36 protein-coding genes (2 of these 36 running past the window's edge) are annotated in these 57671 nt (G+C 58.7%); 27 read left to right on the forward strand and 9 right to left on the reverse strand.

The window, feature by feature from the left end; translation table 11 throughout:
- Positions 1-1276 carry the 3' portion of an ATP-dependent protease PrkA gene (locus tag ACFFT4_RS28765; protein ID WP_378052556.1) on the forward strand. 620 nt of this gene lie to the left of the window's left edge, so only the last 1276 of its 1896 coding nucleotides appear in the window; the start codon falls outside the window, past its left edge; it ends in the stop codon at positions 1274-1276.
- A gap of 193 nt (positions 1277-1469) precedes the next feature.
- Here ACFFT4_RS28765 and ACFFT4_RS28770 read toward each other — a convergent pair whose 3' ends face one another.
- Together ACFFT4_RS28770 and ACFFT4_RS28775 are read right to left on the reverse strand one after the other, a co-directional pair.
- A complete protein-coding gene (locus tag ACFFT4_RS28770; RefSeq protein WP_378052557.1) occupies positions 1470-3005 on the reverse strand; it encodes a glycosyl hydrolase family 18 protein in 1536 nt (511 codons plus the stop codon).
- Positions 3006-3151: 146 nt separating this feature from the next.
- Entirely contained in the window at positions 3152-3970 is an 819-nt protein-coding gene (locus ACFFT4_RS28775) for a sensor histidine kinase (RefSeq protein WP_378052559.1), read from the reverse strand.
- 727 nt (positions 3971-4697) lie between these two features.
- Between ACFFT4_RS28775 and ACFFT4_RS28780 the strand changes: the two genes are divergently transcribed.
- The 6 genes from ACFFT4_RS28780 to ACFFT4_RS28805 all read left to right on the forward strand — a co-directional run bounded on the left by ACFFT4_RS28780 (position 4698) and on the right by ACFFT4_RS28805 (position 8889).
- On the forward strand, positions 4698-5360 hold the full coding sequence (locus ACFFT4_RS28780) for a hypothetical protein (RefSeq protein WP_378052561.1): 663 nt from the start codon (positions 4698-4700) through the stop codon (positions 5358-5360).
- Positions 5353-5880: an accessory gene regulator ArgB-like protein gene (locus tag ACFFT4_RS28785; protein ID WP_378052562.1), complete on the forward strand. Its 528-nt coding sequence runs from the start codon at positions 5353-5355 to the stop codon at positions 5878-5880. Before ACFFT4_RS28780 ends, ACFFT4_RS28785 begins: the two co-directional genes overlap by 8 nt.
- Complete coding sequence (locus ACFFT4_RS28790) at positions 5877-6005, forward strand: cyclic lactone autoinducer peptide (RefSeq protein ID WP_378052563.1); 129 nt, start codon at positions 5877-5879, stop codon at positions 6003-6005. Before ACFFT4_RS28785 ends, ACFFT4_RS28790 begins: the two co-directional genes overlap by 4 nt.
- Positions 6006-6037: 32 nt before the next feature.
- On the forward strand, positions 6038-6433 hold the full coding sequence (locus ACFFT4_RS28795; RefSeq protein ID WP_378052565.1) for a LytTR family transcriptional regulator DNA-binding domain-containing protein: 396 nt from the start codon (positions 6038-6040) through the stop codon (positions 6431-6433).
- 241 nt (positions 6434-6674) lie between these two features.
- The gene (locus tag ACFFT4_RS28800; protein ID WP_378052566.1) at positions 6675-7448 is read left to right on the forward strand and encodes a class I SAM-dependent methyltransferase; all 774 of its coding nucleotides are present in this window, start codon (positions 6675-6677) and stop codon (positions 7446-7448) included.
- Between the two features lie 94 nt (positions 7449-7542).
- The gene (locus ACFFT4_RS28805) at positions 7543-8889 is read left to right on the forward strand and encodes an MATE family efflux transporter (protein ID WP_378052568.1); all 1347 of its coding nucleotides are present in this window, start codon (positions 7543-7545) and stop codon (positions 8887-8889) included.
- 76 nt (positions 8890-8965) lie between these two features.
- Here ACFFT4_RS28805 and ACFFT4_RS28810 read toward each other — a convergent pair whose 3' ends face one another.
- From ACFFT4_RS28810 to ACFFT4_RS28820, 3 genes are all read right to left on the reverse strand, one after another.
- The gene (locus ACFFT4_RS28810; RefSeq protein WP_378052569.1) at positions 8966-9844 is read right to left on the reverse strand and encodes an SDR family oxidoreductase; all 879 of its coding nucleotides are present in this window, start codon (positions 9842-9844) and stop codon (positions 8966-8968) included.
- 373 nt (positions 9845-10217) lie between these two features.
- Positions 10218-11615, reverse strand: a complete 1398-nt coding sequence (locus ACFFT4_RS28815) for a SpoVR family protein (protein ID WP_378052824.1) — start codon at positions 11613-11615, stop codon at positions 10218-10220.
- A gap of 75 nt (positions 11616-11690) precedes the next feature.
- On the reverse strand, positions 11691-14270 hold the full coding sequence (locus ACFFT4_RS28820) for a LuxR C-terminal-related transcriptional regulator (protein ID WP_378052570.1): 2580 nt from the start codon (positions 14268-14270) through the stop codon (positions 11691-11693).
- Positions 14271-14464: 194 nt separating this feature from the next.
- Here ACFFT4_RS28820 and ACFFT4_RS28825 point away from each other — a divergent pair, with 194 nt between their 5' ends.
- From ACFFT4_RS28825 to ACFFT4_RS28870, 10 genes are all read left to right on the forward strand, one after another.
- Complete coding sequence (locus tag ACFFT4_RS28825) at positions 14465-17734, forward strand: S-layer homology domain-containing protein (RefSeq protein ID WP_378052571.1); 3270 nt, start codon at positions 14465-14467, stop codon at positions 17732-17734.
- Between the two features lie 100 nt (positions 17735-17834).
- Positions 17835-19217, forward strand: a complete 1383-nt coding sequence (locus tag ACFFT4_RS28830) for an eCIS core domain-containing protein (RefSeq protein ID WP_378052572.1) — start codon at positions 17835-17837, stop codon at positions 19215-19217.
- A gap of 168 nt (positions 19218-19385) precedes the next feature.
- A complete protein-coding gene (locus tag ACFFT4_RS28835) occupies positions 19386-23867 on the forward strand; it encodes a choice-of-anchor I family protein (protein WP_378052573.1) in 4482 nt (1493 codons plus the stop codon).
- Between the two features lie 144 nt (positions 23868-24011).
- A complete protein-coding gene (gene helD, locus ACFFT4_RS28840) occupies positions 24012-26369 on the forward strand; it encodes an RNA polymerase recycling motor HelD (protein WP_378052574.1) in 2358 nt (785 codons plus the stop codon).
- On the forward strand, positions 26366-28168 hold the full coding sequence (gene recQ, locus ACFFT4_RS28845) for a DNA helicase RecQ (protein ID WP_378052576.1): 1803 nt from the start codon (positions 26366-26368) through the stop codon (positions 28166-28168). The genes helD and recQ overlap by 4 nt, the downstream gene beginning before the upstream one ends.
- 369 nt (positions 28169-28537) lie before the next feature.
- Positions 28538-29449: a carbohydrate ABC transporter permease gene (locus ACFFT4_RS28850; protein ID WP_378052577.1), complete on the forward strand. Its 912-nt coding sequence runs from the start codon at positions 28538-28540 to the stop codon at positions 29447-29449.
- Positions 29450-29467: 18 nt separating this feature from the next.
- Positions 29468-30301: a carbohydrate ABC transporter permease gene (locus ACFFT4_RS28855; RefSeq protein ID WP_378052579.1), complete on the forward strand. Its 834-nt coding sequence runs from the start codon at positions 29468-29470 to the stop codon at positions 30299-30301.
- 105 nt (positions 30302-30406) lie between these two features.
- On the forward strand, positions 30407-31771 hold the full coding sequence (locus tag ACFFT4_RS28860) for an ABC transporter substrate-binding protein (RefSeq protein WP_378052580.1): 1365 nt from the start codon (positions 30407-30409) through the stop codon (positions 31769-31771).
- 80 nt (positions 31772-31851) lie between these two features.
- Positions 31852-33606: a cache domain-containing sensor histidine kinase gene (locus tag ACFFT4_RS28865; RefSeq protein ID WP_378052581.1), complete on the forward strand. Its 1755-nt coding sequence runs from the start codon at positions 31852-31854 to the stop codon at positions 33604-33606.
- Positions 33599-35188, forward strand: a complete 1590-nt coding sequence (locus ACFFT4_RS28870) for a helix-turn-helix domain-containing protein (protein ID WP_378052582.1) — start codon at positions 33599-33601, stop codon at positions 35186-35188. Before ACFFT4_RS28865 ends, ACFFT4_RS28870 begins: the two co-directional genes overlap by 8 nt.
- 30 nt (positions 35189-35218) lie before the next feature.
- On the opposite strand, the gene ACFFT4_RS28875 is transcribed toward ACFFT4_RS28870, so the two are convergent.
- The 3 genes from ACFFT4_RS28875 to ACFFT4_RS28885 all read right to left on the reverse strand — a co-directional run bounded on the left by ACFFT4_RS28875 (position 35219) and on the right by ACFFT4_RS28885 (position 38983).
- Positions 35219-35827, reverse strand: a complete 609-nt coding sequence (locus tag ACFFT4_RS28875) for a 3'-5' exonuclease (RefSeq protein ID WP_378052583.1) — start codon at positions 35825-35827, stop codon at positions 35219-35221.
- Positions 35828-36069: 242 nt separating this feature from the next.
- Positions 36070-37377: a uracil permease gene (gene uraA / locus ACFFT4_RS28880; protein ID WP_378052584.1), complete on the reverse strand. Its 1308-nt coding sequence runs from the start codon at positions 37375-37377 to the stop codon at positions 36070-36072.
- 676 nt (positions 37378-38053) lie between these two features.
- On the reverse strand, positions 38054-38983 hold the full coding sequence (locus ACFFT4_RS28885) for a transposase (protein WP_378052585.1): 930 nt from the start codon (positions 38981-38983) through the stop codon (positions 38054-38056).
- Positions 38984-39527: 544 nt separating this feature from the next.
- Between ACFFT4_RS28885 and ACFFT4_RS28890 the strand changes: the two genes are divergently transcribed.
- Positions 39528-40184 (forward strand): hypothetical protein, encoded by a 657-nt coding sequence (locus ACFFT4_RS28890; protein ID WP_378052586.1) that lies wholly within the window; start codon positions 39528-39530, stop codon positions 40182-40184.
- 151 nt (positions 40185-40335) lie between these two features.
- Here ACFFT4_RS28890 and ACFFT4_RS28895 read toward each other — a convergent pair whose 3' ends face one another.
- Complete coding sequence (locus ACFFT4_RS28895) at positions 40336-41223, reverse strand: AraC family transcriptional regulator (RefSeq protein WP_378052587.1); 888 nt, start codon at positions 41221-41223, stop codon at positions 40336-40338.
- A 134-nt stretch (positions 41224-41357) separates the two neighbouring features.
- Between ACFFT4_RS28895 and ACFFT4_RS28900 the strand changes: the two genes are divergently transcribed.
- From ACFFT4_RS28900 to ACFFT4_RS28940, 9 genes are all read left to right on the forward strand, one after another.
- Complete coding sequence (locus ACFFT4_RS28900; protein ID WP_378052588.1) at positions 41358-44381, forward strand: glycoside hydrolase family 2 TIM barrel-domain containing protein; 3024 nt, start codon at positions 41358-41360, stop codon at positions 44379-44381.
- Positions 44382-44402: 21 nt separating this feature from the next.
- A complete protein-coding gene (locus tag ACFFT4_RS28905; RefSeq protein WP_378052589.1) occupies positions 44403-46118 on the forward strand; it encodes an alpha-1,3-galactosidase-related protein in 1716 nt (571 codons plus the stop codon).
- A gap of 57 nt (positions 46119-46175) precedes the next feature.
- The gene (locus ACFFT4_RS28910; protein ID WP_378052590.1) at positions 46176-48542 is read left to right on the forward strand and encodes a glycoside hydrolase family 95 protein; all 2367 of its coding nucleotides are present in this window, start codon (positions 46176-46178) and stop codon (positions 48540-48542) included.
- Positions 48543-48581: 39 nt separating this feature from the next.
- Entirely contained in the window at positions 48582-50687 is a 2106-nt protein-coding gene (locus ACFFT4_RS28915; RefSeq protein WP_378052591.1) for a DUF5054 domain-containing protein, read from the forward strand.
- A gap of 201 nt (positions 50688-50888) precedes the next feature.
- On the forward strand, positions 50889-52532 hold the full coding sequence (locus ACFFT4_RS28920; RefSeq protein ID WP_378052592.1) for a response regulator: 1644 nt from the start codon (positions 50889-50891) through the stop codon (positions 52530-52532).
- Positions 52525-54324 (forward strand): sensor histidine kinase, encoded by a 1800-nt coding sequence (locus ACFFT4_RS28925; protein WP_378052593.1) that lies wholly within the window; start codon positions 52525-52527, stop codon positions 54322-54324. Before ACFFT4_RS28920 ends, ACFFT4_RS28925 begins: the two co-directional genes overlap by 8 nt.
- A 550-nt stretch (positions 54325-54874) precedes the next feature.
- Entirely contained in the window at positions 54875-55816 is a 942-nt protein-coding gene (locus ACFFT4_RS28930) for an ABC transporter permease (RefSeq protein ID WP_378052594.1), read from the forward strand.
- Positions 55817-55845: 29 nt separating this feature from the next.
- Entirely contained in the window at positions 55846-56739 is an 894-nt protein-coding gene (locus tag ACFFT4_RS28935) for a carbohydrate ABC transporter permease (protein WP_378052595.1), read from the forward strand.
- Between the two features lie 70 nt (positions 56740-56809).
- Positions 56810-57671, forward strand: the 5' portion of a protein-coding gene (locus ACFFT4_RS28940) for an extracellular solute-binding protein (protein WP_378052596.1). 824 nt of this gene lie beyond the right edge of the window; 862 of the gene's 1686 nt are visible here — the first part of the coding sequence; the start codon lies at positions 56810-56812; its stop codon lies off the right edge, out of view.

A 57671-nucleotide genomic window follows, 5' to 3' on the forward strand; every position in this document is an offset into this window, starting at 1 on the left:
TCCGAAATCCCAGGACATCGCCGATTTGACCGGAAGCATCGACTTCTCGACGATTACGGAATACGGCTCGGAATCCGATCCGCGGGCTTACCGTTTCGACGGAGAGCTGAACAAAGCCAACCGGGGCTTGATGGAGTTCCAGGAAATGCTCAAGTGCGACGAGAAATTTCTGTGGAATTTGCTCTCTCTGACGCAGGAGGGCAACTTCAAGGCCGGCAGGTTCGCGTTGATCAGCGCGGACGAGATGATCGTTGCGCATACGAATGAATCGGAGTACAAAGCGTTTATCGCCAACAAGAAGAACGAGGCGCTGCAGTCGCGGATGATCGTGATGCCGATTCCGTACAATCTGAAGGTGTCCGAGGAAGAGAAGATTTACAAGAAGCTGATCGGCCAATCCGACATGAGCCATATCCATATCGCGCCGCATGCGCTGCGGGCCGCGGCGATTTTCTCGATTCTGACCCGTCTCAAGGAATCGAAGAAGCAGGGGATGGATCTGATCAAGAAAATGCGGATGTACGACGGCGAAGAGGTGGAAGGCTACAAGGAAGCCGATCTGAAGGAGATGCAGAACGAATTCACCGAGGAGGGCATGTCCGGCATCGATCCGCGCTACGTGATCAACCGGATCTCCAGCGCGCTGATCAAGCACGATCTGCCGTGCATTAACGCTCTCGACGTCCTGCGGGCGCTGAAGGAAGGGCTTGACCAGCATCCGTCGATCACCAAGGAGGAACGGGAGAAGTATCTAAACTACATCTCCGTCGCGCGCAAGGAGTACGACAACCTGGCCAAAAAGGAAATTCAGAAGGCGTTCGTCTATTCGTTCGAGGAATCCGCCCGCACGCTGTTCGAGAACTATCTGGACAATATCGAAGCGTACTGCAATTGGTCGAAGATCAAAGACCCGCTGACCGGCGAAGAGATGGACCCGGACGAGAGGCTGATGCGCTCGATCGAGGAGCAGATCGGCGTATCGGAGAACGCGAAGAAGGCGTTCCGCGAGGAAATTCTCATTCGGCTGTCGGCGTATTCCCGCAAGGGCAAGAAATTCGACTACAGCATGCACGACCGGCTCCGCGAGGCGATCGAGAAGAAGCTGTTCACCGATCTCAAGGACATCGTGAAAATCACGACCTCGACGAAGACGCCCGACGAGAGCCAGCTCAAGCGCATCAACGAAGTGACGAAGCGGCTCATCGACGAGCACGGCTATTGCCCGGTATGCGCCAACGAGCTGCTGCGGTATGTCGGCAGCCTGCTGAACCGCTGAGGCGCAGGGATAGGCGCTCGATTAACGGTCTGTTGGACCGTTAAATGATGGCGCTGGGCAGGCTGCGGCTGATTAACGGTCTGCTGGATCGTTAAATGTTCGAACGGGGCCGATGGTGGCCGGATAGCGTTCCGATGGACCGTTAAATGTTGGCGTTGGGCGGGTTGCGGCTGATTAACGGTCTGCTGGACCGTCACTTCAGAGCCTGGATCAGTTTTTTCAGCAACGTGCCGTTGAAGTCTTGGCTGATCTCCCAGGCGACGGCGCCTCCAAGTCCTTTGGCTTTAATATAGCCGGTTTTGTAAGCGAGCGATTCGGGATCTTCGTAGGTGACGAAGGTCCCGGTCGTCTTCCGGTACAGCCATGGCACTTTGGCGACGTCGTCCCAGTACCGCACAAAGCCGTTGCCGTCGATCCAGCCTTGCTTCTCCAAATTTCCGTACTCGTGAACGCCCGCGGAGTTTACGCCTCCGGACAAGCCGCTGCAAGACTGCCCCAGTCCGTTCCCGGACGCCTCGCATCCGGTCCAGCCTCTTCCGTACAAAGGGATGCCCAATACAAGCTTGTTCGCGGGAACGCCCGCTTTCAGAAAGGCGTTAACCGTATCGTTCGCGCTCGCACCGGAAGTTGCGGGTCGCTTCGGATCGGAGTACAAGGGGGCATGATGGTTGGCGGTCTTCTCCCAGCTTCCGTGATAATCGTACGTCATCAGGTTGATCCAATCGACAAGGGTCGCTGCCTTGTCCATCTCCGTGTTGGCGATATAGCTTGAAGAAGCTCCCGCGGCAATGGTGAGGAGGTAGCGGGTGCCGTCTTTTTTCTGCGCTTCGTCCAGTTTTTCCCGAAGCTCCTTCAGCAGCAAAGTAAAGTTGCGCTTATCCTCCGGCCGCGTTCGATTCGAGGACAAGCCTCCGGCCACCGGGTATTCCCAATCGAGATCGACGCCGTCGAATCCGTGCTCCCGAATGAATCGCACCGCGCTTGCCGCGAACTTGGTTCTCGATGCGGCGGTCAGGGCGACGTCGGAGAAGAGGCCGGACCAGTTCCAGCCGCCTACGCTGATCAAAGCCTTAAACGACGGATTGATTTTCTTGATCCGCTGCAGTTCGGCGAAATTGGCGCGATCCGTCGAGGCGTCGCCCATAACGACTTCGCCGCTCTGAATGTTGGCGAACGCGTAGTTGACGTGGGTAATTCCGGATACGGCCAAACTCGCCAAGCCGAGCTTCTGATAGGAAGCCCAATACGGAAAATAAGCCACGATCCGATAGGGGGAAATCGCCGGCGTTACGCCCGGACCGGTCAAAGCGACCGTGTTTGCGGCAGCGGACCAACCGACTTGCAGACCTAATAGAGCAGAGACGGAACGCACGGGAAGAAACAACGTCGAATTCGAGAGAATCGGAGCGTCGGAGAGCGACATTTTATTTCCATTGAGAGCCGCTCCCGTTTTTCCAACCTCCATATCAACGACAGCGTCCGAACGGAACAGCTTGAACCTGGTCTTGTCCAGCCATTGCACCTGCCATCCGACGGCGTTCAACAGAGGACGGGCCTGAACGTACGTAACGCCGTTCCTGATGAAGGGACTCGCTGAAAACTCGATTTCCTTACCGTTGTATGTAACTTGAATTTCGTTGCCGGCGTTTCCAGGCGGCATTGGAAGCAGCTGTACGGCCAAAATAATGATCAGCAGAGCAACGCGGAATAAAGTTCGATGTCGATTCACTAGAATGTTCCTCCCAATCGGCGGCGCCATATGGCGTGATCCGATAGAAATGCAGCGTTTCTATCTATTTTCCCGGTTGGAAGGAGTCTCGTAAATGTCAAAATATTGGATGGAAAAAGGTTGAGCGTATATGTAGCTAGGCTGCTTCACACGTTCGCGTCCGGAAGGCAAACTTTGAATACGGTCAGCCCCTCCTTCTCGTCGGACGTCAGGTCCAGCGATCCCTTGTAATGTTTCACTCTCTCCTGGACGATGGCAAGCCCCAATCCGCTATGCCCCTCGCCTTTCGTCGTATATCCCGGTTGGAAAATATGCTGTTGATCGTTCTTCGTTATGGCGCGGCCGCGGTTGGACACTTGAAGCTCGATCGATCCGTCCTCCAGAGAACGAATGGAAGCGAAGACGCTCCGCTCGCTGGGGGGAAGGCTCATCGCTTCGTCGAACGCGTTGTCCACGAGGTTGCCCATAATTTTAATAATATCGATCACCTTAACCGCCGTTTCGCCGGAGTCCCATCTGTCGGGCAGCTCGTACGCAAAATCGATGCCTTTGCCGATCGAGACGGCCGTCTTCGCTTGAATGAAAGCCGCGAGCGCCGGAGACGAATGGTGAACGATGTCGCTCACATCCCGGGTCTCCTTGACCAAATCCGCCACGTAATTCTTTAACTGGTCCATTTTACCCATTTGCACCATCGTGTGGATCACCTGAACATGATTAAGAAAATCGTGCCTCTGCCCGCGGATCGACGTAAACATATCGTTAATATCGTCGATATACACCTCCTGCGTCGTTCTTGCGGCCTGCTCTCTTGTCCGGACGAGCAGGCGGATGATCGATACAAGGACTAGTAAGCTGAGGAGTGCAGCCAGGTTGAATAATATTGAGTTAAGAACGACATTGTCTTTGTCGGGAGTGGTCTGGATAAGCTGGATGACGGCCAAAAGGAAAAACTGCACCAGCATTAGCGAAATTACCTTGGTTAACGTGCTTTTATCCCCTTCCATAATGAAACGGAAGAATCTTTTAAGCGAGAAGAGATTCCTTTTTCGAATGAACCAAGATAAAATCAACAAAACAATCAAAATAGGATAAAGAATAGAGATCATTTGACCTAAGTTTTCTCTGAGCATGTTTTGATGGGAGAGGTTCCCGTAAACTTGAGTAATAATTGAAATCAAAATAAAGTCCAATAGAATACTCAAAAAAAACGCAAAAAATAAGAGATAGATTTTATGCTTTACACTTATTTCTCTGAAAATAGCAAACGTCAAAACGGTAGCCGCGAGAACGGAGTTTACAAGATGAATCGGCAGCGGAAGAAACAGAACGAAAAAATCTGTATAGATCGAGTGAATAAACGTGAGCAACAGCAAACGACTAAGCAGCTTGGGCGGCTGTCTATCCAGAAATGAAAAACAAAACAACCAGTATACGAAAGCTTGAGGCTGGGCTACCAGCAGATCAAGTTTTATGAAATATATCAAGTCGTCCATAAACGCAGGAGTCCCCTCTTAAATTAAGGTGTCAATTTTCATATCTCTTTTATACCATGGAAAACTTGTAAAATGTTGATTTATAGATTTTCAAGTGTTCCAGAAACGAAAATTGTGGATGCGTTTCCTATGAAAAATGATAAAATAGAATCAGGACCTTTACATCAATGATTTCTGGACGGAGGAAAGTCTTAAAATGATTTTCGCTAGTTTTCTATTCTTTTCATTTCTTGAATATATTGCCTTTATTTACTTTATGCTTGTTTTATTTCGCTTTGACATAAAAGAGAATTTATTAAAGTTTGCGGTGTTCTCTGTTGTACTCAGTTTCGTCTCTAATACTTTGCAAACCGAATCATTAAGGGCTATTTCTCCAGTTGTACAGGCGGGTCTCATGATATTGTTTGTCGCATTTTTTCTCAGAGTTCATTTCTTCAATTCTTCCATCATGGTAATTACCGGATATGTAATTAATTTCATTGTTCAATGGACAATCTCTGGATTGACTCTTCATTTCTCGGGTTTGGAAGAGATCGATCCATATACTGCCAATGCTTATATCATGCAAGCCTCTTCGGCGTTTATTATGTTTATTCTAGGAGTATTTACTCATCGACAAAACGGAGGATTTAGTTTTATTTCTCAGAGCAGCAGATTAGTACGCAGTAAAATATTTGTAAAATCAAATCGCTTGTTTATTCTTTTTCTATCGCTTTCGGTTGTAGTGATATTCTTTGCAACGATTTTATTTGTCTTTTCCAAGAATCCTCCATATTTGCTGGTTTCTATCATTTTAATCCTATCATTAATTGCTTTGATATTCATATCTATTAAGAGAGATGGGACCAACCATGGTTGAAACGTGGGCTCTTAGGATTGCTGAGGCCATTAAGAGGGCTGAACCGGAACGTACTGCAAGCGTAGCCGTATTAAAGTTTTCTTTAGAAGCCATTATAAATGCAGCAATTACAATTTCAGTGATCGGAATCATTGGTCTGGTAACAAACTCTTTCTGGCAAACAATGATGGCAGTCGGCGCCTTCGCGGTATTAAGATTTTTTTCGGGGGGACTACATTTACGAGAAGCATTGCACTGTTCGTTGTTATCCATTACATTAATATCAATAGCACCGCATTTAATACTTTCGGATCCGTTTATTTTTCTTGTTAATATAATAAGCTTGCTGCTGATCGTTATCTTTGCTCCTTCTAATATTGAGGGGCACGCAAGAATTCCCAAAAAGTATTTTCCTATTTTGAAATTAATCTCTGCTTTGATTATTGCGAGTAATTTTTTGATAAATAGTTCCACTGTTGCATTGGTTTTTCTCTTTCAAGCCGCTTCAACGGTAAAACTTAAGAAGGAGGTGATCAAATGAAACGTAAAGTGGCAATTGGGGTCTCAAAAATTCTTGTTCTTGTTGCAGTCGCATTTGTGAGTACGGCATCTTGGATACTTTATCACCGTCCGGAAATCCCGGAAGAATTGAAGAGCGGCAATTGAGTTTAAGTAGAAGCTTGAAAGGGGAGGATTTCATGTCTAACCAAATCCACTTGCTAGATCGCGATGGGAATCCATGCGTTGTTAATGTCGAGGATTTGATTGCGATCAAGCCTACGTCGGATGGTCCTGAGTTCTATACGAAGGATAACATGTATTTCTATCCCACCACGCTTGAAGAACTGCTCATCCTGTTTAAAGATCTGGGCTTTGAGCGTCTGGATCGAACGAACATTGTGAACATGAACCATGTAAAGGCTTTTGATCCAAAGGCTCGGAAGGTTTACTTTGAGCAGCCGTGGACCAGTGACAGCAAGTTTGCTACCGTTTCGGAAGCGAATGTGAACAAGGTGCAGCATCTGGCTAAAGAAGAGGGTACCAGTTATCAGACAAAGTCTATCTTAAGGCCGTCGTTGTTCTGGAAAAAGTGAACTGCATAACAGCCGCAAGGAAACAGAAGCCAAACCGCCGAGGTTTGGTTTTCTTCGTGTTGATCGACTGAAGCGGGAATGAGGAATGCGCTGGGCCTTGGAAGCGAGGAATCGAGCGAGGCCGCAGGAGTTTGGGTTTTTCGCTCATAGGCGGTTCCTATTGTGTATATAAAAACTATATATTTCTCCAATCAACGGAGGAGTGATATAACTGGTGTAACGAAAAGGAGTGTGAAGCCGAATGACGGAAGCAAAGCAAAAGATTCATTGGCAGGCGGAAGATTACGATGAGGCGATGAGCTTCGTGTCGAGGTACGGACAGGATTTAATCGAATGGCTGAAGCCGGTTAAAGGGGAGACGGTAGTCGATTTCGGATGCGGAACGGGAGATTTGGCGGCGGCAATCGCGAGGCAGGGGGCGAGCGTATACGGACTCGATATTTCCCCGGAAATGGTCGAAAGAGCTCGAAAGAAATATCCGGACCTGGAATTCCGCTGCGTAGACGGCACGGGCTGGCGCGCGGATTTTGAGTACGACGCCGTCTTCAGCAATGCGGCGCTGCATTGGATGACGGAGCCCGAAGCGGCCGTGCGCAGCTTCTTGTCCGGTCTTAAGCCGGGAGGACGATTGGTTGCGGAGTTCGGTGGAAAAGGAAACGTGCAGCGGATCGTATCGGCGACACGCAGGACGCTGCAAGAGGCGGGAGCGGAGGATCGGTTCGCGATGCCTTGGTATTTTCCCACCATCGGGGAGTATGCTGCTCTGTTGGAGAAGCACGGGATGGAGGTGCGGACGGGGCTTCTGCTGGATCGGCCGACCAAGCTTGAGAACGGGGAAGCCGGAATGCGCGAGTGGCTTGAGATGTTCGGTACGGCGCTGTTTCCGACCGGAGAAGCCGACGAGACGAAGCAATGGATCGCCGATACGGCGGAGAGATTAAAGGACGAGCTGTACGACGGCGTCCAGTGGACGGCGGACTATCGGAGAATACGTATCTTTGCGGTCAAAATTTGATCGATAAACCTCAAATTCCGCTATTGACTAGAATCGGGTTCTCCGGCAGAATGGGGAGATTGAATCCATCTTTTCCGGGGAAGGTATAGACCTCATGAAGCTGCTTAAAAGCTGGTACGGCATTCTCGTGCTGGCGCTCCCATCTTTATTTGCATTTGCCACGCAGACGTTAACCGGTACGATTAACTTGATACTGGTCGGCGATCTCGGCTTTGTGGTCATTGCCGTTGTCGGGGTTTCCAATATTATTATGTATAACGTGTTCGCGATCTTCTCGGGGATCGGACATTCGATTAATTACCTTGTCGCCCAGAATGTCGGCGCGGGAGAAATGCGCAAAGGCATGCAGCGCATGTATTTGGCCTTGGTCGTGAGCCTTGGCGTGGCCTTGTTTATCGCTCTTGCCGGTTGGGTGGGCAGCGGGGCGGTGCTGAAGCTGACCGGCGGTTCGGCCGAGCTTGTCGCCACCGGGGGGGAATACCTGGAGCTGCGCTTCTACGCGATGGCGTTCGGCATTATCAGCTTCGTGTTTCATGGTTTTTTCAGAGGTGTCGGAGATACTCGGACCTCGATGATCGTGTCCATCGCGGCGAACGTGCTGATGGTCGGTCTGACCTACGGCCTGACCTACGGACACTGGGGTTTGCCGGATATGGGGATTATCGGAGCTGGATATGCGCTGCTTATCGGCGAGGCGGTTCAACTGCTTATCTGCTTGATCGTGTTCTGGGGACCGATGCATAAGCGTTACCAGACGAGGAAGCTGCAAAATCCGGATTGGAAAGAGCTGAGGCTGATCTCCCAGGAGAGCGGCAAGCTGGGCCTGCAGGAATTCTCGATGAGCGTGTCCATGTACATTTTCACCATGTTCGTTCTGACGCTCGGGGATATGGCGGCTGCGGCCAACGAAGTGGCGCTTAGCGTCATGTCCTTCGGCTTTATGCCCGCGTTCGCTTTCGGTTCGACGGCGACGATACTCGTCGGTCAAGGCATCGGGGAACGAAGGCCGGACAGGGCGAAGAAGGCGGGGACGAATACGGCGATACTCGGGGCGATCTTCCTGCTGCTGCTCGGAACGGTCGAGCTGATCTGGGCCGTTCCAATCGCGAAGCTGTACAGCACCGATCCGGGCGTGTACGAGCTGGCCGCGCATCTGATCCAGGTGTCGGCTTACCTGCAAATTTTCGACGGCTTCTACAATTTCTACGCGGGCGGCCTGCGCGGTATCGGGGACACGACGTTCCTGATGCGAGCCTCGTTCGTGCTCAGCATTGGCATGTTTATTCCGCTCACTTATCTGTTCGTCACGGTGTTCGAATGGGGAAGCATGGGCGCGTGGCTTGCGCTGTACTCGTTCCTGGTCGCGTTAGGACTGGCGGTCATGATTCGGTATTATCGAACGGACTTCAATTCGGTGAAGCTGAAGGAAGCGCACGCGTAATCGCATTTATGAACCAAAAAAGGAGTTGCTCCGCAGCCGGGATGATCGGCCGGGGGCAGCTCCTTTTTGCTTCGCGTTATCCGTTAACGACTTCTCCGCCGTTGACGTGCAGCACTTGGCCGGCCACGTACGACGAATCCTCGCTGGCGAGGTAGACGTAAGCGGGAGCCAGCTCGTCCGGCTGACCGGCGCGCTTCATCGGCGTATCGGCGCCGAATTGCGACACCTTCTGGGCGTCGAACGTCGACGGGATGAGCGGCGTCCAGATCGGACCGGGCGCGACCGCATTTACGCGGATGCCTTGTCCGACGACGTTCTGGGAAAGCGCACGCGTGAAGGAGACGATCGCGCCTTTGGTCGCGGAATAGTCGAGCAGCGTCGGACTGCCGCGATAGGCCGTAATCGAAGCGGTGTTGATAATCGACGATCCGGACGATAAATGCGGCATGGCCGCCTGGGTCAAATAAAACATGGCGAACACGTTCGTGCGAAACGTTCTCTCGAGCTGTTCGGGAGTAATCTGCTCGATCTTGTCCTGCGGATGCTGCTCGGCGGCGTTGTTGACCAGGATGTCCAAACGGCCGAGTTCGCCGACGACCTGTTCGATCGCCTGCTTGCAGAAAGCGGCGTTGCCGATATCCCCTCTGATCAGGTGACAGCGCCGTCCCTCGGCCTCCACCTGACGCTTCGTTTCCTGGGCGTCGACGTCTTCGTTCAAATAGAGGACGGCAACGTCCGCGCCTTCTTTTGCGTAAATAATGGAAACCGCCCGCCCGATCCCGCTGTCGCCGCCGGTCACGAGCGCGACTTTGCCGGTCAGCTTGCCGGCCGGCTTATAGACGGGAGATTCGGATTCCGGTATAGGGTTCATATTTTGCTCGATGCCGGGCTGCGTATTCTGATGCTGCGGCGGGAAGGAAGCTGGACGTTGCGGCGTATCTGTCGTTGGGCTCATGGAATCGCTCCTTTGTCATGATGTCCTTATTGTAGATTTAACCAATTTCGCGAACTTTACGCACAAAGGAGCATTTCCGCTTGTTTTCTGTACGCGCGCGGAAAGAGACTGTCTCGTAAGCCGGGACAACTAAAATGATCAAAAAAGAATGGGGATATATCTCCTGTAGAGCGAAGCGCCTGCCTCATACGGTCATGAAATTACCCTGTCACGGGTTAAACAATTCCTGATTTCATGGCCGTATCAGCTGCGGAAGGAGATATATCCCCATGGAATTAAATGGATCATTTTATAGAGTTGAGCCTCTAATGTCTTACGGGAAAGCCCCTTTTGCCCAAACGAAAGGACTTGCTCGCGGAACTGTCCGGAATCCTCAAGCGCTTCGCCGGGTCGTCTTCTTGCCGTCGCAGGTGAACAGCACTTTTTTGTCGTCGCAGAACGTTTCCAGATGAACGTTTTTACCCCACAGCGCGACGAGATAGGGAAGCGTCCGTTCGACGTATTTCAGATCGAGCTCGGTGCCCTCGTACTGATGGGTGACGTACAGCTCGCCGCTGCGCTGATAATCCGCATCCGTCACCTCCAGATAAGGGAAGCCGCCGTTCACGCGGGAGAAGACGAGCTGGTCGCGGACGTTCTCCCAGCCTTTGTCGGTAATTTTCCACTCCTGCCCCTTTTTTTCGAAAATGTACAAATCCAGTTCCTCCGTCAGCTCCTTCGTCAAATAGTTGCGCAGGAAGGAGGCGTCGGAATCGAGCTCGCGCACCTCGAATATTTTCTCCCGGTCGAACCGCTTCTCGATGTCTTCGAAAATTTTAAGCCCGAGATAGTAGGGGTTAAGCGAATGCTTGGAGGGCTGGACGACCGACGAATTGAGCTTGGCGTATTCGACCGCTTCCTCGCTTGTCAGCGGCAGCTCCCGCATAATTCTCTGGTGCCAATACGAGGCCCAGCCTTCGTTCATAATTTTCGTCTCGATCTGCGGCCAGAAGTACAGCATCTCCTCGCGGATGATGCTCATAATGTCGCGCTGCCAGTCCTCGAGCACGGGGGAAAACTGCTGGATAAACCAGACGATGTCCTTCTCCGGGTTGACCGGAAAACGCTTGGGATCGTCGTCCTCCCGGCTCTCCGGATCCTGCCCGTCGGCTTCGTAGCTCTCGAGGTCCCACAAGTCGTCATAGGGAGAGGAGGGGCGGGCGGACCGTTCCTTCTTCTCGCGGCGCTGCTGCGACTCCATGTAATGCTTCCGGTCGAGGCCGTACGGCTTGCGAATGACGGGGTCGACATGCTCCTGAACCGCCATGACCGCATCGAGGAACCGTTCGACCTCCGCGGCGCCGTATTCGATCTCGTATCCGCTGATGCGCTCCGCGGCGGCGGACATGCTCTCGACCATATTGCGGTTGGAGACCGAGAAACGGGCATTATTCTTGAAGAAGTCGCAGTGGGCGAGCACGTGGGCGACGATCAGCTTGTTCTGCACCAGGGAATTGCCGTCCAGCAGAAAAGCGTAGCAGGGATTGGAGTTGATGACGAGCTCGTAAATTTTGCTGAGCCCGAGGTCGTATTGCATTTTCATCCGATTAAACGTCTTGCCGAAGCTCCAGTGGCTGAACCGCGTCGGCATCCCGTAAGCGCCGAACGTATAGATGATGTCCGCCGGACAGATCTCGTAACGCATCGGGTAGAAATCGAGACCGAATCCTTCCGCGATTTGCGTAATGTCCGCGATTGCCGTCTCCAGCTCCAGCTGTTCCTCTTCGCGCATCATATCAAGCCAAGCCCCCAGTCCTGAACAAAGATTTCACCACCCTATGTATATGTGGGAACCGGCGGGAGTGTGCTACATTTGCCGGACGGCCTGCTTGCGGTTGACGACGCCCAGCTTGCGGTAGATGTGGCGGCAGTGCTTTTTGACGGTTTCGACGGAGATCGACAGCGAATCCGCGATCGCCCGATTGGATGCGCCTGTGACTAGCAGCTGGAAAACGCGTTTTTCCTGATGCGTCAGCGCGGCGGATATCGCCGGGGCCGGTCCGGAGTCGGGCAATTCGTCTCTCGGAACGGCTTTCAGCAGGCTGTCCGCGAATTTCGCCAGCGCCGCATTTTCCTTTGCCCGGGAGCTTTTGCGGTATTGCTCCAGCAGCTCCGCCAGCGCCGCTCCTTCGTCCGCGATCATCTGAACATATCCTTGCGCCAGGGCGTGGTTCAACGCCTTGTCCAGCTTATCGAGCGCCCGTTCGACGTTGCCCTGCCTACGGCAGATAAGCGCGCCCAGCAGATGCACCTCGATCAGGTCCCGCGGATGGTTCGTCTCCTGCGCGATGTGCAGCAGCTTTTCCGCCAGCGCCAACGCATCCGCCAGCTTGCCGAGAAACAGGTAGGCGCGCAGCAAGGCGAACGCTTCGTACATTCTATCGCCGGGAATGGAAGAGACCTCCGCGAGCGGGGACGCGCGCAGCCATGCACGGACGCGGCGGACATCCTGCTCCCTTATCCGCAGCTTGACCTCGCAGGCGTCGACGACGGGCAATCTTGCCCCCAGCTCGCGCCGGACGAGCTGGGAGCGCGCTTCCCGCAGCGCCGTCCAGGCGGCCTCCTTCTCTCCTTGGCGCCATTTGAGCTGCGCCCATGCGAGATAGGCCGGCACGAACAATCCCGGATCGTTCAGATCGAGTCCCAGCGCCAATCCTTGCCGCAGATGCTCCACCGCCGGCTCCAGCCGGCCCTGCTCGTAGAGACATTCTCCCAATCCGATCCGGATGACGGCGTAGCTGGCGTCCCGGAGCCCCCAGCGCGGCAGGCAGTATTCGAACGTGGCCAGCGCCGATCTCAGCACGCCGTAATGCGCGAGTTTGCCTCGGAGCAGGGAGGCGGTATAAGGGTGAAAATAAAGCGAATGGCGATGCAGCCTACCCGGTCCGTTCAGCTGGCGCGCCGTCTGTTCCATATAGGCGATGCCCGCCTCCGTCTCCCCTTGGGAAAAATGAAGCATGGAGCGAAGCGCCGAGCAGTATCCGGCAAGAGGCTCTCCTGTGGAGGGGAGTACAGTGTTCGGAGCGTCCGCGAGAATCGCGGCAAGCCGTTCGACGGCATGCTCGGCGGCATGGATTCGGCGCGCATAAATGAGCGAATGGGCGTACAGGAAGAGCAGCGCCGGCCTGGCTTGCAGCTCATCTTCCGTAAACCGCTCGAGCAGCGGAATCATCCGGCCCTCCCGCAGCACTTCGTGCGTATAGCGAAGCAGAAGGTCGGCTGCCAGCTCCCGCTCTCCGCCGGCCAGAGCGTATTCCGCCGCGCGGATATAGCGGCCTTCCCGTTCGGCATGCTCGGTGTTGATCCGCTGCAGCGCGGTATAGACTTGCGGTTCGGCGGCTCGCAGTTCCCGCCGCAGGTAAGACGCGAACATCGGATGGAAGGCCCAGCGCCCGGGATCGTCGGGGAGCGGGAACAGAAACCAGCCTTGGCGCGCCAGCCCGGCCGGCGTCGGAGCGGCATCGACGTCGGCCGTCAGCGCTCCGGCCAGCGTGTCGTCTATCGGTCCGTCCGCCGCCGCAAGCCGGACGAGCGTCCGCGTCAGGAACGGTTGTCCGGCATCGGTCAGCAGGCTGCGGAAATAAGCCGCCGCATCCTGCTCGGCCCGGCTATGGCCAGCGGGATCGCCGCCGATGCGGCGCCGCTCGCGGACGAGCGGCAGGTAGGCGTTCGCGCCGACGAACCAGCCCTGCGTGTGCACCGCCAGCTCGGCCAGCTCCGGCCTGGAGAGGCGGGCGGCGCATTGGCTGTGAACGTAGGCCGCCAACTCCGCATCGGTCAGCGCCAGCTCCTCGGCCGGAATCAGCGCGGTTCCGCCCTCCTCCTGGCGCGGATGCGCGATGCCGGGCACCGCTCTGCCCGCCAGAACGAGGTGCGCCTGCAGCGGACCGAATCGCAGGAACAAGGTCAGGAAACGCAAAATATTGGGATGGCGAATCGTTTCGAAGCTGTCGAGAACGATCATGAACGGCGCCTCGTTTCGTTCCAGCTCGCCGATCCATTGCGCGGCGAACGCTTCGAGGTCGGCGGCCAGCCGGTCGGGCTCCGCGTTCCGCAGCCACTCCGCGCAGGCGTCCGCGCCTTCGCCGCCCGGCGGCAGCGGGCACGCCCGGACGAAGTACAGCAGAAACCGCCGCAGCTCGTTGTCGGAGGCGTCTAGCCGCAGCCAGCCGACCGGATGCGGCTGTTCGGCGGTCCACATGCGCAGCAGCGAAGTTTTGCCGTATCCGGGCGGGGCGGCAAGGACGGTCAACTTGCGCTCCCAGCTCGTCTGAAGCCGCTGGTGCAGCCGCTCCCGGCGGAACGGCCGGGCCAGCGGAGCGGGCAGGCTCCATTTCGACCGGAACAGAGGGGGGACTTGACCGGAGAGCGGGGCGAGTCGGTTCATGTCGCATCTTCCCTTTATTTGGATTTATACGGTTAAATATATCAAAACAAAGAACGCTTGGAAAGAAAGAAGGGGGTATAACGAGTTTGAAATAAATACCCCCTGGAGGGAATAGAGCGGGAGTGATTGTTGTTTTATACTAAAATATGCCAGCGTTCGACGCGAAAGATAGAATCCAGGGAAGGAACAAACGAATGATGAAAAAAATAACGCTCTCTATTCTTATAGCTATGCTCGTTCTGCAGACGCTGTCTCTGGCGGTGCGGACGGAGGAAGTCCATGCGGCGTGCGCTCCGGAGGGCGACGGCTCGCGGGATTGTCCGTATGTCGTGACCGATGCCGCCGGGCTGTCCGCCATTCGCCACGATTTGTCGGCGCATTATCGGCTGGGAGCCGATATCGATCTGGCCGGCTACGATTATGACGAAGCCGGGCCGGACACCGGCGGCTGGATGCCGATCGGCGATGCCGCGGCGCCGTTCACCGGAACGCTGGACGGCAACGGATATGCGATCCGCAGCTTGACGATCGACCGTCCGTCGATGAGCTTTGCCGGCCTTTTCGGGCAGATCGGAACGGAGAGCAGTCCCCTTGACGAAACCGGGCTGTGGAACGTTCGGCTGCTCGATGTTCGGATCAGCGGCCGCGAGACGGTCGGAAGCTTGGCGGGCAATGTGGTCAAAGCGACGATTGCCGACTCGTATGCGACCGGCAGAGTCGCGGCGTCGGGGACCGGCGCGGGCGGACTGGTCGGCACGACGCAAGGGTTGATCGTCAATTCGTATGCGGTCGTTCAGGTCAGCGGACAGACCAGGGTCGGCGGGTTGGCGGGTACGAATGCCGGAACTGTTCGAAATTCCTATGCGGCCGGCAGCGTCAGCGCCAATGACGACGAAGCCGGCGGGTTGGCGGGTTACGCCTCTCCCTCATCCATTATTAAAGATTCGTATTCGCTGGGCAATGTAAAGGGCGTTCCCGGTTTTACAGGCGGCCTGATCGGCCGGGGAGATGGCAGCAGCTCCGCTCCGGGCTCCTACTGGAATAAGGAGACCTCGGGACAAAGCGGCAGCGAAGGAGGAACCGGAAAAACGACGGAGGAGATGAAGGCGTCCGATCCCTTCGCCGACTGGGACGCTGCGGTATGGGGCTTCCGTCCGGGCGAGCTGTATCCTTATTTGCGCGCGTTCGGCATGGGAATTACCCTCGAACCGCTGGCTGCGGCGACGTACAGCCTCCATCCGGGACAGGACGCGCTGTCGGTGACGGGCAGCCTGTTCCACGAGACGGACGGAGAGCCGCTCGCCATCAAGTATGACATTCGGAACGGCTCGGACGCGACCGTCGTCAGCGCGGTGTACGGAGCGGTTGCGGACAGCGGCGGTTTGCTGCCGATCGACCGCAGATTTTCGCTTACCGGATTCGCGAACGGCAGCTATACGATCTCGGTTACGGCCCAAGACACCCGCAACACGGAAGTCGGGGCGATGCTTGCTTTCAAAGTGGATACGGCTTCACCGCCGCCGCCGTCGATCGGCTTCGCGGCCGACGGCAGCGAGGCATGGGCTTCCTCGGCGTCCACTGCGGTAACGGTAAGCGACAGCGGCGGCGGAGTGGACGCCGCAACGCTGCAGTATGCGTGGTCGACCGATACGGTCACTCCGTTCTCCGGCTGGAGTCCGTTCGCGAACGGACAGACGCTGTCGCAGAGCGGAGTCGACGGGGAATGGTATTTGCACGTTCGGGCCAAGGACGCGGCGGGCCATCCGGCGAACGCGGTATCCGGCCGCTTCCGGTTGAACACATCCTCCGCGGTTCTGGACGGCTTGACGCTCTCGGCGGGCGAGCTGGCTCCGGTCTTCGCGCCGGGCACATTCGACTATACGGCCCGCGTCGCAAGCGGCGTATCCGGCATTGCGGTTACGCCGGACGCGGCGCATGCGGCGGATACGATCGCGGTTAGCGTCAACGGCGGCGCTGGGCAGACGGTTGCGGACGGGGCAACCAGCGGCCGGCTTGCGCTTCGTACGGGAACGAATGCGATAGATGTCGTCGTGACGGCGCTGAACGGGACGCAAAACACGTATAAGGTAGCCGTATACCGGCCTTCCTCGGGCGGCGGCTCCGGTTCGCCGGGACCGGGAGCGGCCGAAACCGGAGAGACGGGCCGGAAGCCGGACATCGCGCTCGATTCGGACGGCGGCGTGCTGCTGAAGGCAGATTCGTCCATGATCGACAAGGTCGAACGGCCGGACGGCGCCTTCGCGGAGGTTGTCAGGCTCGATTCGGAGACGCTGAACGAGGCGCTTGCGCTGCTGCGGCAAGCTCCTAAACCGAAGCTGACCGTTGCGGTGAACGATTCGGAGCGGGACGTTCGCCTGTCGCTGCCGGCCGAGTGGATCGCGCGGGCGGACGCTGCCGTTCCGCAGGCCGTCGTCAACATGCGGCTAAGCGGCTCCGCCTTCGGCTTCGAGCTTGGCGCGCTGGACCTGCAAGGGCTGGCGGCCCGTCTCGGCGCGGAGCCGGGGGATTGGACGGTGAACGTGGAGATGGAACGGGCGAGCGAGACGGTCGGGGAGGAGCTTGCGCGAGCGGCGTCCGTCTACGGAGGGCGGCTGATCGGAGCGGCCGTCGAGTATCGGTTAGCCGCCGTGACGGCGGGCGGCCGCCGGGAGGCTATCGGCGATGTCGGCGGCTCGTATCCGGTTCGCGCGCTCGTGCCGGGCAATCGGCTTGCCGGCGCATGGACGGCTGTGCGCTACGATCGCGAGGCGCAGACCGTCGCTTTCGCGCCGGCCGTGCAGAGGTTGCGAGCGGACGGGAAACCGGAAGTCGTCATTAGCGCGCCGCTTGACGGCATCTATGCCGTGCTGGAAACCGGCGGCGCCGCGTTCGCCGATCTGGACGGACACTGGGCGCAGGCGGATATCGGACTTCTCTCCGCGAAGCTGATCGTCCGCGGCGTTGCTGAGCGCCGCTATGCGCCGGATGCGGAGGTAACGCGGGCGGAATTCGCCGCACTGCTCGTTCGCGCGCTGGCTTTGCCGACGGGGTTGGTCGGCGGGGATGCCGGCTTCGCGGACGTGGCGGCGGACGCGTGGTACGCCTCTGCGGTGCGCGCGGCGGCAGACGCCGGGCTCGTCGGAGGAACGGCGGCGGGCCGCTTTGCTCCGGACGAGCGGATTACCCGCGAGCAGATGGCGGTCATGCTCGTCAGGGCGCTGTCGCTGGCGGGAAGGCAGGGCGATTCGGCAAATTCGGACGGCGCCGCGAGCCGGGGACTGTCCGCCTTTCCGGACCGGGACGCGGTTGCTCCTTGGGCGGCGGCCGCAGCGGCCCGGGCGGCGAACGCGGGCCTTGTGACCGGCATGCCGGACGGCGCGTTCGCTCCGCGGGAGCGCGTCACTCGGGCGCAGGCGGCCGTGCTGCTGGCCAGGCTGCTCCGGTACGTCGGCTTCGTCGAATAACGGCGCGTTCGCGGCGGCCGACCGGTTCCGGCTCGCGGCTTGTCCGCATGCCGAGGCGGCGGCGACTGCGGCTTTAACTTTATCCCGGGCGGTGGTTGGCATGAAAGTACGTCGCACGGCTTCGACTTCGGCATCGGTATCGGCATCGGCCTCGCAAGCCTCAAAGAAGAACGCGTCTCGCACCTCCGGCGGAGGCTTCCTCCCCGGAACGGAGCAAGGCGCGGCGCAGTTGATGCAGCTTCAGCAGACGCTGGGCAATCAAGCCGTTGCCCAAATGATGAAGGCGCAGGCCGGGGCCGCATCGCCCGGGGAGCTGACGGCGCGCAAGTCCGCGGCCAACGATACCGGAATGCCCGACGATTTGAAAGCGGGCCTGGAAAACCTGTCGGGCATGGATCTGTCCGACGTGCGGGTGCATTACAATTCCGACAAGCCGGCCCGCATCAACGCCATGGCGTATACGCAGGGAAGCGACATTCATATCGCCCCCGGACAGGAGCGGCACCTGCCGCACGAGGGCTGGCATACGGTGCAGCAGAAGCAGGGCCGTGTCCGGACGACGAGGCAGGCCAAGGGGATGCCGGTCAATGACAGCGGCGATCTGGAACGGGAAGCGGACAGGATGGGAGAGCGGGCGGCCAGACCTTCGGCGGCGGCTTCCGAGGTCGCGAACGCTTCCGGGAACGGCAGCAATGCCGCGCTCGAAGAAGCGGACGGCCCGGCAAGCTCGGCCGACGCTCCGATTCAGGGCGTGTTCGTGCTGGGAAAAAGCTACAAGCCGAAATACGACGACATCCTCATATTCGTTGACGGCATGGAGCTCGAGCTCGAAAGAGACAGAAGTTATCGGGTCAAAGGCTTTGATTTTCACGGAAATGTCGTGCTCTATGAGAAATTTTCCGGCCTGGAGTTCAGAATCGAGAACGATATGGACGATCATTTCACGATCGTGGACGAGAACGAAATCCTCGATCACGTTACGAACCAAAACAACGCTCCCGATCCCGAGGTTCACAACAATGGCGGAGAAGATATGACAGTGGAGCCTTCCCAGCCCGAATTCGTCGGGCTGTCTCAGGAAACCGCCCAAACGTGGGAAAAGCAATATTATAAAAGCGGATGCTGGCTGGCAACGTTGGCGGTGATTTATAAAACGAGGCAGGAGAAGCTGGAAAAAGATTTAAACTGGAAGCAGGAGGACATGTTCGGGGTGTTGTCCGGGGAACTGCTGACCATTACCCGGACGCTTGGGCGTCCGCTGACCTATCTGCCGGGCGGGGACTTGGAGCGGGACATCGTCGTCGGCTTGCTCGCGGGCGGCATTCCGATTCTGATCGGCGTTCCGGAGCATGCGATGATTCTGTTCGCGGCGACTCCCGACGGCCAGCGAGTACGCATCTGGGACCCGGCCAACGGCAGCATTCAAGAGATCAAATACGAGACGATGATGAAGGTTTTGGAAGATGCTTATTTTCTCATGTAACCGGAACAGCGGCGATAATCGGAAGTCCGTTGCGGGATGAATCGCCAAATTTAACATTCGGCTAACATAAAACCTCCTTTTCCGTTAATCGGGAGCCTGTACAATGGGAAACATCATTTCCCAGAAGGAGTGTATCAGGTGTTCAAGCGGAGCAGGAAAGGCCTTTCCATGATGCTATCGGTATCGATACTGGCTGGAACGATGTTTACGGGAGGGACGGCTGTTCAAGCGGATCCGGTCGCGATTCCGGGAACGCCGTACGACGAGAACGGTCAATATGACGTCAACGTTCCCCACGTCGTTATCAATCAGATTTACGGGGGCGGTCTGAAGACGGCCGACGATGTGTATTTCTCCCACGGTTTTATAGAATTGTATAATCCGACGGACGCGGACGTCAGTCTGAACGGCTGGTCTCTTCAATATGCGGACAGAGGCGATAATTCGACAACGGGATCGACGCTGGCATGGGTCAAGCTGGATCTCGCGGGGGAGATCAAGGCGCATTCGTCTTATCTGGTGCTCGGGGAAAATATTGTGAAAACCCCGCTTAAGGTGCCCGCGAACATGCTGACGGATAGCGATCAAGCGTGGCCGGCGAATCATTTTATTAACAACAAGGGCATGAAGGTCGCGCTGCTGAGCAACCAGACGCTGCTAACGGCCGTTAATCCGTTCGAGGACCGGCCGGAAGGCTACGTCGATATGGTCGGTACGGGCAGCAACGACGGCGGCAGCACGATCGACGGCTACGAGACGGACTATCCGACCGGTTCGGATGAAGGAACGTCGAAGAAAAAGTCGATCCGCCGCGTCCATTTTATCGATACGGACAACAACAAGCAGGATTTCGTGCAGGTGGATTACGAGGCGTTGGCCTCCTCCGACCCGGCGCTGCTTGCGGCATCCATGCCAAGAAGCTCGGCCGACGGAGCCTGGTACGTGCCGCTTGGTCTCAGAGATACGGCGCTTCCGGCAGCGACGGCCGGACAGTCGTATACGTACTCCGTTACCGGAACGGTCTACGGGGGGCAATCTCCGTACATTTTTAACGTAACGGGACTGCCGGGCGGACTGGCCTATGCCGACGGCAAAATTACCGGCGTGCCGACGGCGGCCGGAACGTCCACCGTCGGCGTGACGGTTACGGACAGCGCGTCCGCTTCCGTCTCCGGCTCCTACAGCCTGACTGTCGGCGCGGCCAACGACAACCTGCAGATCGTCACGTCGGCGCTGCCGAGCGCAACGATCGGGGAATCGTATTCCGCGACCATCGAGACGACGGGAGGCAGCGCACCGCTCGCGTTCTCTGCGACGGGACTGCCGGACGGCCTGTCCATCGATCCGGCCGCGGGCGTCATCTCCGGCACGATTGACGGAACTCCGGCGCATACGGCGCTCGTGACGATTACCGTTACGGACAACGCCTCCTTTTTCCGCAATATCGTCCTGCCTCTGAACGTTCTGCCGGCTGCCCGGTCCTACGAGGAGAAGCTGCACGTCAGCAAGCTCGCTTCCTACGCGGTCGGGACGACGAACGAGGACGGCGGCGTGGCGGAGATCGTCAAATATAACAAGGACAACGGCAAGTTTTATCTCGTCAACGGCTCGGCCAATCCTCCGACGCTCGATATCGTAACTCTGTCGACAAGCGGGCAATTGACGAAGGACAAGAGCGTGAACGTGGAGGAGCTGTCCGAGAGAACCGCCGGCTTCGTCTACGGCGACCTGACGAGCGTAGACATCAACACGGCTACGAAGCGTATTTTCGCCTCCGTACAGGAAGCCGATTATGCGAAACCGGGCAAAATTCTGATGCTGGATTACGAGGGCAATCTTCTGAACACCTACGATGCCGGCATTCAGCCGGACATGATCAAGTCGACCCCCGACGGCAAGTACGTGCTGACCGCGGACGAAGGCGAGCCGCGCGAAGGCAACGGCGAGAATGCCGTCGATCCGGAAGGCTCGGTCACGATCGTCGATACGGCGACAGGCGAATCCGTACGCGTGAGATTCGACAATCCCGCCGTGATCGCCGACGATGTCATCATTCGCAGTTGGAACGTGGACAGCGACGGACAGATCGTCTCCGCCGGCACGAAAGCGGACGCGGTGCGCGACTTCGAACCGGAATATATCGCGCTGTCCGGAGACGCCAAGAAGGCGTACGTCACCTTGCAGGAAAATAACGCCATCGCGACGATCGACATCGCCGCCAAGACGGTGCTGTCGGTCAAGTCGCTCGGCTACAAGGACTTGAACGATCCGAACAACGTGCTGGATCTGCTCAAGGACGGCCAGATCAAGCTGGAGAACGTGCCTTTTAAAGGGGTATACATGCCGGACGGCATGGCCGCGCACGAGATTGGCGGCAAAACGTACCTGTTCACGGCCAACGAAGGGGATGCGACGGAATGGCCGGTAGAGGAGCCGTATACGAGAAACGGCTTGACCAAGATCAAATCGATCAAAGACAAGCTGTCGGACGGCTCGGCAGCCGCCGTCTTCCTTCAGGACAAGGGCACGACGTACGACGGAGTCGAAGTGCTGAGCTACATGGGCTACGACGACGTGTATTTGCTCGGCGGCCGCTCCTTCTCGATCTGGGAAGCGGACACGATCAAGCAGGTGTACGACAGCGGCAGCGATTTTGAGCGCATTACGTCTTCCGGTCCCTACGCGCCTTATTTTAATGCGGGTCACGTCAATCTGGATCTGGACAGCCGCAGCTCGAAGAAAGGACCGGAGCCGGAAGACATCAAGACCGGCCAGGTCGGGAGCAGAACGCTGGCCTTCATCGGCCTTGAGCGCATCGGCGGGATTATGACTTACGACGTTACCGATCCTGAAAATGCCTTCTTCGCGAACTATACGAACACGAGAAATTTCGGCGCGTCGAACAAGTCGGAGATTCTGGCGACCGATACGGGGCCGGAAGGCATCGAATTCATTCCTGCCGCCGACAGTCCGACCGGATTGCCGCTCTTGCTGGTGGCGTTCGAAGTGAGCGGAACGGTGGCCCTCTATCAGCTGGACGTGTCCAAGGTCGTATTGGACAAGCAATCGGTAGCGCTGAAAACCGGCGGATCGTCGACCAAGCTCAACGCGACGGTTACTCCGGCGGCAGGCGCCGCGGCGACGGTCACGTGGGCTTCCTCCAAACCTTCCGTCGCCACGGTTGACGCAAGCGGCAACGTAACCCCGCGCGCCGCGGGCACGACGGTTATTACGGCGCTGAGCGACGACGGGTTTGCGGAAGCCAAGGCAACCGTTACCGTAACGGCAAGCTCCTCGAATCCGGGCTCGGGTTCGAATCCGGGTTCGGGCTCGGAGACGGGCGACAGCGGCGGAACGGGCGGATCGGGAGGGACGACTCCTCCGGCTTCGACAGAAGAGCCGCAGTCCGGCCAGCCTCCGGTAAGCACGGGGAACACGACGAAGGCCGCTGTCGAGGCGAAGGCGCAGACGAACGCCTCCGGCGCGGCGGAAGCGGTGTTCTCGCTCGAAGCGATTGCCGCATCCCTGGAAAGCTTGCGGAAGGCGGAAGCCGGCCAAACCTCCGAGCTGCAGCTTAAAGCCTCGGATGTCGGTCAAGCGGCGGAAGCGGTCGTTCGCGTCCCCGCGGAGGCTTGGAGTCAAGTGAACGGAAGCGGAGTTGCGGTCGTTACGGTCGACGCGGGGATCGGCTCCGTCAGCTTCGGCCGGGCGGCGATCTCCTCCCTCTCGGAAGCGGGCGGGGAAGTCGCGGTATCGGTCAAGAAGATGAGCGTCGAAGAGGCGGCCGCCCAAGCGCCTCAAGCTTCCCGGGCCGTTATCGCCGCCACGCTGGCGGGCAAGCCGGTCTACGATCTCCTGGTTACGGCGGGAGGCCAGAGCGTCTCCGGCTTCGGGGGCGGTTCGGTTCAAGTCGTCGTACCGTACGCGCCGGCTGCCGGCGAGGATATCCACGCCGTCGTTATCTATTATATTGCGGATTCGGGCGAGCTTGCGGTCGTACCGAACAGCGTGTACGATCCGGAGACGGGTACGGTCAAATTCAGCGTCACCCATTTCTCCAATTATGCCGTAGGCTATCGCAAAGTAAGCTTCGCCGATACGGCGTCGAACTTCGCGGCCGACCAGATCACTTACCTGGCGGCGAGAAACGTCCTGACGGGCGTCGGCGACAACAAGTTCTCGCCGGCCGCCAAGCTGACGAGAGGCGATCTGGCGGTCATTCTCGCGAGAATGGCCGGAGCGGATATTAGCGGCGCGTCTTCCTCCGGCTTTATCGACGTGGAATCCGGCGCCTATTACGCCAAGGCGATCGCATGGGCCGCGGATGCGGGAATCGCGGGCGGAGTCGGTCAAGGCTTGTACAAGCCCAAGGACTACGTGACCCGCGAGCAGTTGGTCGCCTTGATTGCCCGTTACGCGGAGCATATGAACTACGCGCTGCCGAAAACAACCGCGGCAATCACGTTTGCGGACCAGACGCAGGTGTCCAGCTTCGCCGCCGGAGCGCTTCGCTCGGTGCAGCAGGCGGGGCTGATCAACGGCAAGCCTTCCGCCAGCGGAGCCGGCAGCCTGTTCGCTCCGAAGGATCACGCCACGCGCGCGGAGACGGCCAAAATATTGGCGCAGTTGATGCAGTCCATGCTGAAATAGATTTTCCATAGCCCGGATGCCGCCCACTCTCCTGACGGAGGTGCGCGGCGTTTTTTCGTTTCGACGGCGTAGAGGTTGCGTTTGCCCCCCTCTCATGTTACAACAATGAATACGAAAGTTTACGCGCAGGGAGTGGGAAAAAGCATGGACAACAGTTCCCTTGCCCCCAGGGAAGAGGAAGAGAAGCGGCTGCTGACCGTGTTGGAGCAGGTCGGAAGGCGGATGCGCAAGGAGCTTGCCGTACTCGGGGAGAGACGGGGCGACGTCGTCGGCATCCGGCAGGAGTTCTGGGAGGACGTGCGGATGAACTTCTCGGATTCTTCCGAGGTCGCCGAGACGTGGACCAGCATCGTGCAGCAGGCCGAGGTGCTGGCCGAGCGGGAGCGCAGCCACCGCGTCGCCTCCGAGGCGGTGGAGCGGTTGACGAAGCAGTTCGATTCTCCGTATTTCGCGCGCATCGATTTCACCGAGCGCGGAGGCGGGACGGAGGTCGTCTATATCGGCCGCGCGTCCCTGATCGGCGAGGACGGGGAAACGTTCTACGTGTACGACTGGCGCGCCCCGGTATCCAGCCTGTTCTACGATCACGAGCCGGGGCCGGCCGCCTATCGCGTGCCGGACGGGCAGATCGAGGGCGAGCTCGAGCTGAAGCGCCAGTTCGTCATTCGCGGCGGCCTGATGAAGCATATGTTCGACACGTCGGAGACGGTCGGCGACGAGATTCTGCAGGCGGTGCTGTCCGAGGGCTCGGATACGGCGATGAAGAGCATCGTGGCCACGATCCAGAAGGAGCAGAACGGCATTATCCGCGACGAGAGACATAAGCTGCTTGTCGTGCAGGGCGCTGCGGGAAGCGGCAAGACGTCCGCCGCCCTGCAGCGGATCGCCTATTTGCTGTACCGGTTCCGGGAGACGCTGACGCCGGACCAGATCATTTTGTTTTCCCCGAATCCCGTATTCAAAGGATATATTTCTCATGTGCTGCCCGACTTGGGAGAGGCGAATATGCGTCAGATGACGTTCCGCGAGCTGATCGAGGCCCGGCTGGGCCGCCGCTTCGAGGTCGAGGATCTGTTCTCCCAGACGGAGGCGTTGGCCGAATTGGAAGGAACCGCCGAAGGGGAAGCGCGCGAGCGGGCGGTGAAGTACAAGGGCTCGGAGCATTTTTTCATTACGGTGGAAAATTATTTGAAGCGGCTGGAGCGGGAAGGAATCCAGTTCCGCACGCTGCGGTTCCGGGATATGACGATCGCCTCGTCCGAGGAGATCGCCGCGCAGTTCTATGCCGTGGAAGCGTCGGACGGCTTCGCCACGCGCGCCGCGACGACGAAGCGCTGGCTGCTGCAGCGGCTGAAGGCGTGGGTGGAATCGCAGATGGGCGAGAAATGGCTGGAGGAAGCGGCCGAACTGGTCGATCAGGAGGATATCCAGCGCGCGTACGTCGACGTTCGGCGCAGCGGCGGCTTCCACGACGAGGTGTTCGACGACGAGGAGCAGATGAGTCTGCGCTTGAAGCGGCAGGTGGCCGAGGAGGCGATCGCGCCGATCGCCAAGGCGGTGCGTTCCTACCGGTTCATCGATGCCGTCTCGACTTACACGGTGCTGTTCGAGAGCCGCCCGACGTTCGCTTCCTGCGCCCCTGACGGCCTTCTGCCGCAGGGCTGGGACTGGATGAGCCTGCGCGCCGAAGAGACGATCGGGCGCAAGCGGATCGACCATGAGGACGCGACGCCGCTCATGTATTTGTCGGAAGCGCTGGAAGGTTTCCGTCGCGTCGAGGGCGACATTCAGCACGTCTTCGTCGACGAAGCCCAGGATTACTCCCCGTTCCAGGCGGCATTCCTGCGCCGCCGGTATCCGCGGGCGCGGATGACCGTGCTCGGCGATTTTAATCAGGCGATCTACGTGCAGTCGCAGGACAGCGGCGGCTTCGGCGGCTGGACGCGGCTGATGGCTCCCGAGGCGACGTCCGTGCTGCGGCTGACGACGAGCTATCGTTCGACCGAGCAGATCGTCGACTTTACGAAAGGCATTCTGGCGCCCGGGGACGCGGCGAACATTTCGCCCTTCCATCGCAGCGGCGAGCCGCCGCGGCTGATCTCCTGCGCCGATCCCGGCGCGCTCGGGGAGCGGGCGGCGGCCGACATTGCCGAGCTGCTGGCGCGCGGCCACGGGACGATCGGCGTCATCGCGAAGACGGCGAGCGAAGCGGCCGACGCCGAGGCGCTGCTCAAAGAGCTGCTGGCGGACGACGTGCCGCTGACGCTGGTGACGGGAGGCTCGGCCGAGCTGCCGAAGGGCGTGTCGGTGCTGTCTTCCTATCTGGCCAAAGGCATCGAGTTCGACGCCGTGCTGGTGTGGGACGCTTCCGCGAAGCGCTACGGCCGGGAGAAGGACCGCAAGCTGCTCTATACCGTATGTACGAGAGCTTTGCATGTGCTGCATGTTTATTGGACGGGCGAGCCTTCTCCATGGCTCCCCGAAACGGAGGGAGAACGATGAATCCAGCCGCATTGGACGCACTGAAAACCTATTACGGCTACGACCAATTCCGCGCCGGGCAGGAAAGGCTGATCGAGGCGATTCTGGACGGCCGCGACGTGCTCGGCATTATGCCGACGGGAGCGGGCAAGTCGATCTGCTACCAGATACCGGCTCTGTTGATGGACGGCGTAACCCTCGTCGTCTCTCCGCTGATCTCGCTGATGAAGGATCAGGTGGACTCGCTGAACGCGGCGGGCATCGAGGCGACGTATATCAACAGCTCTCTCTCCGCGCGCGAGACGAGCGAGAGAATGCGAGATGTGGCCGCGGGCCACTATAAGCTGCTTTATATCGCGCCAGAGCGGCTCGAATCGGAGCAATTCCGCGCGCTGATCCGCCGTCTCGAAGTGCCGCTGATCGCGGTGGACGAGGCGCACTGCGTCTCGCAGTGGGGACACGATTTCCGGCCGAGCTATATGACAATCGTCCGGCTACTGCAGGATATCGAATCGCGCCCGGTGATGGCCGCGTTCACGGCGACGGCGACGGACGTCGTGAAGGACGATATTGTGGACCGGCTGAAGCTGCGCGATCCGGCGCGGGTAACGACCGGCTACGCGCGCAGCAATCTCGCGATGTCGGTCGTCCGGGGCGCGGACAAAAGAGATTTCGTGGAAAGATATATTCGAGAGCATTCGGATCAAGCGGGCATCATCTACGCTTCCACGCGCCGCGAGGTGGAGAGCGTCTATTCTTTCGTGCGCGGCCTTGGCGTTCCCGTCGGAAAATATCACGCGGGCCTAAGCGAGGAGGAGCGGGCCGAGACGCAGGAGGCGTTCCAGCGGGACGATCTGCAGATCATCGTCGCCACGAACGCCTTCGGCATGGGCATCGACAAGTCCAACGTGCGATACGTCATCCATAACAATATGCCGAAAAATCTCGAAGCCTATTACCAGGAAGCCGGCCGTGCCGGAAGGGACGGCGATCCCGGGGAATGCGTGCTGCTGTTCTCGGCGCAGGACGTCGTGACGCAGAAGTTTTTCATCGAGCAGAGCGAAGCCGACGAGGAGCGCAAGCGCAACGATTACCGGCTGCTCAACGACATGGTCCAGTATGCGCATACGGGCGACTGTCTGCAGCTTGCGATCGTGCGCTACTTCGGCGAGGAGAACGGACAAGCCTGCGGCACGTGCGGCAACTGCACGGATACGCGCGAGAGCAAGGACGTGACCGACGAGGCCAAGTTTATTTTCGCCTGCATCTCCGAGATGAAGCAGCGCTTCGGCGTGACGATGACGGCGAAGGTGCTGCGGGGCGCGAACGACGCGAAAATCAAACAGTTCAACTTCGATCGGCTGCGGTCCTACGGCCGTCTGAAGCAGATGGCCGAGAAGCCGCTCGTGCAGCTGATCCACGCGCTTGTGGCCGACGGTTACCTGCGCATGTCGGACACGGCTTATCCCGTTGTCCAGCTGATGGAGCCGGTGCTCGCGGTCATGCGCGGCGAAGAGCGCGTTTATCAGAAGGTGGAGCCGGATACGCCTCCGACGTCGCGCAGCCGCTCGCGCGGAAGCGGGTCGTCCGCGCCGGTCGCCAACGTCGAGCTGTTCAACGCGCTGCGCCAGCTGCGCAAGCGGATCGCCGACGGCGAAGGGCTGCCGCCGTTCGTCATCTTCCACGACGCGACGCTGCGGGAGATGTGCGAGGCGATGCCGGAGACCGAACGCGAGATGCGCAGCGTCAAAGGCGTCGGCGCCGCCAAGTACGAGAAGTATGGACAGGCGTTCCTGGAGCTGATTCGGGAGTACGCCTGATTCTTCGAGGAACGTGGAACGAGAGGCGATTCGAAGGCCGAGAAAAGGCCTTCGGACCCGTTCGCTCGGGCTGCAGGAAAGCCGAGCCGAAGGCCGGGAAAGGGCCTTGGCCCGGTTCCGCTCCGGCAACGGGAGCCGAAAGCCGCTAACGCGCTTTCGAGCGCCCCGGATGGCCTGCCGCCGACGCTTCATTCCCGTATCCCCTGTCTTACTTCGCAGCACTTCCGCAAGCTCCGCTATCGCTTTTCTCCCCCTCGTTCTCCGCGCACAAAGTAAAAATATTTTCAATTCAGTCAGAATCCTCGCTTATTCGGCCCGCCCCGTCTTCTGTAAGATAAGCACAGAAACCGTGAAGATGGGGTGCATGCGATGGCCAACTCGCCTAAAGTCAATAAACGAAGCGCTAGAGCGCTGCGCGAAACCGCGGCCGGATACGTATTCGTCGGGCCGATGTTTCTCGGCTTGCTCGTATTTACGATTTTCCCGACGATCGTGTCGGCGATTCTGAGCTTCTCGGAATGGAGCTTTATCTCCGGCCTCGACAAGATCAAATTCGTCGGCTTCGCGAATTACGCCAAGCTGTTGGACGACGACGTGTTCCTGCTGTCGATGAAGAACAATCTTGCGCTGCTGCTCGCCGTTCCGATCCAGATCGTCGTCTCCCTGCTGATCGCGGTCATCGTCGATCGGCTCGTCTACTTCAAGAGCCTGTTCAAAGTCGTTTTCTTCCTTCCGTACATCTCGAGCATCGTCGCGGTGGCGATCGTGTTCCAGCTGCTGTTTCATCCGTCCTACGGGCCGATCAACAGCTTCCTGACGGCGATCGGCGTTGCCAACCCGCCGAAATGGCTGGCCGACATCCATTACGCGCTGCCATCGGTCATGATCATCCTCGTCTGGGTCGGCATCGGCTTCTGCCTGATCGTCTACCTGGCGGCGCTGCAGTCGATTCCGCGGGACCTGTACGAATCGGCCGACATCGACGGCGCGGGCGCGTGGACGAGATTCAGCCGAATTACGTTTCCGCTCGTATCGCCGACGACCTTTTTCCTGCTCGTCACCGGTCTGATCAGCTCGTTCAAGTCGTTCGACATCATCAAGGTGCTGACCGAAGGGCGGCCGGCCAATTCGACGTCGGTCATTACCTACTACTTGTATACGACGGCGTTCGAGAGCCTGAAGACGGGCTATGCGTCCTCCATCGCCTGGCTGCTGTTCGGATGCGTGCTGCTGATTACGCTCGTGCAGCTGTACGGGCAGAAAAAATGGGTCAACTACTAGACCGGATCGAGGTGACTTATGCGCTATAAAAATACGGTTGGCAGAGCGGTCGCGACCGTCCTGATGCTCATTGCCGGAATCGCCTTCGTGCTGCCGTTCGCCTGGATGATCTCCGCTTCGATCAAGCCGGAAATCGACGTGTTCAAATATCCGATCGAATGGCTTCCCAAGCAGTGGATGGCGTACGACAATTATCGGGAAGTCTGGTTTGGCGAATATCCCTTTGTCACTTATTATTGGAATACGATCAAAGTTACCGTACTGACGACCGCCGTGTCCGTCGGCGTGTCGTGCATGGCGGCGTACGGCTTCTCGCATGTCGACTTCGCGGGACGGAATGCGCTGTTCGTCGTCGTGCTGATGACCTTCATGATTCCGAGCGCCTCCATTCTCGTGCCGCAATTTATGATTTTCAGATGGCTGAACCTGTTCGATACGCATCTGGGACTCATTCTGCTGGGGTCGTTCAGCGCGTTGGGGACGTTTATGATGCGGCAGTTTTTCCTTGGCATCCACAAGGATTACCTGGACGCGGGTCGAATGGACGGAGCCGGACACGCCCGCCTGTTCGTCGGCATCGCGATGCCGCTCGTGCGTCCGGCGATTGCGACCTATGCGATTCTGCGGTTCATCTGGACGTGGAACGACTATGCCAACCCGCTTATCTTCCTGCGCAGCGACGCGCTGTCGACGATCCAACTCGGCATCCAGAAGTTCGCTTCCGAGAGCGGCGTCTATTATTCGCTCATTATGGCGGGGACGGTATCGGCGATTTTGCCGTTGATCGCGATTTTCGTCATCGGCCAGAAGCAGGTAATCGAGGGGATCTCGCTGGGCGGGGTAAAAGGGTAAAAAAATTTCGCAACAGGTAAAAAATGTGACTCCGACGCTCTCTATTTACATGATAAAGTTAAAAATGTAATTTTAAGTGCTTACATTATACGGGAGGGCGTACACATGACAAAAAAATGGCTATCGGCCGCCGCCGCCGCGGCGCTGGCGACCGGTTTGCTCGCCGGCTGCTCCGGCGGGCAGGAGAGCAATTCCGGAGCTTCCCCGAATGCGTCCGGCAGTCCGTCCGCAAGCGGTTCCGCTCCGGTCGGAGAACCGGTCACGATCAAGTTTCTCGGCTGGGAGAAGCCGGCGGTGTTTCAGCCGGCCATAGACGACTTCCAGCAGAAAAATCCCGACATCAAGGTCGAGTACGTGCCCCTCGTCGAGAACGATTCCGTCGAATCGATGAAGCGGATGGACGTCATGTACGCGTCGGGCGAAGCATTCGACGTATTCACGCTCAGCTCCGCGACCGCGTTCGCGCAGCGCGCCGCCAGCGGCATGCTGGAGCCGCTCGACGAGTATCTGGCGAACGAAGGCATCGCCTACGAGGACGAGTACAAGGCCGAGCAGCAGAAGATCGACGGCAAGCGCTACTCGCTGCCGGGGAAATTCGGTCCGTGGTTCATTCTCCTGAACAAGAACAAGCTGGACGAGGCGAACTTGCCCGTACCGACAAGCTGGACCTGGGACGACTTCCGCGATTACGCCAAGAAGCTGACGCAGGGCGAAGGACCGGCCAAGGTGTATGGCGCGCATTTTCACGAATGGAAGGACTACTTCCTGCTGAACCTGTACAGCGAGTCGCAGGATCAAGGCATTATGAAGGATGACGGTCTGACGCTGAACGCCGACAATCCGTTCATGAGGAAATCGCTCGAGCTGCGCTACGAGATGGAGTACACGGACAAATCGGCTACGCCGTACCAGGATGTCATTACGCAGAAAATTCCGTACCGCGACCAGTTTTTCCAACAGAAGGCGGCGATGATGCCGACCGGCCCGTGGATGGTCGCCGAAGCGGGCGGCACGGACAAAATTCCGGCCACGTTCGTCTCCGCGTTCGCGCCGTGGCCGACGAACGCTCCCGGCGACGAGAGCTATTCCTTCGGAGGAGCCGACCCGCTCGTCCTGTCGTCAAGCTCCAAGCATAAGGAGGAATCCTATCGCTTCCTTCGCTACTTGTCCACGGAAGGGATGGCATTCACGAAGCAGTTCTCGGCCTGGCGGAATTCGGACATCGCCAAGGAAGTCGATCAGATCGTCTCCGCCACGCCGTCTCCGGACATGATCGACAAGGACTCGTTGATTAACGTGCTGAACGTGACGAAGCTGCCGATTCCGCCGGTGACGGTGTCCTACGCCGGCGATTTGGAGAACGCCTACATCGCCGAGGCGGACAAATATATGCTGGGGCAGACCGACATCGACGCGACGATAGCCGGGATCCGGGCCAGCCTGCAAAAAATTATCGATGCAAACCGGTAAGCGGAATTTTATAATGACGAGGAGGATGCCTGCGGGCATCCCCTTTGCCGTTTCCAACGCGGCGCACAGGAGGAAGGGACATGCGGTATCCGCTGCTGGGGTGGAGACAGAAACTGATTTTGACTTCTTTGCTCTGCCTGGTTGTACCATCGGTCATCACGCTCGTGATGCTCGGGCTGTACGCCAAAAACGAATTAAAGGTGAAAGCGGTCGAGAAGGCGGAGCAGGCGCTTGAGGTCGCGGAGCTGTACACGTCCAACATCATGCAGGATATGGTGAACGCGTTCAACTCCATTCAGTATGACAGCGAGACGGTGACCGACCTGCGCGTCGCCTGGAACAAGTACAGGCAAGACGGTACGGGCAGGGTGGACTTTTTCTCGTTCAAGCGCATTTCCGAGAAGCTGGATCGCATCACCTTTTTCGGCGGCCATACCTATGTGACGATTTTGCTCCCGGACGGACTGTATTTCACGAATTATTCCACGTATAACAACGATCTCGGCTTTATGTACGAAGAGCCGTGGATGGCTGAGCTGGCCAAGGGACCGGCGAACGTGACGGAGTGGCTCGGCACGCAGCCGAACTATGTCGGAGCGGACGAAGAGAAATATCCCAGGCTGGTCACGATCATTCGCAAATTCCAGCTGTACAGCAATCGCGACAGCGCGTATATCGTGCTGAGCAAGCCGGAAAACCAGTTCCGGCAAATTTTCGCCAAATACGGCAGGGACCCGGTGCTGATGCTCGTGGACGCGGCGGGCACGGTCGTCTCGCACAGCGATCCCGGGCAGATCGGGCTGGCCGCTCCGCCGCGGACGTCCCCGGACAAGCCCTACGAATTGGTCGACTGGGACGGCTCGGAATATTTGGCGATCCGGCATGACCTCCCGTTCGCCGGCTGGAGCCTGCGCAGCCTGACGCCTTATGAGAACGTCATCAGCAACATCGGCGTCTTGTTCAACCGTTTTTTCGTCGTGCAGCTCGTCTTTTTCCTGCTGTTCTCCCTGCTGCTGCTTTATTTTCTGAACCAGTGGACGAAGCCGGTCATGAAGCTGGCGCGGACGGCGACGAAGGTGGAGAAGGGGTTTCTCGAAGAACGATCGGGCGTGAACGGCCGCCACGAGGTCGGATTTCTGGGACTGGCCTTCGACCGCATGCTCGACCGTATCCAGGACATGATCGTTCGGGTCGAGGAGGAGCAGACCCGCAAGCGGCTGGCCGAGCTGGAGCTGCTGCAGGCGCAGATCAATCCGCATTTTCTGTTCAATACGCTGAATTCCCTGCGCATGCAGGTGATTCTCAAGGGCGAGGAGGAGATCGGCGCGATTATCGGCTCGCTGTCGACGCTGCTCAGAATGACGATCAACCGCAACAACGAGTTTATTCCTCTGCACGAAGAGGTCGAGACGATCGAGCATTACATGCAGCTCATGAACTTCCGCCATCACGAGAAGGTCGCGCTGAAGGTCAATCTCGCTTCCGACACACTGCTGATCGACGTTCCGCGCTTTACGCTGCAGCCGCTCGTCGAGAACGCCTACATTCACGGGCTGCGTCAGAAGCGCGGGACGATCCGGATTACCGCGTGGCGGCAGCCGCCGTATTTGCACATCGAAATTCGGGACGACGGGACGGGTGTGGACGAACATAAAATGGCCGATATTCGCAGCGGCGCTCCGGTGTCCGGCATCGGCCTGAAGAACGTCAAGGAGCGGCTGCACATCCTGTACGGGAATCTGTTCGGCATGGAGATGGACAGCTCTCCCGGAGCCGGAACGACGCTGGCGCTGAGAATTCCGTTAAAGCCGCGGGAGGAGATCAACGATGTATAAAGCGATCCTGGTCGATGACGACGTAGCGGTGCTCGAGTTTCTGAAAAAGCTGATCCCGTGGCAGCGGCTGGGCTTCGAGCTGGCGGGCGAATATACCGATGCGCTGGACGCGATCCGGGCATGGGAAGGACGGTATCCCGAGCTGATCGTGACCGACATCGGCATGCCGGGACTGGACGGATTGAGCTTTATCCGGCTCGTGCAGTCCGAGGAAGCGGGCAGCCGCTTCGTCATACTGAGCTGTCACGACGAGTTCCATTACGCACAGCAGGCCGTCCAGCTCGGCGTTCAGGATTATCTTCTGAAGGAGACGCTGACGCCGGGCGGCATATCGGACATCGCGGCACGGGTGAAAGCCCGGCTCGACGAGGATCGCCGTCTGAAGACCGAGGTCGACCGGCTGCAAAGCCAGGCGAACCGAAGCCAGTCGGCGGACAAGGAGAAGTGGCTGCGCGATCTGCTCGCCTCGCCGTACGCGGACGATTCGACGGTGCTGTCCCGGCTCGGGGAGTACGGACTAAGCGCGGAGCCGGGGCATTTCCTCCCGGTGTTGTTCCGGGCGCACCGCTACCGCGATGCGCTCGGCCGTTACCGGCAGGAGGAGGCGGTCAAGTTCATCGTGGAGAACGCCGCCGAAGAGCTGCTCGGCGAGGAGCGGGATGTGCTGTTCCTCGGTTTCTCCGGGCAATCATTTTTCCTGCTGCACGCCTTCAGGAAGGATCTGGCACGCAATCCTTACGACGAAGCGGCGGCTGTCGCGGACAGGCTGCGGCAAGCGTTCGCCCGGGTGCTCAAGTTGGAATACTCCGTCGTCATCGGCGAGGAGGCATGCGGAGGAGCGGCCGTCAAGCGCCGCCTGGCGGAGCTGGCGGAAGCGGGCGAGCGTCTGTTCTATTCCGACGGCGCCGTCGTCGCGAAGGCGGCCGAACGGCTCGGGGAGTTCAATCGGGAAGATCCGTTCCTCTACCATTTCGAATACGCGGAGCGGTTTAACCGGCTGCTGCTGGAAGCGACCGGAGATACCGGGCCGGCGGCGGACGCATTCGCGGCTTTCCTGGCGGAGAAGCGGTTTCAGCCTTCGAACGTTAAGCAGCTCGTATGGAAGCTGGCGCTGGACATGCTGCTCAAGCTGAAGCTCGGCATGGCCTACGACAAGGAGAAGGTGCAGCAGGACATCGGGCAGATTACGCATATCGGCGAGCTGCGGGACTGGCTGGCGGATTTTTTGCGGGAAGCGGTCGGCGAAGCGGAACGAATCGCCAAAAAAAGCAAAAAAACCGAGATTGTCGACGCCCAGAACTACGTGCGGCTGCATCTCGGCAGGAAGATTACGCTGGAAGAGGCGGCGGAACATCTTCATCTGAACCCGAGCTATTTCAGCCGGCTGTTCAAGAAGGAGACAGGAGAAAATTTCATCGAATTCGTCAACCGCTCGAAAATGGAAAAGGCGAAGGAACTGCTGGGCGGCGGATCGGGCAAAACGGTGGAGGAAACGGCGATCGCGCTCGGCTACGACAACAAGAGCTATTTCGTCAAGCTGTTCAAGCAGCATTTCGGCAGTTCGCCCGGACGGTTCCTCTAGGCAAGAGGCGCCGTCCCGGACGTTGGGCCATCAGGCGTACTTGATCTCGACCGGAACCAGGTTCGCCTGCTTCGGACTCCACTTCGGCACGCCGTATTTCGTCATATAGCCGAGCGTGTTCAGGTGCGGCTCCACGCTTTTCTCCTCGTTCATTTTCTCCAGCAGCTTCCAGCAGGCGATAATATCGTTGAGCGACCGGTGCGCGCCTTCCAGGACGATGCCGTAGCGATCGCACATGTCTTTCAGGTTATGAGGGTATGTATGCCGGTCGCGGGCAATCGTCAGCGTATCGAGAAAATCGTTGTTGAACGACCGCTTCGCGAAGCGCATCAGCGCGTGATGCAGAAAGCCGAGGTCGAACAACGCGTTATGGGCGACGATAATGCTGTCCCCGATAATCCGGTTCAGGATGCGAAAGGAAGTCTCCTCGTCCATCCCGTGGACGAGATCGGCGGACGTAAGGCCCGTGATCTCGGTAATTTTCGGCGCCAGCGTGCCTTCGAAGCGGACCAGCGTCTGGAATTGACTGACGATCTCCCCGCCGTAGCAGCGAATGGCGGCGATCTCGATGACGCGGTCGCGCGCCGGGTCCAGCCCGCTCGTCTCGAAATCGAGCACGGTGATATTGTCCAGTTTCACTGAATTTCCTCCCCGCGAATGCGAATAAGCTCGTATAATGGCGAATATCGGATGATACTGTCACCCCTACATTACCATAATTCGCCTGCCTATTTCTAATCCGAACAGGCTAAAGGCGTATCCGGAACAACATCCGGGCGCAGAAAAAAGACCGCTGAAGGCGTGATTAACCCTTCTGCGGTCCGTTTTGTATGCTTGCGAGAATACGAGGCTGCCAATCGGCGGTTCAGCCCAGCGCTTGATTAATGCTTTGCGGTATCGATAGCTTCGTCGCTCTCGTTGGACATTTTCGTCAACTCGAACACCTTAAACAGCAGGCTGAAGACAATAGCGACGACAGTGGCGAGCGCCATGCCGGTCAGTTCAAAGTCTCCCGACTTGATCTTAAGCCCGCTGAGGCCGACGACGAGTACGATCGTGGTCAGGAACAGATTGGTCGGCTTGCTGTAATCGACCTTCGATTCGACGAGCATCCGCAATCCGGACGCCGCGATGATCCCGAACAGCAGCAGCGAGATGCCGCCCATGACCGCTACCGGAATGTGGGCGACCAGAGACGAGAATTTGCCGAGGAAGCTAAGCAGGATGGCAATGACAGCAGCCCCTCCGATAACGAACGTCGAGTAAACGCGCGTCATCGCGAGTACGCCGATATTTTCACCGTAGGTGGTGTTCGGCGTCGCTCCCACAAATCCGGACAGCATCGTCGAGAGTCCGTTGCCGAGCATCGAGCGGTGCAGGCCGGGGTCCTTGGACAAATCCTTGTTTACGATGTTGCCGGTGACGATCAAGTGTCCGACGTGCTCCACGACGACCACAAGCGCCGCCGGCACGATGGTCAGTATGGCCGTCCAACGAAACACGGGAGTCGTGAACGTCGGAGAATCAAGCCAGCTCGCCTCGTTCAGGAATCCAAATTGGATCGCGCCCATCAAATATGCCAATACGTAGCCGAAGACGATGCCAATCAGAATCGGGATGATGCGCATGAAGCCGCGGAACAGCACATTGCCCAGAATGGTCACCAGCATGGTCGCGACCGAGATAATGACGGTATTCGCGTCCATGGTCCATTCGGTCTCGCCGGCCGGGGCGATCCAGCCGGCCATGCGAGCGGCGACCGGTATGAGCTCGAGGCCGATAACGGCGACGATCGCGCCCATGGCCGCGGGCGGGAACACGACGTTGATCCAGCCGGTTCCGGCGAATTGGATCACGATGGCGATCACCGTGAATATGAGGCCCGCGGCGATAAATCCGCCCAACGCAGCCGCATAGCCGTCGCCTCCGGAGGCGTACATGCCGATAACGGCGCCCGCCGGGGAGATGAAGGCGAAGCTGGAGCCAAGATAGGCGGGGATTTTGCCCTGACAGATCCATAAATACAGCAGCGTTCCGATGCCGTTCATCAGCAGACAGATCGCCGGATCCACGCCGAGCAGATTCGGAACCAGCACCGTGGAGCCGAACATTGCAAACAGATGCTGCAGGCTTAACGTAACGCTTTGGCCGAGCGGGGGCCGCTCATGAACCCCGATTTCTCGTCTCATAATGTCTTTTCCTCCAAAATTGTCGACTGGTGTCAAGCGAGATTTTCCTTGTTGATTCTACATACAACTCGGTTCGTTTGACAAGCGTTTTCTTTAGGACGGATCAAGTTTCGCTTAACCCCCCTCAACGAGCCTCCGCCGGTACGCGGATTTCTGCTATACCTCTGCTATGTATGAACTATGAAACCCCTTGATTTTCGCGCTGCCCAAATCGTCGGAGCTTCCCCGCGGACTGAAGCTTTTTTCCTCGCTTTTCCGGGTATCCCCTCTACTCAGGTATTCCCACTTTGTGTGGGCTATCCCCTTCCGTCAGTATGTGCCGGTTCTCGGCATTCCCCCTCGTTTTGCGCCTCTTTTCCCGGTATCCCGTCTACTCAGGTTTTCCCATCGGTACAGGCTATCCCTTTTCGTCAGGGTCAGGCTGGCCTTCTTTCTTTTGCGAGATCGGTATTATCGTTTATTCTCCATTTTGTCGGTATCCCGTTGGCTGAGATAGTTGATCAGCTTATATTGTTGGAAGGGTTATCCCGTTGGGTCAGTTGATGAGCCTCTCAGCACTTTTTAGAATTTCTCCTCGATTCGCCCCTATTGCGTAGTACAAGTTGATTTTGGTTGAAATTCCGATCTGTTAGAGCAAGGAAAGCTGCTTGTAAGGCACGAAGAAGGAAGGATCAGATCAGCCCAATTGCTGAGATGGTTGCCGAGAGGCTCGGATCAGTCTGGTGGATCGTAAGCGGCTTGCGGATTTAGTGAGTTCAGGGTAGGTAATTCTAGAAGAATGGATACAATCTGTGAGTAATTGGATGTAAAGTGAGGAGCGATTGCGATTGTAATAATAGCAAAATTGATCAAGATAAGCCTGCAGGTGCTTAGGGCCGATGCCTAGGAACGTTCTGCCGATCCACCATGTCACGTCATAACCCATCCAGGCCAGTTTTTTATTCATAGTAGGTCCGTATCTTCGCGTTATGATCGCGTTTTTCGCATCGTTGGGGTTGACATGATTACGAATGAACGGCGCCGTATCCGGGCAATCGTACTTGTCTTTTAACGGAATTTTCGATTGAAGTTTAATAATGATCGGGCCGAGAGTACCGTCATCCGCTTCCGAGGCGCCGACGAGTAAAGGCTGTTCCTGTGTATGCCAGTCAAAGGAAGGGGTCAAACGTTTGCAGTAAATCGTATCCGAAACGCGGACAACTCCAGACAGCAGCCGGTTCGACTCTTTGGAGGTCATAGCATGACGGAGTTTGTGACAAATGAGCCAAGCCGTTTTGTAGGTGACATGGATAGCTTCGGAGAGCTGGCGAGCATTAACGCAGCGGGGCTGGGCATGCAGAAAAATGGCCTGAAACCAACGATGGATCGGCGTTCGGCTCCCTTCCATAACGGTGCCTGCGATCAAAGAAGTTTGGGTATGACAGGAGCGACATTCGTAGAGCGGAATACGGCGTGTGGTTATGCGATAAGCATGCGGGTGATGGCAGCGCGGACAACGAAAACCGTCGGGCCACTTCAACTCGAACAAAAGAGGGAAACAATCCGCTTCCACCTTAAACATGGAACAAAATTTTTGAAACTTCTCCGCCGCTTCTTTAAGACTCATACAAATCCCCTTTCTGCCAGAAGAGAACTTATGTTCTTATTTCTTTTATTTTACCAAACATTTGTTCCTATTTAAAGCTTTTTTTGAAGTTTATTTTCTTTTTTTTCAACTGATTTAAGGGGATAGCGGCAAAAGTGGCGGGAGACGGAAGGGGACAGAGAATGGGAACTGACTGGAGGGGATAGCGACAAAAGAGGCGGGAGACGGAACGGGGAAGAGAATGGGAACTGACCGAAAGGGATAGCGGCAAAAGAGGCGGAAGACGGAGGGGGAGACAATGTGGACTGACCGAAAGGGATAGCGGCAAAAGAGGCGGAAGACGGAAGGGGACAGAGAATGGGAACTGACTGAAGGGGATAGCGGCAAAAGAGGCGGGAGACGGAAGGGGACAGAGAATGGGAACTGACTGAAGGGGACAGCGGCAAAAGGGGGAGCAGAAGGAAATATTGACAGGAGCGGGACCCAATGATACATTTGCTACTGCTCTTTCGTCTTCCCTTGGCTATAATAGAGGAAAGAGCCGAAATTACGAGGGGGACCATCTTTGAAGCACAAGGTTACGATCAACAAACAAGAAATCGCGGTCACGTTCACCAGTTATTACGATACCGAGCTGAGCGAATTTCTATTTAAACAAGTGATGTGCGATGTGTATATGCCGGGCAACGAAGTCGTGCCGATCGACGCGGAGAAGGAGCAGATCCGGCGCATCGTGGAAGGCTTCAAGAAGCGCAAGGAGCTGTACGACGAAATTCCCAAGGAGAAAATCAAGGGCAAGGAATACTACGTCATCAATACGAAAATGCGTTACGAGCTGGATTGGTTAAAAGGGAGAAAACAGGAGCGCCCGATGTCGCTGGCCGAGCACGAGAAGCTGAAGGCGGAAGCGGCGCGCGGCATCAAGCCGGCTCCGAAGCCGGCCGAGGAAGAACCGGAGGAAGCGGCCCCGGCGAAGCGGGAGCCTGCCGCGCCGGAGTATAAGGATGCCAGACGGAAGTTTCTGCTTGCCCAAGGATTCAAGCCTAACCTGGCGACGAACAATTGGGAGGTCAAGGACATTCGTTTTCCGGACGCCAAGATCGACAAGGCGGTTTCCGACGAAGAGTTCGAGCAGGGCATAAAACGGCTGCTCGAGGCCTCCTATCAGAACCATCTGAAGCGTCGTGCCTCCGCCGCTCGCAAGCCGGAGCCCCGCTCCTAAATGTGCATAAGCCGTTCGTTCCCTTAACAGGGGGCGGGCGGCTTTTTAACGTTATCGTTCGGCGCGCCGCTGGCCAAAATCGGATTCAGCATGTATTGGGAAAATAGGATGGAACGGTCGTCTCCGCGAGGGGAGGTTGAACGAGAAACCGTTAAATACGGCGGGGAGCGTTGCCGGAACGGGCTGCTTCCCTGGCTTCCTGGGCTTTGATCAGTCTGTACTCTCCCGGAACGACTCCGTACGCACGGCGGAACTCGCGGGTGAAGTAGGTCGGCTCCATGCCGACGTGACGAGCGATCTGGCCGATGGACAGGCTCTCGTTCGTCTCCAGCAGCAGCTGCCCGGCGGTCAGCCGGACGAGGCGCAAATACTGCAGCGGCGTCGTCTGGAACGTCTGCAGGAACAGGCGCGTCAGCTGCTTCTGCGAATAGCCGACTTGCTCCGCGAGATGGGCGATGCTGATGTCCCGGTGCATGTAGTCCTGCAGGAATTTCGCCGCCTTGAGCACGGTCGAGGAGCGCGACGTTTCGGGAGCCGGACGCAGCAGCGCGGCCGGGTTCAAGTCGCCGGAGGACTGCTTGCGCAGCTCGGTCAGCAGGGAGAATAGCAGCTCCGAGGCCGTCCACGTATCGTAGTCGGCGCCCGAATGGTTCCAGATGCGCTCGACCAATTCGAGCAGACGGGCCGCGGAGCGGACGGGAATGACGGAGGGAGCGTCGCCGAGTCCCCACGAAGCCCGGGCGATCGCCGAGCCGTGGAACGATACGAAGGCGACCAGCCAATCTCCGTCGGCGACGGGCACGTATTCGTTCGGAAATCCGCCGGGAATGTACAGTACCGTGTTCTCTTCGATGATGTCCCATTTGTTCTGACCGAGCAGATGCACCCGTCCTTTGCCCGACGCCGTGATCAGCAGCTGGTGGGCAGAAAAACCCTCCAGTCGGCTAATTGCGCTTTGCTGCTCCATCCCGACCGTGTAAACGGTAAAAGGAACCACGTGCTCCTCCGACGACAGATTGGAACGCAACGTCAGCTTCAACCGTATCTCCTCCTCTCGAGAATGTCCATTTTGTACGAGGATGTGTCCCTTCCGGAAGTTGTCTGACTCAGTATAGCACACTCTATAATGGTACTGAGCAAGCTATTGAATTCCTCGAGAGGATGATTGTTCAAATGATCTCAGTGGCAAAATATTGGGAGGACCCCTCCATTCTTCAAGTCAACCGCGAGCCGGCCAGAGCGCATTACGTTCCTTACGCCGATCGGGACGCCGCGACGGCGGGCAAGCGGGGACGCTCGCCTTTTTACGGCACGCTGAACGGAAGCTGGAAATTCCGCTACTACGACAGCGTTCAGGAGGTTCCGGAAAGCTTTTACGAAGAAAATGCCGATCGGTCGGGATGGGATGAACTGCTCGTTCCTTCCTGCTGGCAGGTGAACGGCTACGATCAGCTTCATTATACGAATGTCAATTATCCGATTCCATGCGATCCCCCGTACGTGCCGGACCGCAATCCGGCGGGGCTGTACGAGAGAGAGTTCGAGCTTCCGGACGCTTGGGCGGACAAAGAGAAGTATGTTGTATTCGAGGGCGTCAACTCCTGCTTTTACGTCTGGGTGAACGGGAGCTTCGTCGGCTACAGTCAGGGCAGCCGCGTTCCGGCGGAGTTCAAATTGACCGGCCTAAGGGGCGGAAAAAACCGGATCGCCGTTATGGTGCTGAAATGGTGTGACGGAACGTATATCGAGGACCAGGACACCTGGCGGTACTCCGGCATTTTCCGGGACGTCTATTTGCTGGCGAGAGACAAGGCGCATGTACGCGACGTATTCGTGAAGCAGGAGCTGTCCGAGGATTTCGGTTCGGCCGAGCTTTCGCTTGAGGTGGATGCGGTTGGCGCTATTCGGCTGTCCGCCGTCCTGACGGATGCGGAAGGAACGATGATTGCGTCCGCGGAAACGGGCGTTTCGGGCCATGGAACGATCCAACTGACCGTCGAAAAGCCGGAGCTATGGAACGCCGAACGTCCGTATCTGTATCGGTTGTACCTGCAGGCCGGGGAAGAAACGTTTTATTTTCCGCTGGGGTTCCGCAAGGTGGACATTGCGGACGGCGTATTCCGCATTAACGGACAGGCGGTCAAGCTGAAAGGGGTCAACCGTCACGATTCCCATCCTTCGCTGGGCCAGACGATTCCGGTAAACCATATGATCCGCGACTTGAAGCTGATGAAGCGGCATAACGTCAATACGATCCGGACCTCCCACTATCCGAACGATCCGCGGTTTCTCGCTCTGTGCGACGAATTCGGCTTTTACGTCATCGACGAGGCGGACCTGGAGTGCCACGGCATCGGCAGCGGGGATCAGGCGCTCGAAGGCGAATTCCATCGTCTGACGAACGATCCGGCTTGGCGGGACGCGTTCGTGGATCGGGCAGTTCGCATGGTCGAACGGGACAAAAACCATGCCAGCATCGTCATCTGGTCGATGGGCAACGAGTCGGGCTACGGTCCGAACCATATCGCGATGCAGGAGTGGACGAGAAGCCGCGATCGCTCGCGGCCCGTTCATTACGAAGGCGCGGCGCCGCATTACAAAGGAAGCGCGGACACGGAAAGTCTGGACATGGAAAGCCGGATGTACGCTTCTCCGGCCGAGATCGAAGCTTACGCGCAGGATCCGGCCAACCGGAAGCCGATGTTCCTGTGCGAATACAGCCATGCGATGGGCAACGGTCCCGGCGATCTGCACGATTATTGGGAGATCATCTACCGTTATCCGAAGCTGATGGGCGGGTGCGTGTGGGAGTGGACCGATCACGGCATCTCCACCGAGACGCCGGAGGGCGTGCCGTATTTCGCCTACGGCGGCGATTTCGGCGATAAGCCGAACGACGGCAATTTCTGCATCGACGGGCTGGTGACGCCGGACCGGAAGCCGCATACCGGCTTGCTGGAGCTGAAGCAGGTGATCGCGCCCGTTCAGATCGTCAAAGCCGATAGCGAAGAAGGCGGCTACCTGGTTCGCAATCTGTACGACTTTACAGATTTGTCGCGGACGTACGTCCAGTGGAAGCTGGAGGAGGACGGGAAGATCGTTCGCCAGGGCACGATCTGGCAGTTGGACGCCGGGCCGCGGCAGACGCAGCTTGTTAAGCCGGAGCTCGGACCTGACGCCGGGATCGACCGTCTGCTGACGTTCTCGGTGCGTACGAAGGAGGAAACGTCGTGGGCGGAAGCGGGCTACGAGCTGGCCTTTGCGCAATTCGAGCTGGACGCTGCGTCGCGGCAAGGGCAAGCAGCTTCCGCGTCTGTGGCCGTTCCGCCGCTTGGCGCCCGTGTCGCCGGTTCGGAGCTCGTGCTGGAGAACGGGGAGTTCCGCTACGTTTTCGATTTGGCCGGAGGCGCATTCCGCAGCTTGAAGAAGCACGGCGTGGAGATGTTGGCGGCTCCGACGCGTTTTGTCATCTGGAGAGCGCCGACCGACAACGATATGAATGTGAAGAAACAGTGGGCCGAAGAAGGCTACGACCGCGCGGAGACGAAGGTGTACGCGTGCGACTGGCGGCAGACCGACGTAGGAAGCGTCGAGATCGACGTGCGTTTCTCGCTCGGAGGATATATCCGGCGTCCGCTGCTGCACGCGGAAGCGACATGGAAGGTGGACGGCTCCGGACAAATCCGGCTTGCCGTGCAGGCGAACGTACGCGAAGGGCTTCCGTATTTGCCAAGGTTCGGCTTGCAGCTCACGATGCCGCGGGGCAGCGAAGAGGTCGAATACGTCGGCTACGGCCCGCATGAGAGCTACGTCGACAAGCGCCGCAGTGTGAAAAAGGGGCATTATCTGCTGACGGTGGACGATATGTTCGAATCCTACATTCATCCGCAGGAGAACGGGGCCAGAAACGATACCGAATGGGCGATCGTCTCCAACGAACTTGGGATGGGACTTCGCTTCGAAAGCACTCTTCCGTTCTCGTTCGGAGCGTCCCACTATTCGGCGGAGGAGCTGACGAGGGCCACGCACGCGCATCTGCTCAGAAAAAGCGCCGAGACGATCGTTCACCTCGATTACCGGATGAGCGGCGTCGGCTCCAATTCGTGCGGACCGCAGTTGGCCGACAAGTACCGGCTCGACGAACGGGAAATCGCCTTCGATCTGCAGATCAAGCCCGTTTTCAAGGAAGACGAATAACCGCAGAGCGGAGGGGAACGAATGACGCACGAGACGGAGCGCGAGCTCCTGCTGGCGTTCGCGGATTTCGGAGGCCGTCCGAATTCGGGCGAGGATGCCGGACCGGCGATGCGGCGCGCGTTGGCCGCGGCTGCCGTAGCCCGGCGGCCCGTCCGGCTCGCGATCGAACCGGGACGCTACGATTTCTACGCGGAATCCGCCGCGCGGGCGGTCTATTATATTACAAACACGGCAAGCGAGCAGGAAAACCCGAATCCCGTCAAGACGATCGGCCTTTTCATGAAGGGGCTGAAAGATTTTACGCTGGATGGGGGAGGCGCGTTATTTCTATTTCATGGTAAAATGACGATGTTTGTGATCGATGAGTGCGAGGGAGTCGTCGTACGGAACCTGCATACGGACTTCGCGCAGCCTACGGTGGCCGAGATGACGATCGCGCGGCTGGGAGACGGCTATATGGACGTATCCGTTCACCCGGATTCCCGCTATTCGATCGCCGGGGACCGGCTTTCCTGGACCGGTCCGGGCTGGAGCTTTCTCGAAGGGCCGATGCAGGCGTACGATCCCGGACGGAACGTCACCTGGCGCATCGACAACGTCGTCGCCCGCGCGGCGAGCGCCGAGGAGCTGACTCCCGGAACGATTCGGCTTCGCTACGACCATGGGCCGGGCGAAGCTCTGGCCGAGGGCTGGACGCTGCAGGTCCGGGACGGCATTCGCGATCAGGTCGGCGTATTCATTCATCGCAGCCGGGACGTGAAATGGCGGGACGTTGGCGTCCATTTCACGCATGGGCTCGGCATCGTCGGCCAGTTCAGCGCCGATCTGAGCTTCCGCAGGCTCGATATGTCGCCTCGGACGGAGACGGGGCGCACGGTGGCCGCGTTCGCGGATTTCGTTCATCTGTCCGGCTGCGGCGGAAAAATCGAAATCGCGGACAGCCGCTTCGTCGGCGCTCACGACGATGTGATCAACGTCCACGGCACGCATCTGCGCATCGTCGGGCAGCCTTCGGAGCGCCAGCTTGTCGTCCGTTTCATGCATCCGCAGACGTACGGCTTCGCGGCGTTCGCGGCGGGCGACGAGATCGAATTCGTCCGCGCGGACGCATTGACGACGTTCGGACGCGGGAGTGTGGCCGCCGCCGAGCTGACCGGTCCGCGCGAGATGCTGCTGACGCTGGAGGACGAGCCGCCGGAGGGCATCGGCGAAACGGACGTCATCGAGAACGTGACGTGGACGCCGGAAGCGGAAATCCGGGGCAATTATTTCGCTCGCATCCCGACAAGGGGTGTGCTGGCGACGACCAGACGGCCGGTCGTCATCGCGGACAACGTGTTTGAGCGGATGCGGATGAGCGCCGTGCTTGTCGCCGACGATGCGGCGTCCTGGTACGAATCGGGGCGGGTCGAGGACTTGACGGTTCGGGGGAACCGTTTTATCGAATGCGGCGGGCCGGATCAAGCCGTTATCGCTATCGTCCCGGAGAACGAGAAAGTCGACGAAGCGGCGCCGGTGCACCGCGGAATCCGCATCGCGGACAACGTGTTCGAGATGCAGGGGATGCGGGAGACGCGGGTGCTGGAAGCGAAGAGCGTACGCTCGCTGGAGTTCTCGGGCAATACGGTTCGTTTGCCGGAGGAAGGCGACGCGGACCCGCAGCGGGTTTTCCGGCTTGTCGCCTGCAGCGAGGCGGAGATCGGGGACAACCGGTTCGAGAGAGGGTTCCCGCAGTAGTGACGCAAAGGCGCGGGATTGGAACGCAACGACGAACGACAGGGGGGAGAGAACAACGTGAAGCTGCAATACGACAAACCGGCTTTCAGATGGACGGAAGCTTTGCCGCTGGGCAACGGCCGGATCGGAGCGATGCATTTCGGGGGAGTCGAACGGGATCGTATCGGCTTGAACGAGGATACGCTGTGGTCGGGCACGCCGTCGAAGGACGGCAACAACGCGCATGCGCTGGGAGTGCTGCCCGAGGTTCGCAAGCTTGTACGGGAGGGGCGTTACGAGGAGGCCGATCTGAGGAGCAAGGAAATGATGGGCGACTATTCCCAGTCCTACTTGCCTTTCGGAGACCTCGTGCTGACGTTCGGCCATGGGGATGTGTGCCATTCCTACCGGAGGTCTCTCGATCTGGAGGACGCGATCTCCCGGGTCGAATATGAGATCGGGGGAGTCGCCTACAAGCGCGAGCTGTTCGTCTCGCACCCGCACCGCGTGCTTGTTCTCCGGCTGGAGGCCGACGCGGCAGGAGCGCTGGAAGTTCATGCGCGGCTGGACAGTCCGCTGCGCCACTCGACCTCGGCGGAAGACGGGAGGCTTGTGCTGCGCGGGATCGCTCCGGAGCACGTCTCGCCGAGCTATTACGATTCGCCCGATCCGATCGTGTACGGGGAAGAGGCGACGTCGGAGGCGATCCGTTTCGCGGGCGTTCTGCACGTCTCGGCGGAAGGCGGGACGGTGCGCGCGGACGGAGACGGCCTGCACGTGCTGGGGGCGCGCAGTGCGACTTTCGTATTTGCCGCGGCGACGACCTTTGGCAGCACGGCGAACGGCACGTCGGATGCGGTCGCGGAGGCGGGACGGCATCTGGACGAAGCGCTGGGCAAAGCGTACGCCGCGCTTCGGGACGATCATATCGCCGACTATCGGGCATTGTTCGACAGAGTGAGGCTGAAGCTCGGCGACCGCGTCTCCCCGGAGGGGATGCCGACCGACGAACGGGTCGCCGCGTACGGGTCGTCCGATCCGGATCTTGTCGGGCTGCTGTTCCAGTACGGGCGTTATTTGACGATTGCCGGCTCCCGTCCCGGGACGCAGGCGACGAATTTGCAGGGCATATGGAACGATCTGACCCGTCCGCCGTGGAGCAGCAATTATACGATCAACATCAACACGCAGATGAACTATTGGCCGGTCGAGACGGCGAACTTGTCCGAATGTCACGAGCCGCTGATTTCCCTGGTCGGCAGGGTGGCGCAAACCGGACGGAGAACGGCGGAGCTTCATTACGGCTGCCGCGGCTGGGTCGCGCATCACAACGTCGACTTGTGGGGGCATTCGGCCCCGGCGGGAGGACGCGGGGCGGGCGACGCCTCCTGGGCGATGTGGCCGATGGGCGGCATTTGGCTGGCGCAGCATCTGTGGGAGCATTACGCTTTCGGAAGAGATGCCGATTATTTGCGCGACACCGCGTATCCGACGATGAAGGAAGCGGCGCTGTTCTGTCTCGATTTTCTCGAGGAGGACGAGAACGGCCGCTTGTCGACCTGTCCGTCGACCTCGCCGGAGCATAAATTCCGCTACGACGGCAAGCTGGCCGGAGTCGGCCGGGCGTCGACGATGGACATGTCGCTGATCTGGGACCTGTTCACGAACTGCATCGAGGCGGCAGAGGCGCTCGGAACGGACGAACGGTTCGCGGAGGAGCTTCGCGCCGCCAGAGCCAAGCTGTATCCGCTTCAGATCGGACGGGGCGGACGGCTGCAGGAATGGTTCGAGGACTTCGAGGACGAGGATCCGCATCATCGCCACGTCTCGCATCTGTTCGGCGTTTATCCGGGCCGGCAGCTGACGGAGCGGGATACGCCCGAGCTGTTCGCCGCCGCCCGCCGCTCGCTGGAGCTGCGCGGCAACGAGGGCACGGGCTGGAGCCTCGGCTGGAAGGTCGGCTTGTGGGCGCGGTTCCGCGAAGGCAATCAGAGCTACGAGCTGCTGACGAATTTGATGAGGCTCTCGGGTGAGGGGACGAATTATTCGCGGGGCGGCTTGTATCCGAATCTGTTCGACGCTCATCCGCCGTTCCAGATCGACGGCAACTTCGCCGCGACCTCCGGAATCGTCGAGATGCTTCTGCAATCGCATGAGAACGCTCTGGAGCTGCTTCCGGCGCTGCCGGGCGCCTGGCCGAACGGCAGCGCGGAAGGGCTGCGGGCCCGCGGCGGCTTCGAAGTCGCCATCCGCTGGCGGGAAGGCCGGCTGGAAGAGGCGGAAGTACGCGCCTTGCAGGACGGGGTTTGCGAGATCGCAAAGGCGGGAGAGCTGACTGTCACGTTGGATGGGGACGAGGTAGCCGTTCAGCGCCTGGAGCAGGGAAGAATCCGGTTCGCCGCCGAGACGGGCCGGACGTATCGCATTCGCCCCGTCAGAACGTAGGGCGACAAGTCTTCGGAAGGATGGAGTAGACGCGACAACATGACCACGATCGAGAGAGTACACGTCGTTTTCAAGACGCATCTGGATATCGGCTTTACCCATCTGGCGGCCCGCGTGGCCGAGCAGTACAGGGAGGAATACATTCCGAAAGCGATCGCGCTTGCGGAGCGGTTGGAGGAGGACGGCGGTCCGGCCCGCTTCGTCTGGACGACCGGCTCGTGGCTGATCCGGCATTATCTGGATTCGGCCTCGGACGAAGAGAGGCGCCGGATGGAGAACGCGATCGCCCGCGGGCATATCGCCTGGCACGGTCTTCCGTTCACGACGCATACGGAACTGATGGACGAGGAGTTGTTCCGGTTCGGCCTGTCGATCGGCCGCGATCTGGACGCCGCGTACGGCAAGGAAACGATTTCGGCCAAAATGACCGACGTGCCCGGTCATACGCTGGGCATGGTCCCGCACATGGCGAAGGCAGGCATTCGTTATTTGCACCTGGGTGTCAATCCGGCGTCGAAGCGGCCCGACGTGCCGCGGCTGTTTCGCTGGCAGGCGGAGGACGGCTCGGAGATTCTCGTCAATTACGCGGGTACGTATGGCGAGGATCTGCAGCTGGAAGGACTTCGCGACGTGCTTGTTTTCGCCCATACGGGGGACAACTGCGGCCCGCCGTCGGCCGAGGAAATCCGCGAGCAGTTCGAGGAGATCGGCAGGCGTTATCCCGGAGCGGAGGTGCTCGCCTCGACGATGGACGCATTCGCGCGCAAGCTGCTGGAAGCGGACTGCGAGCTGCCCGTCGTCCGCGAGGAGCTGGGCGATACGTGGATTCACGGAGCCGGGACGGACCCACTTAAGCTGGCTCGCTACCGGGAGCTCCTGCGCCTGCGTTCCCGTTGGCTGGAGGAAGGGAAGCTGAAACGCACGGATGAGGCGTACCGGCGCATGAGCATGGAGCTGCTGATGGTCGCCGAGCATACGTGGGGACTGGACGTGAAGAAATGGCTTCCCGACTTCCGCAGCTACGCCAAGCGGGATTTCCAGGCCGCTCGTCTGCGGGACGAAGTGGACCCCGCCGACATTCCGGCGAAGTTCGGCTATATCGGCGCGTTCGCAATGGACGAATTCGACAAGCATTCCGGCACGTTGTTCTCGGCAGAGGAGAGCCGGCGCTCGTATTCGCTGATTGAAAGCTCCTGGGCGGAGCAGCGGCAGTACGTGGACCGGGCGGTATCGCATCTGGAAGAGCCGCTGCGCGGGGAAGCGGGCGGCGCGCTTGACGGTCTTGCGCCGAAGGCTGCGGAAGCGGGCGAAACGAAGCTGATCGCGGTGGCGGGAAGCTTCGCTCCCGGCGGCGGCTGGCAAGCGGAATTCGATGCAAGCGGCGCGCTGATCGGGCTGCTCGACGCGAACGGCAAGTGCTGGGTCGACAAGGCGCATCCGTTCGGCACGTACCGGTACGAGACGTTCGGCACGGAGGACTACGCCCGCTACTTCCGCACGTACATGCAGAATCTGCCGATTACGCATCCGTGGGCGGACGCGGACTTCAGCAAGCCGGGCTTCGAATTCGTTCGTCCTCTGCCGAGCCACCGGCTGTATGCGCCAAGACTGCTTGACGCGCGGCGGCTGGACGACGGCCGATATGCGCTGCGCCTGGCCATGCCTGAGGAAGCTTACGAGGAGTACGGCGCTCCGCGGGAGCTGGAAATCGCGTACGGTTTCGGACCGGAGGAGATCGACGTTTCGCTGCAATGGTTCGGCAAGGACGCGAACCGTCTTCCCGAAGCGAGCTGGTTCGGCTGTGCACTGAACGTCGACAACCCGAACCTGTGGACGATGGACAAGCTGGGTCTGCCCGTCTCTTCGCTACGCGTCGTGAAAGGCGGCAACCGCAACCTGCACGCCGTCGGCAGCGGCGTTCATTACGAAGGGGCGGACGGCTCCGCGTCCATCGAAACGCTGGACGCGGCTCTGGTCGCGCCAGGGGGAGGCAGGCTGCTGCAGTTCGATCAATCGTTCGCTTCGCTGGACGGGGGCTGGCATTTTAATCTGCACAACAATATTTGGGGAACGAACTTCCCGATGTGGTACGGGGAAGACGCGAAGTTCCGGTTCAAGCTGCGGCTGAAGTCGAATCTGCTGTAATCGGTTGATTCGGGCCGCAATAAGGAACACTTGGAGGAGAGGTGGCGCAGCCCCCTCTCTTTCCGGCATTGGCGGTATGGGCCGGACGGGGGAGGACCGGCGAGGTCGGAGGAAGATGGGCCAGGATAAAGGAAGCGGCAGAGGCGGAAGATGGGGCGATATAGGAAGGATGCGGCATGAACGGAGAAAGGGGGAGAGAAAATGCGCAAAGTGTTGATTGTCGAGGACGAGCCGCAAATCCGCAGCGGGCTGCTCGGCTTGGCGTTATGGCAGGAGCTGGGGTTTGAGGAAGCGATCGGAGCCGAAGACGGGGAGGAAGCGCTGGAGGCGGTCCGCTTGTCGCCGGACGTTCGCGTGGTCGTCACCGACATTCGTATGGAGAGGATGAGCGGCCTCGAGCTGATCCGCAGGCTGCAGGACGAGGCCGGCTTCTCGGGGAAAGTCGTCATTTTGAGCGGGTACGACGATTTCCAATATGCGCGGCAGGCGATGAACTATGGCGTCGTCGATTTTCTGCTGAAGCCGGTGGACGTCGCGGAATTAAAGCAGGTCGTCGTGAAGGCGCTGGCGCTGCTGGAGCGGGAGGAAAGGCGAAAAATGAGCCTCTATCTGGTGGAAGGCGCCATTCCGAAGCTGCGGGAAGAGCTGCTGCAGGATTTGCTCGAGCGCGCGCCGGGCCCGGCGTCGGAGGAGCAGGTTCGCCGGCAGCTAACGCAATACGGCATCGAGTGGCTTGCGGACCGCAGGCTGGTCATGCTGGTGCTGGAGGCGGACAACCTCAAGGCGTTCGCGCAGATGGGCTACACAGAGAAGGAGCGCGAACGGGTGCGCTTCGCGATCGGCAACGTGCTTGAGCATTCGCTGCCGGAGCAGGCGGACATCGCCGGAGATTACGTTTGGCTGCGTTCGAGACCCGAAGGCAGATGGATCGTTATTTTCTCCGCGGAGAGCGCAAGGAATTCCGAGCTGCTTCGGCGGCTTCGCGAGTTTAAAACGCTGCTGATTGCCCGTCTGAAGCAGTATGTGAAGGCGAGCGCGACGGCCGTCATTTCCGATGAGGGCGACATGGCGGCGCTGCCGGAGCTGTACGAGGAAGCGTGCCGCAGGCTGACGCAGACCAAAATTTACGGGGAGACGGACGAGGACGCGGACCAGGAGGCGCCGCAGACGTTTCGCGACGTCGACGTGTTAACGGAGCCGCGGGCGCTCGCGGAGCTGTTAAAGCACGGCGACGAGCAGGATGTGCGCGAGGCGATGTCGCTGTTTCCCGTCATGGTGCGCGAGTGGGGAGTCGAGCAGCTGCGCGATCTGCACCACCGGGTGTTCGAATGGCTGCTCGACGTCTTCGAGGAAGCCAGAAGGGCCGGCTGGAAGCGGGAGGATTGGAAAAAGCGTCCGCTTCTTGTCTGGGAGAGGATCGAAGCGCTGGACACCTCGGAAGCGCTGCAGCCGCTCGCGCTGGATTATTTGCTGCAAGCGAATGCCGAGCTGCAGGGAGAATCCGCTTCCCGCAGCCAAATTTTCGAGAAGGCCAAGCAGTTCATCGACGAGCGGTTCCGCGAGCCGATCACCGTGCAGACGGTGGCCGAGCACGTCTATCTGTCGCCGGAGTGGCTGAGCACGCTGTTCAAGAAAAACGCGGGCATGACTTTCCTGGATTATTTGACCCATCTGAGAATCGAGAAAGCCAAAGAGCTGCTGCAGGACGTTTCCTTGAAAATTTATCAAATCAGCGGCGAGGTGGGCTACCGGGACACGGTGTATTTTTCCAAGCTGTTCAAACGGAAGGTCGGCTGCACGCCCAACGAATACCGCAATTTAAAGGGGCTGGGCGGAGATGATTGAACGGACGCGTCACCCGCTGTCGATGCGCTACCGGTTCATGCTCGTTTTTTTCGCGCTGATCGTTATTCCGTTCGCGCTGGTCGGCTATTTGGCCTGGTCGAAGTCGGAGAAAACGATTCGCGGCAGCCATCTCGATTCGGTTGCGCAGACCGCGAAAAACCTCGATAACTTTTTCCGGTACGTGATGAACGAGCAGGACAAGATCATGGCGTCCGACGAGCTGCAGGCTTTGTTCGACCCCGCCCAGAACGATCCGGCGGACGAGATTGCCTACTCGAACAAGATCATCTCCTACGTCGACGCGCTCAACTATTCGAACAAGCTTTTCCGCATCCGGCTGTTCCCGCTGAACCCGTCGGAGCATCCGACTTACATGAGATCGGCTTACGGCCGGCTCGATCTCGATCAGGCTCCGTGGTTCGTCGACATCGCGGCGAACGGCCGGCCGTTCTGGAAGCGGTTCGACTCCGAGGATCACCCGAACCTGTTCGTGCAGCCGACGCTGGGCAACGTCAAGCGGCTGCACAGTCTAAAAACCTATGCGCCCCTGGGCGTTGTCGTTATGGAAATCCGCCCTTCCATTCTCGAGGAATTCATCTATCCGATGCGCCAATTCCGCAATCAGGAGCTGCTGCTCGTCGACAAGAACGGTTTTCCCGCGTACAGCTCGAACGGTCGTTACGGCGCGGTGGACCCCGGCCTGCGCGACGAGCTTAAGCCGTCCCTCGCTTCCGCGACGATCGACCATGCCGGCCGCAAATCGCTGCTCAGCCTCTCCGCGGTCATGGGCGACGAGCTGAGACTGGTCAGCATCGTGCCGAACAAGGATCTGAACAACCCGATCGCCGTGCTGAACAAGGTGACGGTGGCGCTGCTCGGCTTCTATTTCCTGCTGTCTCTGTTTTTGGCCGGTTATTTGACGGTGACCTATACGAGCCCGATCTCGCAGCTCGTCCGCAGGATGAAGGCGATGGGGCGCAGCGACTTCAAGGACGATATGCTCGCGGATACGCGGTATGCGGACAGGAGCGACGAGGTAGGCCTGCTCTACCGCGGAATGTCCGCTATGGTCGGGGAAATCCACCGGCTGCTCAAGGAGACGAAGGACTCGGAGAAGCGCAAGAAGCAGCTGGAGTTCCAGGTGCTCGCCTACCAGATCAACCCGCATTTTCTGTACAATACGCTCGATACGATTCGCTGGAAGGCCGAAGCCCACAACGTCGGCGAGATCGGCGAAATCGTCAGCTCGCTCGGCTCGCTATTCCGCCTCAGTCTGAACGGAGGCCGGGAGCTGACAAGCGTGGAGCGCGAGCTGGAGCTGCTGAAGGCATACGTCGATATCGAAAAAACGCGCCGTTCCCGGCCGATTCGCGTCACGTACATGATCGAGGAGGAGATCCGCGAGCTGCCGCTCATGCGGCTCGTGCTGCAGCCGCTTGTCGAGAACGCGATCCGCCACGGCATCTCCGGCAAAGGCGAGACGGGCATGATTATCGTGCAGGGAGGCCTGGAGGAGGAGAAGCTCGTCTTCCGCGTCACGGACAACGGGCCGGGCATTCCCGAGGATATCGCGCGGGAGCTGCTTGGCTCGGGGACGGACCCTTCCCGCAAGGAGCGGGAGGGCGGTCTTGGCTTGATTAACGTGCACGAGCGCTTAAAGCATTATTTCGGCGATCCGTACGGTCTGGAAATCGAGAGCGAGGCGGGCCAGGGCGCGACGATTGTGCTGAAGCATCCCGTGCTGCCGAAGGACGCGACGGATTTGGACGGTTTGGCGGACCCTGTCGGATAAAAACGGCGTGGGCTGATCCAGATGACGCAGAGGGCAACGCATCGACGATGGGACGGGGGGATTTCCCGTTTCCGGGGCGACGCTTGCTGCTGATCGGTCATTTGGACCAGCCCTATTTTTATGGCAAACTAGCTCCCTTATCCCTCATCACGCCCCATTTCCGAGTCCGGTGTACGAAAGTTTCGATTATCGTCCTCCGTTTCGCCCCGTTCCAGAGTCCGATGTACGAAAGTTTCGATTATCGTCCCCCGTTTCGCCCCGTTCCAGAGCCCGATGTACGAAAGTTTCGATTATCGTCCCCCGTTTCGCCCCGTTCCGGAGCCCAATGTACGACAAACTCGGTTATCGTCCTCGTCCGCCTGTCCTAACGATTAAGGATTCACATTGAGAGACTCCATTTGCGGGGAAATCTTATAGGCGCGGTGGGTCGAGCGCAGTTTTCCTTGGCGGTGATGCGGCAGTCAAAGGTTTTGTACCAGTAAAGCTTAAAGCTGTCTCATAGGTTGGCGGACGGGGCGGTGGTATCCTTGGTGTACGGGAGGGGAATGACATGAAGGAAGCGATGGCAACGCCGAACAAGCAGGGCGGCGGAACCTGGAAAAAACTGAAATCCCAATGGACCTTGCAACTGATGATTCTGCCCTGCATAGCGTTCCTGATCGTGTTCGCTTACATTCCATTGGCGGGCAACATCATCGCGTTTCAAAACTTCAAGATTACGTCCGGCTTTACGGGCAGCGAATTCGTCGGGCTAAGCCATTTCGCCGAGATGCTGCGCGATCCGACCTTCCACCAAGCGATGAAAAATACCGTGCTGCTGAGCTTGCTGTATTTGCTGGTCGTATTCCCGATGCCGCTGTTGTTCGCGCTGCTGATCAACGAGATTCCGTTCCGAAGATTCCGGAAGCTTGTGCAGACGACGAGCTATTTGCCGCATTTTATCGCCTTCGCGATGGTCGCCTCGATGTGGATCATTTTGCTGGACCCGAAAGGGCTCGTCAACGAAACGATGCAACTGCTGCATCTGATCCGCCATCCGATCGAGTTTTGGACGGAGCCGGGATTGTTCCGGCCGCTGTCGACGCTGATCAGCATCTGGAAGGAGACGGGATGGGGCGCGATTATTTTCCTGGCGGCGATCGCCGGCATCCAGCCGGATCTGTACGAGGCGGCGATGATTGACGGAGCCGGGCGGATCAAGCGCATTTTGCACATTACGCTGCCGAACCTCATCCCTTTGTTCGCGATGCTGTTCATCCTGAAAGCCGGCACGCTGTTCACCGGCAACCTGGACCACTCGATTCTGCTCGGCAATTCGTTCAATAAGGATACGTCGTATGTCATCGAGTATTATTCGCTGCAGATGGGGCTGGAGCTTACCCGCTATTCCTACGCGACGGCGGTCAGCTCGTTCCAGGCGCTTATGTCGCTGCTGCTCGTGCTGTTCGCAAACTGGTTCTCGGGACGGGTGTCCGGCAATCGGCTGTTCTGAATCCATTAAGGGCAAAGGAGGGAGCGGACTTGCGTTCCTACATCAAGCTGACGCGGGAAGACCGGATCGTGAACGCGACGGTGACGATTTTCGGCATTCTGGCGTTTCTGGCCACCTTTTATCCGCTGTATTACTTGCTGATTTATTCGCTGAACGATCCGGTCGACGCGGCCGGGGGCCAGCTGTACTGGTTTCCGAGGCAGTTTACGTTCGATAATTACGCCGTTATTTTTCGCGACGAGCAGTTGCTTAATTCGTTCCTGCTGACGGTCGCGCGGACGGCGCTCGGCACGCTGACCGGCGTGCTGTTCACGGCGATGGGCGCGTACGCCTTGTCCAAGTCGCGGCTGGTGTTCCGCAAAACGTATTCGATGATCGGACTGGTGACGATGTACGTCAGCGGCGGTCTGATTCCAACCTACCTGCTGCTGCAAAAGCTCCATCTGCTCAATACGTTCTGGGTGTACATTATCCCGTCGCTGTTCAATATTTTCAACGCGCTGCTGTTTATGGCTTTTTTCCGGCAATTGCCGGAGGAGCTGGAGGAGTCCGCGAAGGTGGACGGCAGCGGGGACTTCTATATTTTCGTCAGAATCATTTTGCCGCTGTCGAAGCCGGTGCTGGCGACGGTCGCCCTGTTCGTGGCCGTCAACCATTGGAACGATTGGTTCAGCTCCGCTTACTTCGTCTCGAACCAGCAGCTGTGGACGCTGCCGACGATTATCGTGCGCATGCTGTCCGACACGGCGATTATCGAGAACATGCAGAGCCTGCCGCCGAACATGAGGATGGATCCGCTGTCCACGCTGATGGCGATCAAATATGCGACGCTGATCGTGACGGTGCTGCCGATTACGCTCGTGTATCCGTTCATCCAGAAGTATTTCGTGCAGGGCATGATGGTCGGGGCCATCAAAGCTTAACCGCGTTATCGTTAGCTCGCTTGCGGGCTTCTGATAAAATAGCTACACGACACAAGGGGAGGACTTATCGATGAAAAAAACGTTCAAAAGCCGCTCCGCGCTGCTGCTTGCCGGAGTCGTCGCCGCGTCTCTGGTTGCCGGATGCTCCGGCGCCAAGGACAACAACACCAACGCTTCTTCGCAGCCGCCCGCTTCGGGCTCGTCTCCGGCGGCGTCCGCCAGCGGCTCGCAGGAATCGCTTGAGCCGATCACGCTCGACCTCTACTCCGACCGCGCCTGGTACAGCGATTGGACGGGACCGGGGGCGAAGCGGATTTCGGAAAAAACGGGCGTGAGCCTTAATGTGAAAAAGCCGGTTCAGGACGACGGCGACGGCAAGGACATCTCGCTGATGATCGCCAGCAACAGCCTGCCGGACCTGATGGTCGTCGACCGCGGCAACAAAATGCTGGACCAGCTCGTTGAAGGCGATTACTTGTACGCGATCGACGAGTTGATCGATCAATACGCGCCCAACCTGCGGACGATTCTGGACGAGCAGTACGGTCCGGAGCTGCTGACGAATTTTACCGAGGCGGACGGGCATACGTACAAGCTCATCTCCGGCTACCAGACGGAAAAATATTTGGAGCAGGCGCAGAAAAACGCGGGCCTGGCGCCGGTATGGCTGCCGCAGCTCGTCGTGCGCAAGGACTATTACGACGAGATCGGCCGCCCGGACACGTCCAGCCCGGAGAAGTTCATGGCCGCGCTGGAGCAGATGGCCGAGAAGCATCCGGACAAAATTCCGTATCTCGGCGACAAGAGCCAGCATTCCGACGATCTGGGCTGGTTCTCGCCGCAATTCGGCGTCGCTCCGTACTATGTGGACGGAGATCAAGTGAAGAGCACGATCCACGATCCGAAGTGGAAGGAAATGATCAAGTACGGTT

The sequence above is a fragment of the Cohnella cellulosilytica genome (genome assembly GCF_042431195.1).
Classification (GTDB): Bacteria; Bacillota; Bacilli; order Paenibacillales; family Paenibacillaceae; genus Cohnella; species Cohnella cellulosilytica.

What these genes read in the sequence shown, in the direction of transcription:
- ACFFT4_RS28865 (WP_378052581.1), top strand. Translation starts at nt 31,852, where the DNA reads ATGCGGTATCCGCTGCTGGGGTGGAGACAGAAACTGATTTTGACTTCT.
- ACFFT4_RS28860 (WP_378052580.1), top strand. Translation starts at nt 30,407, where the DNA reads ATGACAAAAAAATGGCTATCGGCCGCCGCCGCCGCGGCGCTGGCGACC.
- ACFFT4_RS28835 (WP_378052573.1), top strand. Translation starts at nt 19,386, where the DNA reads ATGATGCTATCGGTATCGATACTGGCTGGAACGATGTTTACGGGAGGG.
- ACFFT4_RS28830 (WP_378052572.1), top strand. Translation starts at nt 17,835, where the DNA reads ATGAAAGTACGTCGCACGGCTTCGACTTCGGCATCGGTATCGGCATCG.
- ACFFT4_RS28885 (WP_378052585.1), bottom strand. Translation starts at nt 38,983, where the DNA reads ATGAGTCTTAAAGAAGCGGCGGAGAAGTTTCAAAAATTTTGTTCCATG.
- ACFFT4_RS28870 (WP_378052582.1), top strand. Translation starts at nt 33,599, where the DNA reads ATGTATAAAGCGATCCTGGTCGATGACGACGTAGCGGTGCTCGAGTTT.
- ACFFT4_RS28920 (WP_378052592.1), top strand. Translation starts at nt 50,889, where the DNA reads ATGCGCAAAGTGTTGATTGTCGAGGACGAGCCGCAAATCCGCAGCGGG.
- ACFFT4_RS28780 (WP_378052561.1), top strand. Translation starts at nt 4,698, where the DNA reads ATGATTTTCGCTAGTTTTCTATTCTTTTCATTTCTTGAATATATTGCC.
- ACFFT4_RS28815 (WP_378052824.1), bottom strand. Translation starts at nt 11,615, where the DNA reads ATGCGCGAAGAGGAACAGCTGGAGCTGGAGACGGCAATCGCGGACATT.
- ACFFT4_RS28915 (WP_378052591.1), top strand. Translation starts at nt 48,582, where the DNA reads ATGACCACGATCGAGAGAGTACACGTCGTTTTCAAGACGCATCTGGAT.
- helD (WP_378052574.1), top strand. Translation starts at nt 24,012, where the DNA reads ATGGACAACAGTTCCCTTGCCCCCAGGGAAGAGGAAGAGAAGCGGCTG.
- ACFFT4_RS28775 (WP_378052559.1), bottom strand. Translation starts at nt 3,970, where the DNA reads ATGCTGGTGCAGTTTTTCCTTTTGGCCGTCATCCAGCTTATCCAGACC.
- ACFFT4_RS28820 (WP_378052570.1), bottom strand. Translation starts at nt 14,270, where the DNA reads ATGAACCGACTCGCCCCGCTCTCCGGTCAAGTCCCCCCTCTGTTCCGG.
- ACFFT4_RS28905 (WP_378052589.1), top strand. Translation starts at nt 44,403, where the DNA reads ATGACGCACGAGACGGAGCGCGAGCTCCTGCTGGCGTTCGCGGATTTC.
- ACFFT4_RS28850 (WP_378052577.1), top strand. Translation starts at nt 28,538, where the DNA reads ATGGCCAACTCGCCTAAAGTCAATAAACGAAGCGCTAGAGCGCTGCGC.
- ACFFT4_RS28925 (WP_378052593.1), top strand. Translation starts at nt 52,525, where the DNA reads ATGATTGAACGGACGCGTCACCCGCTGTCGATGCGCTACCGGTTCATG.
- ACFFT4_RS28900 (WP_378052588.1), top strand. Translation starts at nt 41,358, where the DNA reads ATGATCTCAGTGGCAAAATATTGGGAGGACCCCTCCATTCTTCAAGTC.
- ACFFT4_RS28805 (WP_378052568.1), top strand. Translation starts at nt 7,543, where the DNA reads ATGAAGCTGCTTAAAAGCTGGTACGGCATTCTCGTGCTGGCGCTCCCA.
- ACFFT4_RS28800 (WP_378052566.1), top strand. Translation starts at nt 6,675, where the DNA reads ATGACGGAAGCAAAGCAAAAGATTCATTGGCAGGCGGAAGATTACGAT.
- recQ (WP_378052576.1), top strand. Translation starts at nt 26,366, where the DNA reads ATGAATCCAGCCGCATTGGACGCACTGAAAACCTATTACGGCTACGAC.
- ACFFT4_RS28855 (WP_378052579.1), top strand. Translation starts at nt 29,468, where the DNA reads ATGCGCTATAAAAATACGGTTGGCAGAGCGGTCGCGACCGTCCTGATG.
- ACFFT4_RS28930 (WP_378052594.1), top strand. Translation starts at nt 54,875, where the DNA reads ATGAAGGAAGCGATGGCAACGCCGAACAAGCAGGGCGGCGGAACCTGG.
- uraA (WP_378052584.1), bottom strand. Translation starts at nt 37,377, where the DNA reads ATGAGACGAGAAATCGGGGTTCATGAGCGGCCCCCGCTCGGCCAAAGC.
- ACFFT4_RS28790 (WP_378052563.1), top strand. Translation starts at nt 5,877, where the DNA reads ATGAAACGTAAAGTGGCAATTGGGGTCTCAAAAATTCTTGTTCTTGTT.
- ACFFT4_RS28810 (WP_378052569.1), bottom strand. Translation starts at nt 9,844, where the DNA reads ATGAGCCCAACGACAGATACGCCGCAACGTCCAGCTTCCTTCCCGCCG.
- ACFFT4_RS28785 (WP_378052562.1), top strand. Translation starts at nt 5,353, where the DNA reads ATGGTTGAAACGTGGGCTCTTAGGATTGCTGAGGCCATTAAGAGGGCT.
- ACFFT4_RS28795 (WP_378052565.1), top strand. Translation starts at nt 6,038, where the DNA reads ATGTCTAACCAAATCCACTTGCTAGATCGCGATGGGAATCCATGCGTT.
- ACFFT4_RS28825 (WP_378052571.1), top strand. Translation starts at nt 14,465, where the DNA reads ATGATGAAAAAAATAACGCTCTCTATTCTTATAGCTATGCTCGTTCTG.